Genomic DNA, 55,816 nt, shown 5'->3' with positions numbered 1-55,816 from the left:
TCCAGCGTCGGTGCGGAACCGGCGACGGTCAGCATGTCCTCGGTCACCTCGAGCTGCCCCGAGGTCAGCGCGCCCAGTGCCTCCAGCCCGCCGAAGATGCGCTGCGCCCAGCCCTCGGGCAAGCCCGGCCGGGGGGCGGTTTCGTTGAGCACCGATTCAAAGCCGAACTGCGCCTCGGCAAACGTGCTGACAGTGCCGCCCAAGACTTCGTCGGTGACGTCGCCGCGCAGGCGCACGGCGCCATCCTCGGTGCGCAGCGCGGTGAAGCGGGCGGGCGCGGCCACGTCGTCGCTGGCGGCCACCTCGGGCGGGGGCGGCAACGTTCCCGACAGGGAAAAACCGTCCGGCAGGGCGCGCGAGAGGCCCGCCATGGTCTTTTCAAAGGCCCCCGGTTCCATGCCCTGCGGGCCGACCAGCGCGATATCGGAATCCGATATGTCCAGCGTTCCCGCGCCAAGGTCGATCAGCGTCTTGAGGCTGGCGGTCACCGCCGTGTCCCATGCGGGCGACGGCGCGCCGATGCCCAGCGCACAGGACGCGGTCGCCCCCGCCGGTTCCACCACGCCGAGGATCGCGACGATCCCGGCCTCCGTCTCGGTGCTGCAGGCCTGCACGTCCAGCGGCGCATCGGCCCCCAGCTCGGCCCGGAACACGAAGGGAGAGATCAGCGAGCGTGGCGTTTCGATGGTCACCAGCAGGCCGACGCCATCGGGCTTCTTCGCCTGGAGTGCTGTGCGCACCTCTGCCGCGGTCTGGTCATCCGGCGCGGTGCCGGTCACCGCGACCTCGTCGGGGGTGACGCTAATCCTGACCCGCTCCAACGCGTCGAGCGCGTCAAGCGCAAGCTCGGTCACATCCCCCCAGCGCGCGTGCTCTTCGCCCGGTCCGGTGGCGAGCATGTTGGTCAGCCGCCCCGGTACCGCGCGCGAGATACGCCGCGCCAGCGCCTGGTCCTTCATGTCGGCGGCGGGGATTTCACCGAACAGCGTGACATTTTCCCCGTCACGCAAGATCTCCATGCTGTGACGGCCCACCACGTGGCGCACAGGGCGTTGCTCCACGGGTTCGTCGGCGATCACGGTCCGGTCGTCGATGCTGATGCCCCCCGCGACCGAGCCGATGCGCGACAGCGTGGCGATCTGCGCGGCACTGTCGCGCGCGGTCCCGCTGAGGATCAGGACAGTGCCGTTCGGCGTCAGGGTCAGCCAGGAGTCGCTCTCGGTCAGCGCCTCGGCGACCTTGGCCTTCACCTGCGCCTCAAGCAGGGCGACGGCGGCGCGCGCCGTCAGGGTGGCCGTGCCCAGAACGGCAATGGCCGCCGCGGCGGCGAATGTCATGGCAGCACGGCTCGTCACCGCAATCCTCCCGGTTCAGAAAGCGTGGCGCAACCTATGCCGTGCCGGCGCGGGGATCAAGCTGACAGCCCCGCAAGGGCCGCCAACAGGTAGCCCGCCGCCGGTATCAGCCCCGCGCGGAAGTTCGAGCGGAACAGCATAAGGCAGATGTCGTTGTCGTCGATGTCCAGCCGCCGCAACTGCCAGGTCAGGTGCCAACCGAAGGCCCAGCTTGCATAAAACGCGATGACCGCAGGGATCAGCCCCCCTTGCGGCATCACCGCGCCCAGCCCGGCGATGGCCATCAGGGTGACGGTGGCGACAAGGAAGCCGAGCAGCCATTTGCGCGTATCCTCGCCGAACAGGCGCGCGGTGGACTTGACGCCGATCAGCGCGTCGTCCTCCTTGTCCTGGTGGGCGTAGATCGTGTCATAGAACAGCGTCCAGCAGATCCCCGCCAGGTACAGCACCACCGGCGGCCAGCCCAGGCTGCCGGTATGCGCCGCCCAGCCCACCAGCGCGCCCCAGTTGAACGCGAGGCCCAGGAAGACCTGCGGCCACCAGGTAAAGCGCTTGGCGAAAGGATAGATCGCGACAAATCCCAGCGAGGCGCAGGCCAGCAGGATCGCGAAACTGTTGAACGTCAGCAGGATCGCGAAGGCCAGAAGCGCCTGCACGCACATCCAGATGACCGCGCCCCGGCGCGTCACCTGCCCCGAAGGCAGCGGCCGCGAGCGGGTGCGCGCCACCGACGCGTCGATCTTGTGATCGGCCAGGTCGTTCCAGGTGCAGCCCGCGCCGCGCATCAGGAACGCGCCCATCGCCATGGCCAGCGCCCACCACAGGTCCGCCAGCCCCGCGCTCGCGGGGTCGGCGGCGATCGCCAGCGTCAGCGACCACCAGCAGGGCGTCAGCAGCAGCCAGGTGCCGATGGGGCGGTCCGCGCGCGACAGCCTCAGGTAGGGGCGAGTGGCGCGGGGGGCGAATCGATCCACCCAGTTCAGCTTTGTGGCGTCCGCGACCCTTCCGTCCGACGGTGGGGCCTGTATATGGTCGGGTGAAGACATGGGAGTGGTTATGACAGAACGTCCGGCAAAAATCAGGCTCTTTGTGGACGCAGTGCTGGGGGAAGGGCAAGCCCTGATCCTGCGCGACCAGGCGCATTACCTGGTTGGCGTCATGCGCCAGGGCGTTGGCGATGCGATCACGGTCTTCAACGGACGCGACGGCGCCTGGCGGGCCGAGATTACCGAGGCGGGCAAACGCCAGGTCGTGGCCGTGGTGCAGCGCCAAAGCGCGCCGCAGCAGGACCCGCCCGACCTGTGGCTGCTGTTCGCGCCGATCAAGAAGGCGCGCACCGACTTCATCGTCGAAAAGGCGACCGAACTGGGCGCTGCGCGCATCCTGCCGGTGCAGACCGCGCACACCAATTCCGAACGGATCCGCACGGACCGCCTTCAGGCCCACGCGGTGGAGGCCGCCGAGCAATGCGGCGGCACCTTCGTGCCGGAGGTCTGCGATCTGCAGAAGCTGGACCGCCTGCTCGCCGACTGGCCCGAGGGGCGGCGGCTGATGTTCTGCGACGAAAGCCGCGCCGGCCACGCCTCCCCGCTGGAACAACTGCGCGCCTCGGGGGGCGATGGCCCCTGGGCGATCCTGATCGGCCCCGAGGGCGGCTTTTCCGAGGCCGAGCGCGCCCGCCTTGCGGCGCTGCCATTCGCGGTGCCCGTCAGCCTCGGTCCCCGCATCCTGCGCGCGGACACGGCGGCGGCAGCGGCGCTGAGCGCGTGGCAGATGGCGCTCGGGGACTGGCGGTGATGGCCCTGTTCCGCCCTGCCCTTCCCCACCTTGCCCCGCCCTGCGGTCCAAGGGGCACGCGATGAGCTTCATTCGCCCCGAGGTCCGCGCCGCGCTGTCCCGCAACCGCCCCCGCCTGCTGTGGTCCGCGGCCATCGCCTTCGCCGTCTGGGTCCTGTGGCGCGGACTGGCGACAGGGGGCTGGCTGCTGACGCTGGCGGGGGGCGCGGCGCTCGGCCTCATCGCGACATTCCTGCTGGCCGAACGCCAGCGCGGGCGCTTTCGCCGCGCCACGGCCGAGCCAGGGATCGTCAAGGTGGACGAGGCGCAGATCGCCTATTTCGGACCCGATACTGGGGGCATCGTGGATCTTGACGCGCTGAACCGGGTCGAGCTGATCTCCTCCGGCGATGGCATCGCCCATTGGCGGCTGCACCACGAGGCCGGCCCGCCGGTCGCCGTGCCGCTGGCCGCTGAGGGCGCGGAACAACTGGTGGACGTGCTGATGACACTGCCCGGCGTCAACATCACGGCCGCCCTTGCCGCGCTGGACCGGCGGCGGATGTCCATCGTGCCCGTCTGGTCCCGCAAGGCCCCGCCCGGGCTTCCGCGGCGTCCCCCCGGAAACCGCTGAGCACCAGTCCCTGCTTGCGCAGGGCAGGCCATCCGCGTATCCGAAAACGGCACGCGCGCCAGCCAGAAGGAGCAGCCTCATGTCCATACCCCAGTCCGGCGGCGGCCTGATCGAAGACCACAGCCAATTGGCCGGCTATCTCGAATCGGGCTGCAAGCCGAAAGAAGACTGGCGCATCGGCACCGAGCACGAGAAGTTCGGCTACTGCTACGCCAAGATGCTGCCCCTGCCCTACGAGGGCGCCTGCTCGATCCACGCCATGCTGACCGGCTTGTCCGAACGCTTCGGCTGGGACCCCGTGCTCGAGGGCGGCAACATCATCGGCCTGGTCAAGGACGGCGCGAACATCAGCCTTGAGCCGGGCGGACAGCTGGAACTCTCCGGCGGCCCGCTGGAAACGATCCACCAGACCTGTGACGAGGTGAACAACCACCTGGCCGAAGTGAAGGAAATCGCGGACGAGATCGGCGCGGGCTTCATCGGCCTCGGCGCCGCGCCGGTCTGGACCCACGAGCAGATGCCCCTGATGCCCAAGGGCCGCTACAAGCTGATGAACCGCTACATGGAGCAGGTCGGTACCCACGGCACGCAGATGATGCGCCGCACCTGTACCGTGCAAGTAAATCTGGACTTCGCGTCCGAGGCGGACATGGTGCAGAAATTCCGCGTCGCCCTGGCGCTGCAACCGCTGGCGACCGCGCTGTTCGCCAACTCCCCCTTCTTCGAGGGCAAGCCGAACGACCACCTCAGCTGGCGCAGCCGCATCTGGCGCGACCTCGATCCCGACCGTACCGGCATGCTGCCCTTCGTGTTCGAGGACGGCATGGGGTTCGAGCGTTACGTGGACTACGCGCTTGATGTGCCGATGTACTTCGTCTACCGCGACGGGGTCTATATCGACGCGCTCGGCATGTCGTTCCGGGACTTCCTGAAGGGCGAACTGCCCGCCCTGCCGGGCGAGAAGCCGACGCTGTCGGACTGGGCGGACCACCTGACCACGATCTTCCCCGAAGCGCGGATCAAGAAATACATGGAAATGCGCGGCGCGGACGGTGGCCCCTGGCGGCGGCTCTGCGCCCTGCCCGCCTTCTGGGTCGGGCTGATGTACGAGCAAGGCGCGCTCGACGCCGCCTGGGACGTGGCCAAGGGCTGGAACGCGGAGCAGCGCGAGCAGCTGCGCATCGACGCCTCGGTCAAGGGCCTGAAGGCGGAGATCGCCGGACGCAGCCTGCACGACATCGCCCGCGAGGTGCTGGGGATCGCGAAAGAGGGCCTCGCCACCCGCGCGCGCCCCGGCGCAGGCGGGCTGATCGCGGATGAGACCCATTTCCTGAACGCCCTGCACGAAACCGTGGAAACGGGCCAGACCCCGGCGGACGAGTTGCTGGCCCATTACCATGGCGACTGGAACGGCGATCTGAGCCGGATCTACAAGGAATACAGCTACTAGGGCGGGACCGAAACGTTCCGAACGATCCCACCCTGATACCAGTTCCCCGACGCCCCGACCTGGGCGGCGGGGTTCGTTTATTGAAAGCGGCACCGCCATTTGACAGCGGCGCGTCGCCCAGACAAACTCTTGAAAAGAAGTTGAAAACGGGCGGCGTATTAAAGCACTTTTCCCGCCTATTTTCTGAGTATTTTAGATAGGTGATATCATGAGAAACATACTTTTTCTTTTCTGCTGCGGAATCCTCATTTCAGCGTGCAGCGGTGGTGGCGACGAAGGTGGGCCAGGTGCCCCTGCTCCGAGCGGCCCGCAAGACTTCACGTCCTGGGTCAACACGCCAAGCGACGGTACAGTCCGGCTCACAGGCGCGGCGAAATCCGCTGCCTACACGTTTGATTTCGGGACCAGCTCGATAGACGTCGGCCAGATCCTGGACGACGACGACGCGTACATCGAAGTTACCTTCAAGGACGGCGTTCCAACTCGCATCGTTGTTGGGAACACGAACGCCCCAATCGACATCAATGAAGCAACCGGCGCAGCCTTCAGTGAGTCCGGGTTGCTGGTCGCCGGGCAAACCGCAAATGGCGAAGACACCATCGTCGTGGCCAATCCTGACCCATCCGGGTTCCAGTACCAGACCTTCGGCCTTTGGGCGACAGGGTACAATACCGGCGCAGGCACCGTCGGCGTTGGATCATTCGGATCCGCGACGCCCGCCGCAGACATGCCAAGTGGGGATCTGACAGCCACGTACAATGGTTTTGCAACCGGATTCGTGGTGAACGAGACGGGATATGGTGGCACCGTTTCCGATATCGAGATCGTGGCGGACTTCGGGAACTCCGGGGTCACGATAGCGACGTCAAACACGGAGTTTGTCGATATTGACACTCTTGCCCCCACGGGTTCGGCAGCATCGATGGACTACACCGGCAGCGGGACGATGTCCGGGTCCGGCTTCACGGCCAACGTGTCCAGCTTTGTCGGTAGCGGCACCATGGAAGGCCAGTTCTACGGGCCCGGAGCGGTAGAAGTCGGCGGCACGTTCAGCACCGACGGACTCGTCAAGCACGTCGGATCGTTCGGCGCAAACTGAAAAGCCCGGGACGCGCGATCGCTATCCGGCGGCCGCGAAAGGGGCGATACCCGCCCGCGGAACAGCGAAGATCGGCGCATGAGTATCGAGATACGACCGCTATGCGACAAGGACGGCGCCCATATTGCACGGATATTCTTCCTCGCGGTGCATGAGGGGACGCAAGACGCCTATAATGCCGACGAAAGGCGCGCCTGGGCGGGGGACGTGATCGACCTGCCCACCTGGAAAGAACGTGCAAGAACGCTCAACGGCTTCATTGCGACAGAGGCAAACGCGCCGGTCGGGTTCATGACGATCGATGCATCAGGCCACATCGACCTCGCCTTCGTGCTGCCGGCCATGACGCGCAAATGCGTCGGCAGTGCACTGTTGAGCGCCGCCGAGGATTGGGCGGTGGCCCATGGCGCCCGCCAACTGACGGCAGCGGCGAGCCTGGTTGCCCGCCCCTTCTTCGAAAGCCATGGATGGACCGTGCACGACGCGAAGGACGTCACCCGAAACGGCGTGACCCTGCGACGCTTCAGGATGGAGAAATCCCTCCAAGGCAACGACGCCTAGGGTTTCCCCAAACCGTCTAAAGCGCCCGACCTACCAATTGCTCAGAACGCGTCCAGATCCGGGGCGTTCTGCGGGTCCGGGCCGAAACGGTTGCCGCCGATCTGGCCTGGCAGGCACAGGATCAGGCCCAGCAGGGCGATCACGAACAGTTGCGTCAGGGCCCCTGCGCTGCTGCTGACGAACCACATCGGCACCGGGGCGAGCAGGATCATCAGGTATTTCACGCTGCGCCCGGTGTCATGCAGCCGCCGGATGGTCACCGTCAGCAGGGGCATGAACAGAGCCACGTTCACCCCGATGGAGATCATCTTGGTGTCGATGAAAATCTCGAGAATGCTGGCCACCAGCGACGCGATCAGCGTGAACAGGAAGAACCACCAGAACTCCGCCCGCGACGATCTGCCGTTGAAAACCATGAAGCCTTCAAGCGCCGCCAAGATCGCCTTGCCAAATCCCATTGGTCGAATTCCTGATGTCACTGCCTGTAAACCGTTTCTTAACCGAGCGTAGATAGAGCGCAACCCTGTCTCAAGCTCTTATCGGCCAAGCTTGATCCGTGGTTCCGTCCCGCTGCGGATACGCGCGATGTTGCCCCGGTGCTTCCACCAGATCAGCGCCGCCATCAGCACGGCGGCACTGACCACGACCGGCCCCTGCCCCGTCAGACGCAGCCACAGCGGCGCAAGCACGGACGCCACCAGCGCCGAAAGCGAGGATATCCGCCCCAACAGCGCCACGACCAGCCAGGTCGCGCAACTCAGAAGCCCCGCCCAGAAGCCGATGGCCAGCAGGATGCCGAGGTAGGTCGCCACGCCCTTGCCGCCCCGGAACCCCAGCCACACCGGGTAGAGATGGCCGAGGAATGCGCCCACACCGGCCAGCGCCGCTGCCTCCACGCCCCAGAGCGCCTGCGCGATCAGCACGGCAGCCGCGCCCTTGCCACTGTCCAGGATCAGCGTGGCCAGCGCCGCCCCCTTGTTGCCGGTGCGCAGCACGTTGGTGGCCCCGATGTTGCCCGAGCCGATCTGGCGCAAATCCCCTAGCCCGAGGGCCCGCGCGATCACCAGGCCAAAGGGAACCGAGCCCAGAAGGTATCCCCCGAAAAGGGCAATCAACCATGTCATCGTGCAAATACCTCCCGCCCGGAAACAAGGGTGCGCAATACCCTGCCCTGCATCCTGCGCCCGTCATAGGGCGTGTTCTTGGATTTCGAGCGCAGCTTGCTGCGGTCCAGGATGAAGGGCGCATCGGGATCGAACAGGATCAGGTCCGCCGGCGCGCCGACCGCCAGACGCCCCGCCGAAAGCCCAAGCAGCCGCGCCGGGTTCAGGCTGAGCGCGCGGAACAGGCGCGGCAGGTCCAGGTGCCCGGCATGAACCAGTTGCAGGCAGGCGGGCAGCAGCGTTTCCAGCGCGACCGCGCCGCTTGCCGCTTCCTCGAAGGGCAGGCGCTTGCTTTCCTCGTCCTGGGGCGTGTGCATTGAGCTGACGATATCGATCAGCCCCGAGGCCAGCGCCTCCACCGTCGCCATGCGGTCGTCTTCCGAGCGCAGCGGCGGCTTGACCTTGAAGAAGGTGCGATAGTCGTCGATGTCGAACGTGTTCAGCGTCAGGTGATGCACCGAGGTGCCCGCCGTCACCTTCAGCCCCTCGGCCTTGGCGCGCGCCAGCACCTTAAGCGAGGCGGCGCAGGTCAGCTGGTCCGCGTGGTAGCGCACGCCCGTCATCTCGACCAGGGCCAGGTCGCGCTCGAGCTGCATCCGCTCTGCCATGGGGCTGACCGTTGGCAGGCCCAGTTTCGCCGCGAACGGGCCGGAGGTCATCGCCGCCTTGCGCGACAGTACTGGTTCCTGCGGGTGGGCGATGATCAGCGCGTCCAGCCCGGCGGCATAGGTCATCGCGCGCGCCAGCACGCGTGTATCCTGAACCACGGCGTCGGCGTCCGAAAAGGCGACGGCACCGGCATCGCCGAGGAAGCCGATCTCGGTCATCTCGCGCCCCTCGAACCCCTTGGTCAGCGCGGCGATGGGCAGGACGTGGACCGGGGCCGCGTCCTGCGCGCGGCGCATGGCGAAGGCCAGCATTTCCGGCGTGTCCATCACCGGGTCCGTATCGGGGCGCGTCACCATGGTCGTGACCCCGCCAGCGGCGGCGGCGGCGCCGGCGGTCTTGTAGCTTTCCTTGTGACGCTCGCCCGGCTCGCCGATCTTCACGCCGATGTCGATGATCCCGGGCGCAAGGCATTTGCCGTTGCAATCGACCCCGTCCCGCGCACCGGTGCCGCGCTCCGCGATCAACCCGTCCTCGATGCGCAGCCAGCCGAGGGTTTCTTCCCCGCTTTCGGGATCGATCAGGCGGGCGTTGGTGAATGTGGTGACGGTCATGGTGCCCCCCTCAGGCGCGGTCCGGCGGCGGTGCGATCGCGGTTCATGTGGTCTGGCCCCGGGTTTGCGCCAGAAGCAGGCGGTACACCTTTTCGGCGTCCTGCACGCGCTCGAACCCGATCTTGCGGGTTTTTGCGCCTTTTGCGGTGCGTTTCCGCTTCACCGCGAAGGTCACGGTGCCGGGGGTGCCGGGCTGATGCTCGATCGGGCTGTCGGCGGTGATCGGATAGGTTTTCAGCGTACGGCCCCGGAACGGCAGATCCCGCGCGATGAACGCCCGCCGATCGGTCAGCGTGTACCAGGTCCGCCGGCGCGCATATGTGGGCCAGACCAGCGCGCCGAACAGGATGACAAGACCGATCCCGAAATGCGGCAGGGCGGCCCTGCCAGAGGATCCGCTCACCTTCTTCAAGGAAGGCGTCCCAGCCAGTGGGGGTGTCGCTGGCGCTCATCGCCTCACCCCTTGCGCGCCTGTGCCAGCAGCTCCATCGCGGCCATGCGCACGGCGACGCCCATTTCCACCTGCTCCTGGATCACGCTGACGTTGATGTCGTCGGCCAGGACGCCGTCGATCTCCACCCCGCGATTCATCGGGCCGGGGTGCATCACGATGGCGTCGGGCTTGGCGTAGGACAGCTTTTCCGCATCCAGCCCGAAGCGGTGGTAATACTCCCGTTCGGACGGAATGAAGCCGCCGTCCATGCGTTCCTTTTGCAGGCGCAGCATCATCACGACGTCGGCGTCCTTCAGCCCTTCCTTCATGTCGTCGGTCATCTCGGCCACCATGTGGTCCACACCGGCAGGCATCAGCGTGCGCGGGCCGACCAGGCGCACGCGGTTTTCCATCAGCCCGAGCAGGATCATGTTCGAGCGCGCCACGCGGCTGTGGGCGATATCGCCGCAGATCGCCACGGTCAGGCGGTGCAGCCGCCCCTTGCGGCGGCGGATCGTCAGCGCGTCCAGCAGCGCCTGCGTGGGATGCTCGTGCCGCCCGTCCCCGGCGTTCAGAACGGCGCAGTTCACCTTGCTCGCCAGCAGGTTGACCGCGCCGGAATGGGGGTGGCGCACGACCAGCAGGTCGGGGTGCATCGCGTTCAGCGTCAGGGCGGTGTCGATCAGCGTTTCGCCCTTTTTGATCGAACTCGCCTGCATCGCCATGTTCATCACGTCCGCACCAAGGCGCTTTCCGGCGATCTCGAAACTGGCCTGGGTGCGGGTCGAATTCTCGAAGAACATGTTGATCTGGGTCATGCCCTTCAGCACCGGCTCTGGCGGGGTGCCGGCACGGGCCGCCTCGGCATAGGTTTCGGCGCGATCCAGGATGGCGGTGATATCGAGCGGGCCGAGCCCTTCGATCCCGAGGAGGTGGGGGTGCGCGAACATGGGGGCCTTTCGTGACAGGCGGCAGCGCTGCGGTCTTAGCCCAGCGCCGCGCCTGTCGCAATGCCGCTGAGCCGCGCGATGATTTCAGCCGCCAGCAGGTCGAACACCAGCCGCACCCGGCGCGAGGTATTCACCTCGCGATGTGCAATCAGCCAGACCGGGTAGGCGATGGGCGGGCTGCCCGGCAGGGCGCGCGCCACGCGCGGCTCAGCGTCGCCCAGCCAGTCAGGCACGATGCCGACGCCAAGCCCCGCGCAGACCATGTTCCAATGCACCAGGTGCGAGCCGGTCTGCACGGGGAAATTGTCCGCCGTCACCGGGATGCCACGGGCGTTCAGCCCCTCGATCAGCATGTGGTTGCGCGCAAGGCCGACCAGCTCGGCCCGGGCCAGGTCGGCGGGGGTTTCGAACGGGCCCGAGCGCGCGATGTAGTCGGGCGTGGCGAAAAACGCGCCGTGATCCTCGCACAGCATCCGCCCGATCAGGTCGGGCTGCGTCGGGCGGGTGTTGCGGATGGCGATATCCGCCTCACGCCGGTGCAAATCGCTCAACGTGTCCGAGGCGACGACTTCCACCGTGATACCGGGGTGCGCGCGGCGCAGCCCGGCGATGATCGGCGGCAACAGGTGGGCGGAGTAGATCTCGCTCGCCGTGATGGCGATGGAGCCTTCGATCCGCTCCGCACGCCCCGTCGCGGCGAGCGAGAAGCGCCCCGCCGCCTGCCCCATGGCGCGCACGTGGTCCACCAGCTCAAGCCCCGCCGGGGTCAGGATCAGCCCGCGCCCACCCCGCTCGAACAGGCTGACGCCCAGTTCCTCCTCCAGCGCGGAGACCTGGCGCCCCAGCGTGGGCTGCGCCATGCCAAGCGCCCGCGCCGCGGCGGACAACGAGCCCTCCTCAACCGTGACGAGGAAGGCCCGCGCGCGGTTCCAGTCAAAGGTGATCGCTCGCCAATCCATGCATTATCGCATATCAACTCGGCATATTTAGTCAATTCATATACATTCAGGCAGGGCGTATTTCATCGGCCAGACCCGTATTTCACAGGAGACACACCATGAAAGCCATGACCGCACGCCACTACGGCAGCCCCGACGTCCTGACCCTTGAAACCCTGCCCCGCCCGAAGCCGAAGCCCGGCGAGATGCTGGTGAAGGTCGCCGCCAGCAGCATCACCGCCGCCGACTGGCGGACACGCTCGGCCGATTTTCCCGGCGGCTTCGCCCTGATCGGGCGGCTGATGTTCGGCCTCTTCCGCCCCCGCCGCCCCGTGCTCGGCATGGAATTCGCCGGCGTGGTCGAAGCCGTGGGCGAGAAGGTCACCGCCTTCCGCCCCGGCCAACGGGTGTTCGGCATGGCCAGCGCCGGTGCCCATGCCGAGTACCTGGTGATCGACGCCAAGGGCTGCATCGCCCCCACCCCCGACACGCTGAGCGATCAGCAGGCGGCGGCGCTGCCCTTCGGCACGCTCAGCGCGCTGGTCTTCTTCCGCGACCTCGCGAAGCTGAAGCCGGGTGAGCGCGTGGCCATCATCGGCGCTTCGGGCGGGGTCGGCACCTACGCGGTGCAGATCGCCAAGGCGCTGGGGGCAGAGGTGACGGCGGTCGCCGGGCCCGATAGCCAGCGCTTCCTCGCCAGCCTCGGCGCGGATGACTGCGTGGACTACACGGTGACAGATGTCAGCGCCGGCCCGGCCCGCTTTGACATCGTGTTCGATACCGTGGGCGCGCTGCGCTTTCGCGACGCGCGCCGGATGCTGCGCAAGGGCGGGCGCTTCGTGCCGCTGAACTTCAGCCTGTGCGACGTGCTGCTGGGCTTGCTGCGCGGCATTGCCCCCCGCGCCAAGGACGCGCCGCGCCAGGTTCTGGCGGTCAACAGCGACCGGCAGGAGGATCTGCAGGACATCGCGCGGATGGTCGAACGCGGGCAGATCACGCCGAGGATCGACCGGATCTGGCCGCTGGAGCACCTGGCCGACGCCTATACCTACGTCGAGGGGCGGCATCGGCGCGGCAGCGTGGTGATCAGCGTGCAGGACCTCGACCGCGCTGAGCGCACGGCCATGTGACGGCGGACCGGCGGCGGGCGGTAAGGCTGGTCCTGCCGCCCGCGGCGGAGTATCATGGCGACATGACTCTTTCCGCCCCCGACCTTTCGGATGCCGACGCCTACGCCGCCCTGCTCTGGCAGTTGGAAATGGGGGCGGATGAGGCGATTCTCGAAGAGCCCGTCAACCGCTACGCCCAGGCGGGACAGACGCCGCCACAACCGGGCGCAACGCCCGCCGAGGCCGCACCAGCCGGGGCCCCCGTGGACGAGACCCCCTCGACCCTGCATATCGCCGCCGCAGCGCAGGACTTGGACACGCTGCGCGCCACCATCGCCGAATTCGACGGCTGCGCCCTGAAGAAGGGCGCGCGCAACCTGGTCTTTGCCGACGGGCTTCCCGGTGCGCATGTGATGATCGTCGGCGAAGCGCCGGGCCGGGACGAGGATATCGAGGGGCGGCCATTCGTCGGACGCTCCGGCCAGTTGCTGGACCGCATGTTCGCGGCCATCGGCCTGTCGCGCACCGCCGAAAGCCCCGAAGAGGCGCTCTATATCATCAACACGATCCCCTGGCGGCCGCCGCAGAACCGCGAACCCTCCACCGCGGAACTGGCGATGATGATCCCCTTCCTGCACCGCCACGTGGAACTGGCCGCGCCGAAGGTGATCGTCGCCATGGGCAACCCCGCGAACCGTGCGCTGACGCAGACGACAACGGGCATCACCCGGCTGCGCGGCCAGTGGCAGGACTGGAACGGCATCCCGCTTTTGCCGATGTTCCACCCCGCCGCGCTGCTGCGCGACCCGATGAAGAAGCGCGCCGCCTGGGCGGACCTGCTGGCGCTGCAGGCGCGGCTGGCGGAATGAGGGGCGGCGGCGCATGATGGACGCATGGGGCGGACCTATGCCAGGAACGGTGGGGTGATCCCCCACCCCAGGGGGACGGACTTTTGAAATGACGCGCATCCTTGCCTTTTCCGACGTTCACCACGCCCGCAACCGGGCCGAAGCGCTGGTCGCGGCCAGCGCCGGGGCCGACCTCGTGATCGGGGCGGGCGACTTCTGCAACATGCGCAAGGCCCTGCCCGACGCGCTTGCCCTGTTCGCCGGGGTTAAAGCCCCCTTCGTGCTGATCCCCGGCAACGCCGAAAGCGCCGAGGAACTGGACGAGGCCGCCCCGCCGCAGTGGCGCGTCCTGCACGGCAGCGCGGCCGAGCATGAGGGGCTGGCGCTGTTCGGCCTTGGCTACGGCGTGCCGGTGACCCCCTTCGGCGAGTGGTCCTGCGACCTCAGCGAGCCTCAGGCGGCGGCGATGCTGGCCCGGTGCAAGGCCGCCGACATCCTCATCACGCATTCCCCACCCAAGGGGGTGGCGGATGTCACCTCTAGCGGCGCATCCGTCGGCTCGACCGCGATCCGCGCGGCGATCGAGCGCATCCAGCCCCGGCTTGCGCTTTGCGGCCATATCCATGACAGCTGGGGACAGGAAGGGATGATCGGCGCCACCCGCGTCGTCAACCTTGGCCCCACCCCGAACTGGTTCGAGCTCTGACATGTCCCGAAGCGACGACACCCGTGACTTCCTGCCCGTGCGCATCGCGATCCTGACCGTGTCCGACACGCGCACCCCCGAGGACGACCGCTCCGGCCAGACGCTGGTGGACCGGTTGCAGGCCGCCGGCCACACGCTGGCGGATCGCCGGATCGTCCAGGATGAGCGCGACCTGATCGCACAAACGCTGCGCGGCTGGATCGCCGACCCCGGCGTGGACGTCGTGATCTCGACCGGCGGCACCGGGCTGACCGGGCGCGACGTGACGGTGGAGGCGCATCGCGACGTCTACGAAAAGGAAATCGACGCCTTCGGGACGGTGTTCACCCATGTCTCCATGGCCAAGATCGGCACCTCGGCGGTGCAAAGCCGCGCCTGCGGCGGGGTGGCGGGGGGCACCTACCTGTTCGCCCTGCCCGGCAGCCCCGGGGCCTGCAAGGACGGCTGGGACGAGATCCTGTCAAAGCAGCTCGACTACCGCCACATGCCGTGCAACTTCGTGGAAATCATGCCCCGCCTCGAAGAGCACCTGCGCCGGAAATGAGCGCGCCCGGCTTTCGCCTGATCGGCGCCGCGCCCGATCCCGGCCCGCGCGCCGGGGCGCTGGCGCTGCTGTCGGACACGAACGGGCGCTTCCTGATGCAGCTGCGCGACGACCGCCCCGGGGTGATTCACCCCGGCCTCTGGAGCCTGTTCGGCGGCGGGGTGGAGCCGGGCGAAACCCTGTCCGGCGCGCTGGTGCGCGAGCTGCACGAGGAACTCGGCCTGAGCGTGCCCACCCGGGAGCCGCGCCCCTTTGCCTGGTTTCAGTCCGACAGCGCGCAGCGCACGCGGCTTTATGTCTTTACCCTGTCCTTGGCGATCACACCCGCGGATCTGCGCCTTGGCGAAGGGGCCGGTTTCGGCTTCTTCACGCGCGACCAGCTCCGCGGCCTGGCGATGCCCCACGCCTTGAAACCTGTCTTCACGGCTTATTTTGGGGAAGATGACAAGATTTTGCGACAGATGTGAAGCGGTTGGACGTAACATCTAACGGGGCGCGCGATGCGTCCGGCGAAGAGGATTGGCACTGGTGCGATTTCTGACACGATCCCTTGCGGGTATTCTTCTGCTCTGCCTGACGCTCGGCCTGCTCGCGCTTGCAGGGAACACGCTCTACTCGTCCATGGCCGATCGGGGCGGGGATGAGCGGCGGCGCGGCCCCGCGCAGGAACGGGTGTTCACCGTGAATGTCGCACGGATCACCCCCGGCACCGCCACACCCAGGATCACAGCCTTCGGGGATGTGGCAAGCCGGCGCACCCTGGACATCCGCGCCGCGGTGTCGGGCCGGATCGTGGACATCGCCGAGGCGTTCCGCGACGGGGGCCGTGTCTCGCAGGGCGACGTTCTGCTCAGGATCGACCCTTCCGACGCGCGCGCCACGCTGGACCTTGCCCGCGCCGAACTGGCCGAGGCCGAAGCCAGCGCGCGGGAAGCCGCGACCCGCGCCACCCTCGCCCGGGAAGACCTGGCCGCCGCCGAACAGACCGAGCGCCTGCGCCAGGCCGCGCTCGCGCGGCAGCGCGACCTGCAGGACCGCGGGGCGGGCACCGGCGCGGCCGTGGAAACCGCCGAGATCGCCGTCGCCAACGCCGCGCAATCCGTGGTCGGCCGCCGCCAGGCGCTGGCGCAGGCGGAAAGCCAGCGCGACCTGGCCGCCATCGCGGTGGAACGCCGCCAGATCGCGGTGCGCGAAGCGCAGCGCGCGCTGGACGAAACCGTCATCACCGCGCCCTTCGACGGGTTGCTGACCGCCGCCTCGGCGATCGAGGGCGGCATCGTCAACACGAACGAACGCATCGGCGGGCTGATCGACACCTCCGCGCTGGAGGTGTCGTTCCGCGTGTCCAACGCCCAGTACGCGCGCCTGCTCGGGCCCGGCGGCGCGCTGCGCCCTGTACCGGTCGAGGCGACGCTGCCGCTCGACGATTTCCCGATCACCGTCAGCGGCACCGTGGATCGCGCGGGCGCGCAGGTGGGCGAGGGGCAGACCGGACGCCTGCTTTACGCGCGGCTCGACACGCGCACCGCCGGGGCGCTCAGACCGGGCGACTTCCTGACCGTGGTCATCACCGAACCCCGGCTCGAGAATGTCGCGATCATCCCCTCGACCGCGGCGAACAACGCCGGCGAGGTGCTGCTGCTGGGCGAGGATGACAGGCTGGAGGCCGGACAAGTCACCATCCTGCGCCGCCAGGGCAACGACCTGATCGTGCGCGGCCTGCCCGAGGGACGCGAGCTGGTGCTGGAACGCGCGCCCCAGATCGGCCCCGGCGTCAAGGTGCGCCCGATCCGCCGCGGGGCCAGCGGCGAAACCGCGCCCCTTTCCGAAACGTCCGAGAACCTGGCCCTCGCCCCCGACCGGCGGGCGCGGCTGATCGCCTATGTCGAAGGCAACGCAAGGATGCCCGCCGATGTGAAACAGCGCCTGCTGGCCCAGTTGAACGCCGAGCAGGTGCCAAGCGCGGTGGTCGAGCGGCTGGAAAGCCGGATGGGGGGCTAGGCCATGGCAGGCGGGCGCATCACCGAAGGGGCGGGCGGCATCCTCAGCTATTTCACGCGCCACCGGACGGCGGCGAACCTGCTGCTGGTGATCCTCATCGCGCTGGGGGTGGCGGCGGGCAGCCAGATCCGCAGCCAGTTCTTCCCCGACGTGGTGATCGACAACGTCTCTGTCCGGGTGAACTGGGACGGCGCCGGCCCCGAGGACGTGGACAACGCCATCATCGCCCTGCTGGAGCCCGCCCTGCTTGGCGTGGAGGGGATCGAAAGCACCTCCTCCACCGCGCGGGAGGGCAGCGCGCGCATCGACATAGACTTCGAACCGGGCTGGGACATGGCCCGCGCGACGGAGGATGTGACCACCGCCGTCAACACCGTGAACAACCTGCCCGAAGGCGCGGACGATCCGGTGATCCGGCGCGGGGCCTGGCGGGACCGGGTGACGGACGTGGTGATCTCGGGCCCCGTCTCGCCCGAGCAGCTGGGCCGCTACAGCGACGAATTCGTCGCCCGCCTGTTCCGCGAAGGGATCACCCGCACCACGATCCGGGGCATCGCCGCCCCGCTGGTGGAAGTGGAGGTGAGCGAAGCGAACCTGATCCGCCATGACGTCACCCTGTCGGGCATCGCCGACGCCATCGGCGCGGAGGCAGAGGCCGACCCCGCCGGGGACGTGGCGGGCGGCACCGCGCGGGTGCGCACCGGCGTGGAAAAGCGCACGGCCGAGGAGATCGCGGACATCGTCGTGCGCTCGAACCCCGACGGCTCCAAGCTCAGGGTCGCCGATGTGGCCGAGATCCGCGTGCTCGGGGCCGATGCGGGGCGCACCTATTACAAGGGGCCCGATCCCGCCATCTCCATCCGGGTGGACCGGGCCGACCAGGGCGACGCCATCGCCATGCAGGCCGCCGTGTCGCGCGTCGCAGCCGAGTTGCAGCCGCTGCTGCCTGAAGGCGTGCAAATCGACCTGATCCGCACCCGCGCCGAGGCGATCACCGACCGGCTGGACATCCTTCTGGACAATGGGCTGATGGGGCTGGGGCTGGTGGTGCTGCTTCTGTTCCTGTTCCTGTCCGCGCGCACCGCCTTCTGGGTGGCCGCGGGCATTCCCGTGGCGATGTTCGCCGCCGTGGCGCTGATGTACGCCGCCGGGCTGACGATCAACATGATCTCGCTCTTTGCGCTGATCATCTGCCTTGGCATCGTCGTGGATGACGCCATCGTGGTGGGGGAGCACGCCGATTTCCGCCACCACCGCCTGGGCGAGCCGCCCGCCGTCGCGGCGGAAAACGCCGCCCGCCGCATGGCGTTGCCGGTCTTCTCGGCCACGATCACGACGGTGCTGGCGTTCTTCGCGCTGACGGTCGTGGGCGGGCGGTTCGGATCACTGATCGCCGATATCCCCTTCACGGTGATCGTGGTGCTTATCGCCTCGCTGGTGGAATGCTTCCTGATCCTGCCCAGCCACATGCACCACGCGCTGGCCGCGCAGGCCCGGGGCGACAAGTGGTACGACTGGCCCAGCCGCACGGTGAACAAGGGCTTCCGCTGGGTGCGCCACAGCCTGTTCCGCCCAGCCATGGCGCTGGTCATCCGCCTGCGCTACCCGGTGCTGGCCGCTGCCGTGCTGGCGCTGGCGATGGCGGCAGGGCAGTTCCTGCGCGGCGACGTGACCTGGCGCTTTTTCAACGCGCCGGAGCGGGGCTCCATTTCCGGCAATATCGCGATGCTGCCCGGCGCCACCCGCGAGGATACGCTGGAGATGGTGCGCGAGTTGCAGCGCGCCACGGACGCCACCGCCGCCGCTTTCGCCGCCGAGCATGGCGCGAACCCCGTCACCTTCGCCCTGGCCGAAATCGGCGGCTCCACCGGGCGCGGTCTGGCGGGTGCGGACACGAAAGACCCGGACCAGCTCGGCTCCATCGCGATCGAGCTGATCGACGCGGACCTGCGCCCCTATTCCTCCTTCGCGTTCCTCGGCGCCTTGCAGGAGGAGGTGCGCAACCACCCGATGCTGGAAACCCTCAGCTTCCGGGGCTGGCGCTCGGGGCCCGGCGGGGACGCGCTGGACGTGAAGTTCTTCGGCGCGGACGCCACCACGCTGAAGGCGGCGGCGGAGGACCTGAAAGCCGCCGTCAGCCGCTACCCCGAGGTCAGCGCAGTCGAGGACAGCCTGTCCTATGACAAGACCGAACTGGTGCTGGAACTGACCCCGCTCGGCCAGAACCTGGGCTTTACGATCGACGGGGTTGGGCGCGAGCTGCGCCAGCGCCTTGGCGGCATCAAGGCCGCCGAATTCCCCGTCGGCGTGCGCACCGGCAAGGTCGAAGTGAAGCTGCCGGACGAGGAGTTGACGGCGGATTTCCTTGAGCGCACCCGCCTGCGCACCCCCGACGGGGCCTATGTGCAGCTGAGCGACATCGTCTCCGTCTCCAGCGGGCTCGGCTTTTCGACCGTCCGGCGGGAAAACGGCCTGCGCCTGATCGAGGTGACGGGCGACATCTCCGAAGACGACCCCGAGCGTGCGGCCGAGATCATGGCCGAGCTTCAGGACACCATCCTGCCCGAGATCGCCGGGATTCACGGCGTGGAGTTCCAGCTTTCCGGCCTGGCCGAACAGGAGCGGGACTTCCTCAGCGACGCCGCCCTCGGGTTCGGTCTGTGCCTGCTCGGGATCTACCTGACGCTGTGCTGGATCTTCGCCAGCTGGACGCGGCCCTTCGTGGTGATGGCGGTCATTCCCTTCGGCATCATCGGCGTGATCTGGGGCCACATGGCCTGGGATGTACCGCTGTCTATGTTCTCGGTCGTGGGGATGATCGGGATGACCGGGATCATCATCAACGACAGCATCGTGCTGGTGACCACCATCGACGAATACGCCGAAAAGCGCGGCCTGATCCCCGCGATCATCGACGCGGCGGCGGACCGGCTACGCCCGATCCTGCTGACCACGGCGACCACCGTGCTGGGGCTGGCGCCGCTGCTCTACGAAAGCTCGCAGCAGGCGCAGTTCCTGAAGCCCACGGTCATCACCCTTTGCTACGGGCTGGGCGTGGGAATGTTCCTGGTGCTGCTGATCGTGCCCTCGCTGGTGGCGATGCAACTGGACGCGGGACGCATCCTACGCAGCCTGCGCCGGGCCCGGTCGGGCGCGCGCCGCCAGCCGCTGCTGGTGCGCCTCGCGCTGCTCGGCTCGGGCCTCGGCAGCCTCGGGGTGCTGGCGCTGACGGTCGGCACCTACGTGATCCGGGGCGAGCCGGGCGCGCTGGTCGCGGCGGTGCAGGCGGGCCTGCCCGCCCTGCCCGACGGGCTGGCCGTCATCGTGACGCTGGTGCTGGGACTGTTCGTGGTCTTCGCGGTGGTGCTGGCGCTGTCGACCCTGGCAATGCCGCGCCGCCAGCGCATGGGCTGAGCGCCCATTCGGGTCAGGCGGGCGGGCAGCCGGTCAGTTCGATCACCGGCCCGTCGCCGATCAGCGACAGGCGCATGCGCTCGGGGTCGAGCGCGCCCTCGGCGCCGCCGGCATGGACCGCCTCGCCGCTGAGGGCAAGCAACGGGCCCGACGCGCTGACCGAGTCGAGCGTCATCCACACCAGGTCCGAGCCGCTTTCAAGAACCACGGTCTGAAGCTGTGGCGGGGCCACGGCGAAGCGCACCGTCATATCGACCGCCCGCGTCCCCCCGGTTCCCGAGATCGCGCAGGCGTAGCCGGTCACACCGGCCTCTGCCCCCGGTACGCCCCGGCTGTCATAGCTGGCCCGGATGACGCCGCTGTGCGACGCGCCGTCGATCCTTGCGGGTACTTCCAGCGAAAGGCTGCGTTCGGCGGGGATGCAGACGTCCTGGCAGACCCCGAAAAACAGCTCCAGGGTCAGCGAGATCGGCGCGTCCGCCACTTCGGGCATCAGTTCCATCGGAAAGATGACGTGGTCCTCGTAACCGATGGAACTGATCCCGTAGGTTTCAAAGACCACCGGGCGCGGCCAGTGTACCTCAGCCCCCGCCAGGTTGGTGGACCCGGCGGTGTTGAAGGTCGGCGGAATGCCGTTGCCCTGCGGCGCGCGCCAGTAGGTTTTCCACCCCGGTTCGAGCGCGATCTCCACCCCGATCATCCGCGAGCCGCTTTCCGTGACCCAGCCGGGCAGTAGACGCACCTGCGCCATTTCCTGCGACACGGCGGGCTGCGCGGACAGGGCGACAAGAACGGCAAGGATCGGGGGCAAGCTTCGCGGGTTGGACATGCGTTTCGGGGTAGCCAAAGGTCCGCCAAAATGAAAGTCACATTCCGGCGAGTTCGCACTTGATCGCCGCACACGCGCCCCCCAAGTTATCAGAATGGCGGAAAAAATGGAATTCCTTGACGGCAAACTGCTCGTCGCGATGCCCGGCATGGGGGATCCGCGCTTCGATCATTCCGTCATCTTCATGTGCGCCCACTCCGAGGAGGGGGCGATGGGGCTGATGATCAACAAGCCGGCGCGCGAGTTGAGCTTCAAGGAACTGCTCAGCCAGTTGGAGGTGTCCGAAGAGACCCCGCCAAAGGCGCCCGACATCTATTTCGGCGGTCCGGTCGAGCATGGCCGCGGCTTCGTACTGCACACCGCCGATTACCGGATCGACGGCGCGACGATGGACGTGGAGGGCGGCTTCGCCATGACCGCCACGCTCGACATCCTGCGCGATATCGCGGGCGGTCGCGGGCCAAGCCAGTCGCTTCTGACGCTGGGCTACGCGGGCTGGGCCCCCGGCCAGCTTGAAAGCGAGATCCAGGCCAACGGCTGGCTGGTGGCGGATGCCGACGCCAGCCTACTGTTCGACCTGGACCCGAAGCAGCGTTGGGCCGCCGCGATGGAAAAGATTGGCATCGATCCGCGCCTTCTGTCCTCGGACGGGGGCCGCGCCTGAGGGGCTAGCCGTCGCGCCGGGCGATGCGCTTGCGAATCCGGCGCACCATCCACCAGACCCCGAGCACCACCAGCGGCGTCAGCACCGCGTAGACCCAGCCCTCGGAAATCCCGTATGTCGCCCCGACCGGGCGCAGGATGTTGGCGGCCAGGTTCACAGCGTAATAGCTGATCGCGACCACCGACAGCCCCTCGACCGTTTCCTGAAGGCGCAGTTGCAGCGCCGCGCGCTCGTCCATCCGGGCCAGCACCTCGACGTTCTGCACCGAGGAGGCGACGTCCACCCGCGTCCGCAACAGGTTCGAGGCCCGCTCGCACCGCTGGCTCAACTCGCGCAGCCGCGCCAGCGCCGAGCGGCAGGTGCGCATCGCCGGATCGTAGCGGCGGGTCATGAACTCGGCGAAGGTCTGGCGCGACTGGATCCGCTCCTCTCGCAGGATCTCGATGCGCTGGTTGACGATCGCCTCGTAGGCCCCTGCCGCGCCGAAGCGGAAGGCCGAGGAAGAGGACAGCAGCTCCACCTCGGCCGAGATTTTCAGCAGCCGGTCCAGCGTGGCCTGGTCGTCATCCTTGCTGACGGCCATGTGCCCGACGATTTCCGCCAGTTCCCGGTCCAGCACGACGACGCGGCCCGAAACCGTGCGCGCCAGCGGCAGGGTGATCATCGACATCGACTTGTAGGTCTCGATCTCCAGCAGGCGCTGGACGATCCGGCCCAGCCGCCGCCGGCCCGTGCCCGCGCAGGACAGCACCGCGAAGCGCACGTGGCCGTTCTCGTCGATCCGGAAATCCCCGCCGATCACCGCCGCGCCGTCGATCACCTGCGCCACCGCAAGACTTTCGGGCACGAACCACTTCGAAAACGCCTCGGCCACCCGCGCTTCGGCGGCGCGCATGTCGGCCACCTCCTCCACCCGTACGAGGCAGGAGGTCAGCACCTTGCCCGGCGCCGCTGCAAGCCAGTCGTCCGGGAACATCGCATGGACCGAGCCATCGAAGGCCGCGTCCGCCACGCCGTCGGCAAAGATGGTGTAGGTGACGAACTCGGTGTGCTGCTCCCACTTCAGGGTGCCCCGGCCCAGCTTGCCCGAGTAATGGTTCGCCCCCGGCGCGGGATGCGGCGCGCCGTAGCGGTCCAGCAGCTGGACCAGGTGTTCCACGTCCTCTGCCCGGTCCCGTTCCGCCGCGTTCTTTTCCCGCTTGATCGCGATATAGACCGCGCGGCAGGGCGCGCTCAGCTCCGGGAAGGGGCGGGCGTGCAGCTCGTTGGAAAGCGCATAGCGTTCAGGGTAGTCGGAGAGCGGTTTCAGGGCCATCGGCGGGTCCTTGCGAATGATCTTGCCTCAGAGAGTTAGCACGGACCGGCGGCACGTCATCTGCGGCAAAGCGCCAGAACCGCCCGGAAACTGACGCCGATCCGAAACCCGTGACCTATTTCTGCAGCTTCAGCACGTCCGCCGGCAGCACGGCAGGGGCCGGCGCGTCATCGAATTCGAATTGCTCCAGCCTGTGCGCCCGCGTCCCGGCCTTGCCTGCCGAGATCTTGATTTCCTCGATATCCTTGGCGGCCTGCCCGAAATGCCGGTCGAGGTTGCCGACCCGATCCCCGAGCCGCCCGATATCCTTGTAGAGCAGCGCCAGTTCCTTGCGGATTTCCGTGGCGTGTTCCCGCATCTGGGCATCCTTCAGCACCGCGCGTAGCGTGTTCAGCGTGGCCATGCAGGTGGTGGGCGAGACGATCCAGACCCGGGCCTCGAACCCTTCGCGCACGATGTCGGGGAAATTCGCGTGCAACTCCGCATAGACCGCTTCGGAGGGCAGGAACATCAGCGCGCCGTCGGCGGTCTCGCCCTCGATGATGTAGCGCTCGGAGATATGGCGGATGTGAACCTTCACCGCCTGGCGCATGGCGCGCTGCGCGCTGATCAGCGCCTGCTCGTCCCGGGCGGCGACCAGGGCCTCGTAAGCCTCCAGCGGGAACTTGCTGTCGATCACGATGGGGCCCGGCGGGTTGGGCAGGTCGATCAGGCAATCGGCGCGCTTGCCATTGGACAGCGTGGCCTGGAAGGTATAGGCGCCCGGCGGCATCGCCTTGCGCACGATGTCCTGCAACTGGATTTCGCCGAACGCGCCACGGGTCTGCTTGTTGGACAGGATGTCCTGCAGGCCCAGCACGTTGCCCGACAGCTTCTCGATATTGCTCTGGGCCTTGTCGATGGTCGCCAGCCGTTCCTGCAATTCGGTCAGCGAGCGGGTGGTGCGCACCGATGTGCCGTGCAGGCTGTCGGTCATCTGGCGCTGCACCTCTTCCAGGCGGCGCTCCATCGTCTGGAGCATGGTCAGCTGCGCCGTGGCCTGCGCGTCCGCGACCGAGGACAAGCCCCCCGCGAGCCGCTGCTGCCCGTCCGACAGGCCCCGCACCGTTTCGCCGAGGTAGGCAACCTGCGCGCCAATAGGCTCTGTTGCGCGGGCGGACTGGCGGGCGGCGCGCAGCACGAGGATCAGCATGAGGAACAGCATCGCCAGAGGTAGCGCGACGGCAAGCGCCGCCGCGCCCAGAAGGCGCGGATCGGACCAGTCGAGGGTAGACAGGGATTCCATGGCTCAGCTCCGCCCGAACAGTTTCTCAAGATCATGCAGCGAGAGCGAGACCCAGGTGGGCCGCCCGTGGTTGCACTGCCCGGAATGGGGCGTCGCCTCCATCTCGCGCAGCAGGGCGTTCATCTCGGGCGCGCTCATCCGCCGCCCGGCGCGTACCGACCCGTGACAGGCCATGCGGCTGAGTACCGCGTCGAGCCGCGCCTGAAGCGCATCGCTGGTGCCGAGGTCGGCCAGCTCGTCGTCGATGTCGTTGAGCAGGCGCTCGCTGTCCACCTCGCCCAGCAGCGCGGGGGTTTCGCGCACGCAGATCGCGCCGGGGCCGAAGGCCTCGATATGCAGGCCGGCGCGGGCAAGGTCCTCGGCAATGGCCAAGAGGCGCGCGGAGGCGTCCGCGCCAACCTCCACGATATCGGGGATCAGCAGCGCCTGGGAGGGCACGCCGTTGTCGCGCATCCGCGCCTTCAGCTTTTCGTAGACCAGCCGTTCATGGGCGGCATGGGCATCCACCAGCACCACGCCGGTTTCGGTCTGGGACAGGATGAAGGTTTCATGCAACTGCGCCCGCGCAGCACCAAGGGGCAGGTGAAGCGCGTCTTCGGGCCCAGATGGGCCGTCAGCCGCGCTTTGGCCCGGATCGGGATCGATCCGTGCCGACGCCCAGTCACGGGCCTCGGCAAACCCCAGGGGCGCGGCGGCTGGCGCGGGGCGTTCGGGCCAGGCAACGGCGCTCTGGCTGGGGCGATCCATCTGGTAGACGGGCGCGCCCGGCGCGGTGGGCCGCGCGAACGCGCCGAGCGCGGCATCGGCCACGGTGCTCGATGCGCGGTGCCCTGCCCCGGCCAGCGCGTGGCGCAGGCCGGACACGATCAGCCCCCGCGCGATGCCGGGGTCGCGAAAGCGCACCTCCGCCTTGGCGGGGTGCACGTTGACGTCGACCTTCTGGGGATCGCAGCTGAGAAACAGCGCCGCCGCCGGATGCCGGTCCCGGCTGAGCAGGTCGCTGTAGGCCCCGCGCAGGGCCCCGACCAGCTGCTTGTCCCGCACCGGGCGGCCATTGACGAAGAAGTACTGCGACACGGCCGCGCCGCGCGAGAATGTGGGCAAGGCCGCCAGCCCGGTCAGGCGCAGCCCCTCACGCTCGGCGTCTATGTCGATGGCGTTGTCCACGAAGGGCTGCCCGATGATCTGCGCCGCGCGGTCGCGCAGGGCCTCGGCCGGGGGGCCGCCCTCTGCCTCCACCCGGAAGACGGTGCGCGGCGCGTCACCGGAACGGTCGATCAGCGTGAACGCCACCCCCGGCGCGGCCAGCGCGAGGCGGCGCAGGGTATCGGTGATCGCCTGCGCCTCGGCCCGGTCGGTGCGCAGGAACTTCAGACGCGCGGGCGTGGCGAAGAACAGGTCCCGCAGCTCGACCACGGTGCCCCGGCGCAGGGCGGCGGGGCGCACCGGCTCCACCGCGCCGGCGGTCACGCGGATCTCCGCCGCGGTGTCGGCGTCACTGGTGCGCGAGATGATGCTGAGCCGCCCGACCGCCCCGAGCGAGGCAAGCGCCTCGCCCCGGAAACCGAAGCTGCGGATGTTCAGAAGATCGCTGCCGTCGATCTTGGAGGTGGCGTGCCGGGCCAGCGCCAGTGGCAACTGGTCGGCAGGAATGCCGTGCCCGTCGTCCGTCACCCGGATCAGGCTGCGCCCGCCGTCGGCATAGGCCACCTCGATCCGGGTTGCGCCCGCGTCCAGCGCGTTTTCCACCAGCTCCTTGATGGCCGAAGCCGGACGCTCCACCACCTCGCCCGCGGCAATGCGGTTGGCGGCGGCGTCATCGAGCTGTCGAATCTCGGGACGCGGCTGGTGCTCGCTTATATTGGGGGCATCTAGGCTCATGCCACAAGGGATAGCATGAGCCGCCACGATTCTGCCAGTTCGGACTTTGCCGCGAAACCCCGCGTTAGTCCCCCATCCCCTCGGGCTGGCCGACGACCACGACGCGCAGCTTTTCAGGCTTCAACAGCCTTCGCGCGGCGCGATTCACGTCCTCCAGCGTCACCGACTCGATCATGGCGTTCCGCTCGGCGATGTAGCTTTTCGGCAGGCCCGCGGCCTGGAAACCGCGCAGGATGCTGGCGATCCGCGCGTTGCCGTCGAAGCGCAGCGGATAGGCCCCGGTCAGGAACTGCTTCACCTCGGCGAGTTCCTCTTCGGTGACGCCCTGCTCCCGGGCGCGGGCCCATTCGGCGCGGGTCACTTCCAGCGCCTCGGCGATGGTCTCGTTGGCACTGGTGACAGAGCCAAGGAACAGCGCCCCGAAGGGATCGCTGGCAAGGCCCGTGCTGATGCCATAGGTCAGGCCCCGCTTTTCGCGCACCTCTTCGCTGAGGCGCGAGGGGAAGCCGCCGCCGCCGAAGATCTGGTTGAAGACATAGGCAGGAATGAAATCCGGGTCGTCCCGGTGAATCCCGCTGTGCCCGAAGCGTGCCAGCGACTGGGGCGCGGGCATCGGGATGACGATGGTTTCGCCTTCGTCGATCACCTCGGCCGGTTCGGGCAACGCGGGCCCGGTCGCGGGCAGGTCGCCGAGCAACTCGTCGAGCAGCGGCCCAAGCTCCTCGGCAGAGATATCGCCGACGACGCCGATGAACACCCGGTCGCGCGCGAAGGCGCGGGCGTGGGCGTCCAGCAGGTCCTGCCGGGTCAGCGCCGCGACGGTTTCGACCGTGCCGTCGGTCGGGCGGCCAAAGGGATGATCGCCGTAAGCGGCGGCGGCGAAGGCGTGGCGCGCCTGTGCGCCGGGGTCTGTTTCGTCCATCCTGAGCGAGGCGAGAAACTGGCCCCGCACCCGTTCCAGCGCCTCGGCGTCGAAACGCGGTTCGATCAGCGCGCTGCGCAGCAGGGCAAGGCTTTCGGCCCGGTTCTCGGTCAGCATCGTGGCCGAGACGGAGACCTCGCTGCGGCCCGCGCTGAAGCCAAGGCGCACGGCCAGTTCCTCGGCGCGGGTGGCGAAGCCCAGCGCGTCAAGCGCGCCCGCGCCTCCTTCCAGCAGGCCCATCATCAGGGTCGTGGCGCCCAGCTTTTCGTCGGGTTCCATCATCGCCCCGCCGGTGAACTCCATGCTGAGGGCCAGCATCGGGATGCCGCGCTCCTGCACCAGCCAGGCGGTGATGCCGCCGGGCGAGGTGACCTCGACCACATCGGTCGCGGCACGGGCGGGCAGGCTGGCGGCGAGAAATACGAACAAGATGCAGAGCAGGCGGATCATTCTGCGCCCTCCTCAGGCAGGACATAGCCGGTGACGGAGCTTTCGCGGCGGAACACCGCCCGCCCGGCGGCGATCACGTCCTCGGCCGTGACCGCATCCAGCGCGTCGGTCCAGGACGCAACATCCTCCACCGTCAGGCCAGAGGTTAGCGCACTGCCATAGGCGCGGGCGCGCGATTGCTGGCTGTCGAGGGCATAGATCTCGGACGCGCGAATGCCCGCCTTGACCCGCTCAAGCGCCTCCAGGTCAGGCCCCTGGTCCAGGAAATCGGCAACCGCGCGGTCCAGCGCCGCTGCCGCCTGCTCCAGCGAGACCCCGTCCACCGGCGCGGCGTACAGCCCAAAGGTGCTGCCATCCAGCCCGTTCGGCCCGTAAGCCGCCCCGACGCTGATCATGACCTTCTCCTCCACCTCCAGCCGCTGCACGAGGAAGGACGTCACGCTGCCGCCCAACAGCCGCGCCAGCACGCTCAGCGCGGCGGCGTCGGCATTGTTGCCCGCACGTCGGGACGGGGCGAGGTAGCTGCGCGACAGGTAGGGCTGGCGCACCCGCGCATCGCGATAGGTCAGCCGCCGCTCCGCCCGCTGAGGCGGCTCGCTGGGGCGGGCGCGGGGTTCCAGCCCCTGCGTCGGCTCAAGCGGGCCGTAATGGGTTTCGGCCAGCGCAAACACGGCGTCAGGCTCCACGTCGCCCGCGACGATCAGGATCGCGTTGTTCGGCGCGTAGTAGCGGCGATAGAAGGCCAGCGCGTCCTCAAGCTGAAGGTCGCGGATCTCATGCTCCCAGCCGATGATCGGGCGGCCCTTGGGATTGTTGAGGTAGATCGCGGCGCGCATCTGTTCGTTGAACAGCCCCCCGGGCGAGCGTTCCACCTGCGAGCGGCGCTCTTCGAGAATCACGTCCCGCTCGGTCGCCACATCCTCGGGGGTTAGGACCAGTTTGCGCATCCGGTCCGCTTCCATCTCCATCATAAGGTCCAGCCGGTCGGCGGCGACCCGCTGGAAATACCCGGTGTAATCGTAGGAGGTGAAGGCATTGTCCGACCCGCCGTTGGCGGCGACATTGGCCTGGAACCGGTCACCGGGGAACTTCTCTGTGCCCTTGAAAAGAAGATGCTCCAGGAAATGCGCGATGCCGGATTTGCCCATCGGATCGTCGCCCGCGCCGACGCGGTACCACAGCATGTGCGTGACGACGGGGGCGCGGTGATCCTCGATCACGACGATCTCCAGCCCGTTGTCGAGGCGGGAGGTGGTGACCGCACCGGGGGAGCTGGCCCAGGCGGCGGCGGGCAGGAGCAAGAAGCTCAGAACGAAAAGGAATTTCATACCCCAGACGTAGCACAGCCACAGGCGTGGCCAAGGGGGTGTGGGGATGACATTCGCGTCAGCCTACGGGCTGGCCGCGCCGTCTTATTCTGACGGGGGAAGCTGCGGCACCCAGATCCCCAGCGCGCGCAGGCGCAGCAGCTCCGCTTCCGGGTCGAGGACTTGCGAGCCGTAGATGTCGCCATCGGACACCTTGCCGAACAGCCGATCGAGCAGCAGGCCGCGGTTATTCTCGCGGTAGACCTCGTCCTCGGCGGAAAGTTGCGCGCGAATGCCCGGCTGGCGCCCCCGCGCGCCGGCGGCGGCCAGAAGCGCGTTGTCCGAGGCGGCGGCAGGCGCCTTTTCCGGGCGGCCCGACAGCGCAACGAGGGCGTCGGTTTCCGGGGTCAGGTCCACGCGGCTGACCGCGCCCGGCGTCGGGGCGGGCAGCGTCGTCAGATCCTCGGGCACTTCCAGCGGCTTCTGGGGCAGGATGGCGAATTCCTCGGGCGCTTCGAAACTGCCCAGGGTCAAACGCTCCACCAGGCCACGGTCGTCGGAACTGTCGCTGCCGCCGCAGGCCCCGAGAAGGCCGAAAAGCGCCATGGTTGCGATGGGGCTCATCAATCGGATGCGACTCACACGACTGCTCCTGGTTCCGGGTCCGTAATGCACGAAGCCGGTGATATCGCAGATTGACTGCTGCGTCACGCCCCTTCCCCCTTGCCGCGTTTCTGGTCCGGCAGGAAGATCAGGCCGACCGCCCCGGCAAAGATCGCGGCATCGGCGATGTTGAAGGAAAACGGGTTGTCGATGCCACAGCAGCTCATGTTCAGGAAGTCGGCCACCGCGCCGTAGACGACCCTGTCCCAGGCATTGCCGAGCGCGCCCCCCGCGATCAGCCCGACCGAGATGGCGGCCCAGCGCCCTGCCCCGCGTAGCACCCAGATCGCCAGCCCGGCGGAAACCGCGACTGCGATCCCGATCAGGAACCAGCGCATCGCCTCGGCGTCCGTGCCGAACAGGCCGAAGTTGATGCCCCGGTTCCAGGCCATCTGGAATTGCAGGAACGGCGGCGCGACCTCGATCAGCAGGCGCGATTGCAGTTCCATCCCCTCGACGATCCAGATCTTGGACAAGCGGTCCAGCGCGATCACGAGGACCGCGACGAGCAGCATCAGGAAGGCGGGGCGGCGCACGGGCTTAATGCCGGAAGTGGCGCATACCGGTGAACACCATCGCCAGGCCAGCGGCGTTGGCGGCGGCGATCACCTCTTCGTCACGCACCGATCCGCCGGGCTGGATGACAGCCGTCGCACCCGCGTCGATGGCAGCTTGAAGCCCGTCCGCGAAGGGGAAGAACGCGTCCGACGCCAGCACCGAGCCACGGGTCGGCGCTTCCTGAAGGCCCACTACCTCGGCCATGTCCTGCGCCTTGCGCGCGGCGATACGGGCACTGTCAACGCGGCTCATCTGGCCCGCGCCAATCCCGACGCTGGCCCCGTCACGGGCATAGACGATGGCGTTGGATTTCACGTGTTTGGCTACCTTCCACGCGAACAGCATGTCCGAGATTTCGGACGGTTCGGGCGCGCGGGCGCTGACAACCTTCAGCCCGTCGGCGTTCATCTGGCCATTGTCACGGTCCTGGATCAGGTAGCCCCCGGCGACCTGGCGCCAGACACGGCCCGGCGCGGCCGGGTCCGGCAGGCCGCCTGTGGTCAGCAGGCGCAGGTTCGGCTTGCGCGCGAACACCTCGCGCGCGGCGTCCGTGACCGACGGCGCGATCACCACCTCGGTGAAGACGCGGGCGATCGCCTCGGCGGTTTCGCCGTCGAGTTCCTGGTTCAGCGCCACGATGCCGCCGAAGGCAGAGGTGCGGTCGCAGTCGAAAGCGCGGGCATAGGCCTCGGCCAGGCTGCCGCCGGTGGCGACGCCGCAGGGGTTGGCGTGCTTGATGATCGCCACGGCGGCGGAAGCGGCGGGATCGAATTCCGCCACCAGCTCGAACGCGGCGTCGGTGTCGTTGATGTTGTTGTAGCTCAGCTCCTTGCCCTGCAACTGCGTCGCGCTGGCCACGCCGGGGCGCGTGTCGCCGGTGCGATAGAAGGCCGCCGACTGGTGCGGGTTCTCGCCATAGCGCAGGCTCTGGGCCAGTTGGCCCGAGACGCTGCGCCGCGGCGGCACATCCTCGCCCGCGTGATCGGTCATCCAGGTGGACACGGCGGCGTCATAGGCGGCGGTGCGCGCATAGGCCCGCGCGGCAAGGCGGGTGCGGAACGCCTGCGTTGTCGCGCCGTCATTGGCGTCAAGCTCGGTGATCAGGGCGGCGTAATCCTCCGCCTCGGTCACCACGGCGACGGCGCCGTGGTTCTTGGCGGCGGCGCGCACCATGGCGGGGCCGCCGATGTCGATGTTCTCGATCACCTCGTCGGGGGCAGCGCCCTTGGCCACTGTCTCCTCGAACGGGTAGAGGTTCACGACAAGGATATCGATCGGCGCGATGCCGTGTTCCGCCATCGCGGCGCGGTGGCCCGCATCGGCGCGCAGCGCCAGAAGCCCGCCGTGCACCATCGGGTGCAGCGTCTTCACGCGGCCGTCCATCATTTCGGGAAAGCCGGTCAGCTCGGACACGTCGCGCACCGTCAACCCTGCGTCGCGCAGCGCCTGCGCCGTCCCCCCGGTGGAGATCAGCTCGACCCCGCGCGCGGCCAGCGCCTTGCCCAGGTCGATCAGGCCGGTCTTGTCGGAAACGGAAAGAAGGGCGCGCTCTGGCATGATGCTGCCGGTTTGGTCGGACATGACGTCTCCTGACGGTGGCTCAAGGTTGGCGCCCTTTTGCCGTCAGCCCTGTTGGGCGTCAACGGCTACATCGCGTCTGGCGCGGCCTGCGACGACCTCCCGCACCAGGGACCAGCTTATTTCGGCCTTGTGCGTCGTGGCGCGGCTGCGCAGCACCATCTGGCGCGTCGCCACCGGCTCGGGCTTGTCCGGGTCGAGGTAGACGCCGGTTTCCAGGTCGACCTGACCGCCGTCATGGCGGAACACCCAGACCTCGCCGCTCAGCAGGGTCAGGCGCACGGTGTCGGTCGCGCGTTCAAGCGCCGCGTCGACATCGGGGTGCAGGTGGAAATGCACGGACAGCGCGACGCCGAGCTTCGACGCCCCCTTGATCCGGGCCGAGAAGCGGCGGCGCGCCTTGTCATCGGGCGAGAGCAGCACATCCTCGCCATGCACCTGGTCGCCCTGCGCGGACAGGAACAGCCGGCGTTCATGCAGCAGGCCGTAATCCTCCAGATAGCCGTCGTGGCGGGTCTGGATCCACGCGCCCGTGGCGTCGCTGGCCTGCGCCAGCGTCACCATGGAAGGCCGGGTCAGGAGCGCGTCGAACCCCGCCCTGCCCGCCGCCCGTTCCGGGCCGAGCCGGGACGAGGACGTCTTGTCGAGCGCCAGCGTGTTATGCGCCGAGGTGCTGCGCGCCGCGCGCCACCAGTCCGGACACTGGGCGAGCGCGGGCCCGGTATTGACGATCACCGGCCGCCGGCCCGAGGACATCTCGAACGCCAACGTGCTGGCGTGGCCATGGTCCGAGTTTTCCGGCGGACGCGCGCAATCCACGATCACCTGGGTGCGCCCGCCGTGCAGGCGGACATAGCCCATGGCGGGGGCGGTGCCGGGGCGCGTGCGGATCCCCGCCTCGGCCAGCGAGCGGTCAAGCAGCCCGTCCGCCCCCGGCCCGCCGCCGTGAAAGCGCGCCAGCGTGCCATCGCCATGGCGCAGCAGGCGCAGCGCGGGGGCGATTCGGCGGATCGCGGCCTCGATCTCCGGGACGGGGGGGCGGGTCGTCTCCTCCAGCAGGGTCTTGACGGTGACGAGGTCGCGGAACACCGCCAGCAGCGCCTCGGGGTTGCGGGACTTCATGCCGCCGTTCGGCGACACGCGGTCCTGCGCGAGTTGCGCCAGCCCCTTCAGCGCGGGGGCGAGGCGATCCTGCCAGCCGTTGAGGCAGATCGCGCCATAGACCATCCCGGTCAGCGCGGCAGCGCGGTCGGCCCCGGTTTCCGCCCTTCCCGAGGTTTCATCGAGGAAGGCGGCGAAGACGGGCAGGATCGCTTGCAGGCGGGAAAGCTGCTCCCCCTCGAGGTCCTTTTCGAGGAACGGCATGTGGATGATCATCCGCTTCAGCCGCCCCGCCGTCGCGACCGGGGTCCAGCCCGGCCCCTGCCCTTCGCCGAAACGGTCGAGCCAGCCGATGGCCCAGCGCTGCGCCTGCGCGCGGGCGGCCTTGCCCGACAGCGCCTCGAAATCGTCTAGCCAGGCGAACCCGTGCAGGGCCTGGGTCAACGCTTCGGTCGGCAGGGGGATGTCCCAGGGCGTCAGATCGGTTAGCGGGGTGGCGTAGCCGCCGATCCGCAGGGTGCCGGAAAGCGCGTCGCGTGCGGCGGTGAAGTCGCCGAAATCCCGCACCGGGGGCCGATGCGCCAGCCCCGAGAAGCTCAGCCCCGCCGCCAGCCGCCCCAGGTGCGCCTTCGCCCGCGCCTCGGCCCGGGCGCGGGTCAGGCGGTGGATCTGGTCGGACAGGACGGACAGGGGTCCGGACACGGCAACTTCCCGTTAGCGATGAATGATCTCGCGCTTCACTGTAGGCGCAGGGTGTGGCCGTGTCATGGCAGCGCGTCGGGCTTGCGGAGCACCGTGGCAAAAAAACCGTCCATGCCACCCTGCTCTGCCCAGAAATCCGGGCGCAGGCGCAGGTGGCCTTCTGCGGTCCACCAATCCTCGGCGCAGCCTTCGGGGCGATGCGGATCGACGGTCAGGCCGGGATGACGGGCCAGCGCGGCGGCGGCCTGATCCTCACCCTCGGCCGGGAACAGCGAGCAGGTGCAGTAAAGCAGCCGCCCACCGGGGGCGAGCAGCCCGAGCGCGTGGTCGATCAGCTCGGCCTGCAACTTCAGCAGCGGCGCAAGGTCCGGGTCCGGGCGCGCGAACACGAGGTCCGGGTGGCGGCGAATGGTGCCGGTGGCCGAACAGGGTGCATCCAGCACGATGACATCCGGTGCGGGGCCTTCGGGGCGCCACTTGCGCGCGTCCGAGGTGACGACATCCGCCGTCAGCCCGGTGCGCTTCAGGTTTTGCGACAGGCGCGCCAGACGCCCCTTGGACTTGTCGATGGCCGTCACCCGCGCACCGGCGGCGGCAAGCTGCATCGTCTTGCCCCCCGGCGCCGCGCACAGATCCACCGCTGTCACGCCGCGCAGCGCGCCCAGCATCTGCACGGGAAGCGCGGCGGCCGCGTCCTGCACCCAGAAGCGGCCCTGATCATAGCCCGGCAAGCCGCTGACCCGCCCCGGCTGGGTCAACCGGACCGAGCCTGTGGGCAGAACCGCGCCGCCAACCTCGTCCGCGAAGCGCGCCGCGTCGTCGGGGTCGCGCAAGGTCAGGTCCAGCGGCGGCGTGGCGGTATGGGCCAGCGCGATAGCGGCGGCGGCATCCGCGCCGTAGGCGGCGCTGACCGGCTTCCACAGCCAATAAGGCAGCTCGGGCGCGTCGCGCGCCTCCCAGACCGCCGGTCCGTCCTGCGCCAGCTTGCGCCCGACGGCGTTGGTCAGCCCGGCCAGGTTCGCGTGCTTGCGCAGCGAGCGCACGGCGCGCACCGCACCGTCCACTGCCGCATGGGGCGGCACGCCGTCCACAAGCAATTCCCAGGCGGCGATGCGCAGGATCATCACGACAGCAGCGGGCGGGGGCTTGCGCAGGAACCCCTGCAACAGCGTATCGATCTGGGCCACGTGGCGCAGCACGCCGGTGGCGATGGAGGTCGCCCGCGCCCGTTCTTCAGGGGCAAGCTCGGCGAAGAAGCCTTCGCCCGCCTCGGTGAAATCGGCGAGCGTCTTGTTACGCTCCAGGACGCCGCCAAGGATCCGGGCGGCGGCACGGCGGGGGGACTGGCCCGGCGCGCCGCTCACTTGCGGCGCCTGCGGATCACGGGGATCGAGCTGGGGCGCGTCGCCCCTACACCGGGTGAGCGCGCCTGGCGCACGCCGGACGGCGTACGGTAACTGCCGTCCCGCGCCATCTGCTCAAGCGCGCGGATGCGCAGTTCTGCCGGGGGGTGGGTCGCGAACAGGCGGTCGATGCGCATGCCCACCAGCGGGTTGACCACGAACATATGGGCCGAGTTCGGATGCGTCTCGGCGCTCGGCATCTTCACCCGCGCCGCCACCGCCGAGATCTTGCCCAGCGCCGAGGCCAGCCCGAGCGGGTTACCCGAAATTTCGGCCCCGCCCCGGTCGGCGGCGTATTCGCGCGTACGGCTGACGGTCATCTGGATCAGCCCCGCCGCCAGCGGCGCCAAGAACACGGCCAGGATCACGCCGACGGCGCCGAACTGGCCCCGCTCGCGGTTGCCGCCCATGAAAAAGCCGATGTTGGCAAGGACGGAGATCGCCCCCGCGATGGTCGCCGCGATGGTCATGATCAGCGTGTCCCGGTTCTTGATATGCGAAAGTTCATGCGCGATGACGCCCTCAACTTCTTCCGACGTCAGGGTGTTCAGCAGCCCCATCGTCACCGCCACGGCGGCGTTGTCGGGGTTGCGCCCGGTGGCAAAGGCGTTGGGCTGGCGCGAGTTGATGAGGTAGACGCCCGGCATCGGCAGGTCTGCCGCCTTTGCAAGGCGCGTGACCATGTCATGCAGCGCGGGGTGGCTCATCCGGGTGACGGGCTGCGCGTCGTGCATCCGCAGCACCATCCTGTCGGAATTCCAGTAGGCGAAGCCGTTGGTCGCGATGGCGAACACCAGCGCGATGATCAGCCCGGTCTGCCCGCCCATGGCGTAGCCCGCGGTCAGCAGCAGCGCCGTCATGGCAGCCAGAAGCATTGCCGTGCGTATCATGTTCATCCATCAACCCTCCTTGCCCGTTCGCCGGATAAGGACCATATAGTCACCCACGCTACTTAGGAGAACTCCATGCCGGACGCCACCGACAAAGACGCGCGCCTGAAAGCCGCCGCCGCCCGCGCCCTGGCCGAGGCCGAGGAGCGCCGCAAGGCCCAGGCAGCCATAGAACTGCCGACCGAGCTTGGCGGGCGCGACGGGCCAGAGCCGGTGCGTTTCGGGGACTGGGAACGAAACGGGCTGACCAGCGACTTCTGAGCCGCCCGCGCCGCTACGCCGGTTTCAGCCTGCCGGTGTCCACCATCTGCTGAACCATTTCTTCGATCGCGGTGTCCACGGGGTGATATTCCAGCCCCAGCGCCTGTTTCGACTTGCTGTTGTCCGCCCGCCAGGGGTGGCCGACGGAGCGCGCCACGAAGCGCCGCGTGACGGCCTTGTCCACCATCGGTCCCAACAGCCACAACAGCCACTTCGGCAGAGTGCGGACCGGGAGCGGGCGGTCCGGGTGGCTGCGCCGGATGACATCCGCGACGTCGAGGAAGGACATCGTCTTCGCGCTGGTGATGTGGCGTCCCTCTGCCTCGGGAAGGAAGGCGGCGCGCATATGCGCCTCCGCCACGGTGCGGACATCGACGACGCCGATCTCGTAATGCGGCACGCCCGACTTGAACGCCCCGCCCGCGATCTGTTCCAGCAGGTTGAACGACTCCGACGTCTGGGTCGGCGCAAGCCCCGGGCCAAGCACCAGCGAGGGGTTGACCACCACCAGCCGCCAGGTCGATTGCGCATCCGCCATTTCCCAGGCCGCGCGCTCGGCCATCACCTTGGAATAGGAATAGGCCTGGTGCCCGATGCTGGAGGTGGTGTTCCAGTCATCCTCCGTCAGAATCCCGCCGGTCGTGCCCGCCACGTCGATATTGTCGCCGTAGATAGCCGCGCAGGAGCTGGTCAGCACCACCCGCTCGACCGAGGGCGTCGCGTTCACCGTTTCAAGCACGTTCCGGGTGCCCTTCACCGCCGGATCGACCAGGTCGCGCTGGGGATCCTCGATGTTCAAGGTGAACGGGCTCGCGGTGTGAAACACCACGCGGCACCCAGCCATCGCGGGCGCGAAGGCGCCGGCCTCCAACAGGTCCGCCTTGAACAGGGTCAGGCTACCGGGCAACGCATCCGCCATCTGCGTCAGATGCCCGACCTTGGCCGGGTCGTCGGGATTGCGCACCGTGGCATGGACGGTGAACCCTTCCTCGAGCAGGCGGCGGATCAGCCAGCCGGCAACGTATCCGGTCCCCCCGGTGACAAGGACGGGGGCGGTCGTGTCGTAGACGGGTGTCGGCATAAGGGGATCCTTTGCATGTGGGCGGCGCGGCCCGCGGCAGGGCATGGAATTCCTACGATCATGCACGCCGCGGAATTGACCATCTAGTGATCACTGCTTACATGTCAACGTATGACCAGTCCCACGCGCCTTCGCAGAGGCGATCTTCGCGATGCCCTTGTTGCCTATGCTCGTTCGGCCACTGACGGGGGCTGCATCGACGCCATGAGCCTGCGCGCCGCCGCGCGCGAGCTTGGCGTTTCTTCGGGCGCCGTCTATCGCCATTTCTGCGACAAGGACGAGCTGATGACCGAGGTGGCGCACCACGGTTTCCAGGACCTGAGCGCAACCTTCTACGAGATCCGCCCCGAAGGCGCGGTCGCGGCAGACGCGCACGAGGCGGCGATCCGCGCCTTCCGCATGGGTCGCGCCTTTGTCGACTTCGCCCATCGCAACCCGACGCTCTGGCGCATGATGTTCGGGCGCATCGGTGTGCTGTGCCGCGAGAAATACAGCCAGAACCCGGAGTTCATGCGCTACACCATCCGCGATGTCGTGCATGAAAACGCGCGCGACCTGTTCAACGCCGGCGGCATGGCGACGGAACCGACGCTGGATGACATCCGCTTCCTGTGGAGCGCGATCCACGGCGCGGCGGACCTGACCCAATCCGGGTTGCGGCTTGACGAAACGGGGCAGGACGCGGTCGCGGACCAGACGACGCTGCGCTCGCTGCGCGCGCTCGGCTGCGACGAAGCGGTGCTGGCGGCGGCGATGGCCGGGCTGGAAACGGCGTCTTAACCGACGGGCGCTAAGCCTCGCGGCGAACTGCCGTGAGAGGAAGCCATGTCCCACCACCGTTTGCGCCTGCACCAGGCAGACCGGCAGGATCGCCGGGGCCTGATGGCCGCGCTGGATGCCACGCAATGCCTGGCCTGGTTCGCGCCCGACAGCCGGGTGCTGGAAGCCAACCCCAACCTGCAGGCGCTGCTCGGCTGGCCCCACCAGGTGCTGTGCGACATGAGCTACCAGATGCTGATGGGCGAAAAGGGCCGGCATGACGCCTATTACGCCACGCACTGGCAACGCATCCTCGACGCCGAGGTGCGCAGCGAGGAGCGTGAGCTTGTCGCCGCCGACGGCAACACCCTGTGGTGCGCCATGACATATGCCCCGATCCGCAAGCCGGACGGCACGCCGCAACGGGTGCTGGCGATCGTGCTGGACCTAAGCCCCTGGAACCGCAACCCGAAGGAAGGGCTGGCAAGGATCTACTGAGTGCGCCCGGGGGGGCTAGTGCGCCTCGGCCCAGTTCGCGCCCTGCCCCGCCTCCACCGTCAGCGGCACGTCCAGCTTGACGGCGGGCTCCGCGGCCCCCTCCATCACGCCGCGCACCGCGGCGATGGTGTCGTCCACCGCATCCTCGGGCACCTCGAACAGCAGTTCGTCGTGCACCTGAAGCAGCATCTTCGCCGGCAGGTCGGCCAGCGCGGGTTCAACGCGCACCATCGCGCGGCGGATCACGTCCGCCGCCGTGCCCTGGATCGGCGCGTTGATCGCCGCACGCTGGGCAAACCCCGCGCGCGGGCCTTTCGAGCCGATCTCGGGCGTGTGGATCTTGCGCCCGAACAGCGTCTGCACGTAGCCGTGTTCCTTTGCGAAGGCGATGGTTTCGTCCATGTACTCGCGAATGCCGGGGAAGCGTTCGAAATAGCGGTCGATGAAGCCCTTCGCCTCTTCCCGCGGGATGCGCAGGTTGTTGGACAGCCCGAAGGCCGAGATGCCGTAGATCACCCCGAAGTTGATCGCCTTGGCCTTGCGCCGCACCTCTGACGTCATCTCGTCCAGCGGCACGTCGAACATCTCGGACGCGGTCATGGCGTGGATGTCCAGCCCGTCGCGGAACGCCTGTTTCAGGCTGTCGATCCCGGCGATATGCGCCAGGATCCTGAGCTCTATCTGGCTATAGTCGAGGCTGAGCAGCACGTTCCCCTTCTCGGCCACGAAGGCTTCGCGGATGCGCCGCCCTTCCTCTGTCCGCACGGGGATGTTCTGCAGGTTCGGATCGGTCGAGGCCAAGCGCCCGGTGTTCGCCCCCGCGATCGCATAAGACGTGTGGACCCGCCCGGTGTCCGGGTGGATATGTTCCTGCAACGCATCGGTGTAGGTCGATTTCAGCTTCGAAAGCTGGCGCCAGTCCAGCACCTGCGCGGGCAGGTCATGGCCCTGTGCGGCGAGCGTTTCCAGCACGTCCGCGCCGGTGGCATAGGCGCCGGTCTTGCCCTTCTTGCCACCCTCAAGGCTCATCTCGTCAAAGAGGATCTCGCCCAGCTGCTTGGGACTGCCGACGTTGAAGCTGCGCCCGGCGAGCTCGTGGATCTCCGCCTCCAGCCCGGCCATCTTCTGGGCGAAGGTGTTGGACATGCGGCTCAAATGGTCGCGGTCGACCTTGATGCCGCGCATCTCCATCCGCGCCAGCACCGGGACCAGGGGGCGCTCCATCGTCTCGTAAACGGTCGTCACCCGCTCTGCCGGGAGTTTGGGCGCGAACAGCTTCCACAGGCGCAGCGTAATGTCCGCATCCTCGGCGGCGTAGGGCGTCGCGTCGTCGATGGGCACCTGGTCGAAGGTGATCTGGCTCTTGCCGCTGCCCAGGATCGACTTGATCGGCACCGGCGTGTGGTTGAGGTAGCGCTCCGACAGCGTATCCATGCCGTGACCGTGCAGACCCGCGTGGCAGGCGTAGCTCATCAGCATGGTGTCCGCGATCGGCGCGACATCCACTCCATAGCGGGCCAGGATCTTCATGTCGTACTTCATGTTCTGGCCGATCTTGAGGATCGCGTCATCCTCAAGCACCGGGCGCAGCGCGTCGAGCGTTGCCTGAAGTTCAAGCTGCCCCTCGATCCGCTCAGCCCCGCCCAGCAGGTCGCCCTTGCCGTTCACATGCGCCAGGGGGATGTAGCACGCCTGCCCCGGCTCCACCGACAGGCAGATGCCGACCAACTCGGCGCGCATTTCGTCCAGCCCGGTGGTTTCGGTGTCCACCGCGACATAGCCGCGATCCCGGATCGCGTCGATCCAGCGCGCCAGCGCCTCGGCGTCGCGCACGGTTTCATAGCCTTCGCCGAAAGGGGCCTCCAGCACGTCCGCCGCCACCGGGCCGCCGGTGTCGTTGCTGGCCGCAAGGCTGCCCGGCTCGGGCATTTCCGGCACCTCGGCGCCCAGCTTGTCCGCGATGCGCTTGGTGAGGGTGCGGAACTCCATCTCGCTCAGGAAGCCCAGCAGATCCTCGGCCACGGGGTCGCGGACCTCCAGCGCCTCCAGCGGGTCCAGCCCCTCCATGTTCTGATCCAGCGTCACCAGCTTGCGGGACAGGCGGATCTGGTCGGCGTGATCGATCAGCGTCTGGCGGCGCTTGGGCTGCTTGATCTCCTCCGCACGCTCCAGCAGCGTGTCGAGGTCGCCATACTCGTTGATCAGCAGCGCCGCCGTCTTGATCCCGATCCCCGGCGCGCCCGGAATGTTGTCCACCGAATCCCCGGCCAGCGCCTGCACGTCGACCACCCGGTCCGGGCCGACGCCGAATTTCGCCTCCACCTCCTCCGGGCCGAGGCGCGTGTTCTTCATCGCGTCGAACATTTCGACTCCGCCGCCAACCAGCTGCATCAGGTCCTTGTCCGAGCTGATGATGGTGACGCGCCCGCCCGCCTCCCGCGCCTCGCGGGCGTAGGTGGCGATGATGTCGTCGGCCTCGAAGCCTTCCTTCTCGATACAGGCGATGTTGAAGGCGCGGGTCGCCTCGCGGGTCAGGGGGATCTGTGGGCGCAGATCCTCTGGCATCTCGTCGCGGTTGGCCTTGTACTGGTCATACAGGTCGTTGCGGAAGGTGTGGCTGCCCTTGTCGAAGATCACCGCAACATGGGTCGGCGCATCCGGCCCGGTGTTATCCTCGACCATCTTGAAGATCATGTTGCAAAAGCCAGCGACCGCCCCGATGGGCAGGCCGTCCGACTTGCGGCTGAGCGGGGGCAGCGCGTGGAACGCACGAAAGATGAAGGCCGATCCGTCGATCAGATGCAGGTGGCATCCCTTGCCGAAAGTCGCGTCCATGTCATTCTCCCGTTGCGCTACGCGGCCGTTATGACCCGGCCCGGCCGATTTGACCACCGGCAACAGGGGGGCTCGGGTCAGCCCTTGTCGGCCGGCCCGTCCTTCAGGATGTAGCGCTTGTCGCAATAGCCGCATTCGACGTAGCCGGTCTCGGGATCGATCTGCAGCCAGACACGGGGATGCCCCAGCGTGCCGCCATCGCAGGCGACCCTTTTCTGGGTCACGATCTCGACCTCGGGGACATCGGTGGACATGGGGCTACCTCTTTGGTGGGAATGTTCGGCGCCGGGGCGCGGGCCACATTCTAGGGCGGCATTTTTCTTCTGCAACAGCAGAATGGCCAAATGCCGGGGGCCGCGAAGGCAACCCTTGTGTTTCGGACCCAAAACCTGTTTCAGATCAGCCGGGTCCGGTTTTCCGGGCCCATGTACCCGCGCCCCGCACCTTCGGAGGGATCATGCCCGACACAGCCATCAGCATCAAAGGTCTGACCAAGACCTACGCCGCCTCCGGCCGCTCCGAGGCGAAGGTAGCCCTGCACGGGCTGGACCTGGAGGTGCCGCGCGGCTCCATCTTCGGCCTGCTTGGGCCGAACGGGGCGGGCAAGTCGACCACGATCAACATCCTGGCGGGTTTGGTCACCAAGACCTCCGGCACGGTGGAAATCTGGGGCTTCGACCAGGACCGCAACCCGCGCCAGTCCCGCGCGGCCATCGGCGTGGTGCCCCAGGAGCTGAACCTCGACCCCTTCTTCACCCCGCGCGCCGCGATGGAGGTGCAGGCCGGCCTGTACGGCGTGCCGAAGTCCCAGCGCCGCACGGAAGAAATCCTCTCCGCCGTGGGCCTGCTGGACAAGGCGGACGCCTACGCCCGCAGCCTGTCCGGGGGCATGCGCCGCCGCCTGCTGATCGCCAAGGCGCTGGTGCACACGCCCGCTGTTCTGGTCCTCGACGAACCCACCGCCGGCGTGGATATCGAGCTGCGCCAGATGCTCTGGGCCTACGTGCGCGAGTTGAACCGCCAGGGCACCACGATCATCCTGACGACCCACTACCTGGAAGAAGCCCAGGAAATGTGCGACCGGATCGCCATCATCAACCACGGCCGCCTCGTCGCCTGCGACGACACGTCGAACCTGCTGTCCCGGATGAACGCCAAGACGCTGGTGATCACGCCGGAAAGCGCCCCGACCGGGAACCTGATCCTGCCCGAGGGCGTGACGCTGGACACCCGCCCGAACGGCGCGCTCGCCCTCACCTACTCCCCCGGCGAAACCCCGGCCGAGGCGCTTCTGGACGCGGTGCGCGCGGCGAACATCCACATCCGCGATATCGCCACCGAGGAGCCGGACCTGGAAGACGTCTTCGTCTCCATCACGCAGGCCCAATAACCGGGACCCGCCCCTCCAAAGTCTTCAAATATCCCCGCCGGAGGCATCAGCCCTCAGGGCTGATCCGGCTCCGCCAGCCCCTGCTGGATCAGCATGGCTTCCAGCGCGTCCAGGTCCCCGGCGCCGAAACTGCCGAAGGCTTCCATCCACAGCGCGGCGGGGCGCAGGCTCGTCACTTCCAGCCGGCACCACTTGGTGCGCCCCTCCCGGGTCTGGGTGACAAGACCCGCGCGGGTCAGGATCGCCAGGTGCTTGGACACGGCGGCAAGCGACATCTCGAACGGCTCTGCAAGGTCACCCACCGTGCAATCCCCCTCCAACAGACGGGTCACGATCGCCCGGCGGGTCGGATCGGCCAGGGCGGCGAAGGTGGAGTCGAGATGTGCGTCTTCGGCGGTCATAAGACCCGTGGTGACCGCTTCAAGATGAATCGTCAACCAAATGGTTGAATGGATCGCAACCGCTTCGCTGCGCCGAAACCCTTTTCACCCCGCGCCTGCGCCCGCCGGTCGCACCCATTTTTTATCACGCAAAATCAATATTTTAAACCGAATCAAAAACCTTCCAAGCTTGCTTGACTTGCCCTTCCCCCACCCCTAGTGTCCGCCCGAGTTAGCCGGGGGCCGTTTTGGTGCTTCGGCGGGCGAAAAGGCTTGGAAGATGGCCGACGAACCAGACCCGGACCGCCTCCGCCAGTTGGAGGAGAGGATCGCCGCAGTCCAGAAGGCGCGGCAGCCCAAGCGGGCCGGACGGAACAAGTACGACACCAGCTCGCTGGCGTGGCGCATGGTCTTGGAACTGGTGGTCGGCATGGCGCTGGGCTGCTTCATCGGCTACGGGCTCGACGTGCTGTTCGGCACGCTGCCCGTGTTCCTGGTGATTTTCGCCCTTCTGGGTTTTGCCGCCGGGATCCGCACGATGATGCGCTCGGCGGAAGAAGTGAAGCGGGACCATGAGCGGTCCAATGGTGAGGCGGAGTAAGCAATGGCAGAACCGGCGCAAGAAGGCAGCGGCTTCAACATCCATCCGATGGATCAGTTCGTGGTCAAGCCGCTGTTCGGCGACGGGCCGATCAGCTGGTACACCCCCACCAACGCCACCATGTGGATGGCGCTGACGGTCCTGGCGATTACGCTGGTGCTGGTGGTCGGCTCCCGCGGGCGGGCTCTCGTTCCGTCGCGCGGTCAGAGCATGGCTGAAATGCTCTACGGTTTCACCCGCAAGATGGTCGAAGACGTCGCCGGCAAGGAGGGTCTGAAGTACTTCCCCTACGTGCTGACGCTGTTCACTTTCATCCTGTTCGCCAACCTGCTGGCGCTGATCCCCACGTCCTTCTCCGTCACGTCGCACATCGCGGTGACCGCGGTGCTGGCGCTGGCCGTGTTCTTCACGGTCACGGCGATCGGCTTCGTCAAGCACGGCGCGGCGTTCCTGGGTCTGTTCTGGGTCACCAGCGCGCCCCTGCCCCTGCGCCCGGTTCTGGCGGTGATCGAGATCATCTCCTACTTCGTGCGTCCGGTCAGCCACTCCATTCGTCTTGCAGGCAACCTGATGGCCGGTCACGCCGTTCTGAAGGTGTTCGCAGGCTTCGCGGGCGCTCTTGGCGCAGGCGCGGTTCTGCCGATCGTCGCGATCACCGCGATCTACGGGCTGGAGCTGCTGGTGGCCTGTATCCAGGCCTACGTCTTCGCAATCCTGACCGTCGTTTACCTGAACGACGCGCTCCACCCGTCTCACTAACTCATCCTAATTCCGTCATTCCATACAGAGGAGTATCCATCATGGAAGGCAATATCGCAGAAATGGGTCAATTCATCGGCGCAGGCCTCGCATGCATCGGCATGGGCGGCGCAGGCATCGGTGTGGGCCACGTGGCCGGCAACTTCCTGTCCGGCGCGCTGCGCAACCCCGCCGCCGCTGGCGAGCAGACCGCGACGCTGTTCATCGGCATCGCCTTTGCCGAAGCGCTCGGCATCTTCTCGTTCCTGGTTGCCCTTCTGCTGATGTTCGCTGTCTGATATCAGACAGAACCGTCCCGGCCCCGCGCCTCTTGCGCGGGGCCGGACTGACTGGCGCGGGCCGGAAACCGGCGCGCGGAACAACCCCGGAGAGTGACCATGGCGACGCCAACTGAAGGGGCTGAATCGGCATCTGGCATGCCGCAGCTCGACTTCTCGACCTTCCCCAACCAGATCTTCTGGCTGGTGGTGGCCCTGCTCGCGCTGTACTTCATCGTAACGCGCGTTGCGATGCCCCGTGTCGGCGGCATCATCGAGGATCGCTTCGAAGTCATTTCCAATGACCTTGAAGTGGCCGCCGACCTGAAACAGAAGGCCGAAGCCGCCGAAGCCGCCTATCACAAGGCGTTGGCCGAGGCGCGCAGCGAGGCGCAGGCCATCGCGGCCGAAACCAAGGCGGAGATCCAGAAGGAACTCGCCCTCGCAACCGAAAAGGCCGACGCCGAGATTGCCGCAAAGGCAGCCGAGTCCGAGGCCCGCATCGACGAAATCCGCGCCAGCGCGGTGAAAAGCGTCGAGGAAGTCGCGACCGAAACCAGTGCGGCCATCGTTGCGGCGCTGATGCCCGACGTGGCCGACGATGCGGCTGTGAAGGCCGCGGTCGCCAACCGGATGAAGGGCTGACACCATGATGATACTCCCCATGGCGACAGGCCCGTTCTTCAGCCTCAACAACACCGACTTCGTGGTGCTGCTGGGCTTCCTGCTGTTCATCGGCGTGATCCTGTACTTCAAGATCCCGGCGATGGTGGGCGGCATGCTGGACCGGCGCGCCGAAAGCATCCGGCTCGAACTCGACGAAGCACGCACCCTGCGCGAGGAAGCGCAGACGCTGCTCGCCTCTTTCGAGCGGAAGCAGAAGGAAGTCTCCGACCAGGCCGCCGGCATCATTTCTGCCGCCAAGGCGGAAGCCGACACCGCGCTTGAACTGGCGAAGGAAGACCTGCAGGAGACCATCGCGCGTCGCCTTCAGGCCGCGACCGACCAGATCGCCTCTGCCGAACAGGCAGCGGTCCGAGAAGTCAAGGACCGCGCCGTCACCGTCGCCGTCCGCGCCGCCGCCGACGTCATCTCGCAGAAGATCGACGCCGGCAAGGCCGACGCGCTGATCGACGAAGCGATTTCCAGCGTGAAGGGCAAGCTGCACTAAGCCAGCCCCGATACCGGAAATGCCATTGCCCCCGTCCGACCCCGTCGGGCGGGGGTTTTCCTTTGTCCAACCACGCGCCGCCCCGCCATCCTTCGTGACTTTGCCCCCGTCATGTCCCAGAGTGGCAGCGGGTTTTCAGCATTCCAGCAAGGAAACGCCATGCGCGACAGGGGTGAAATCTATTCCGTCCTGCTTGACGGCAGCGGTGGCGCGACCGCGGCCCCGCCGGACCTGCCGGTGCCCGCCGGTCCGGCCGTCCATTGGCTGCACCTGCCCCGGAACCAGCCCGACACGCTGCACCTTCTGACCAACTGCGGTGTCGACAGCTACGTCATCGACGCGCTGCTGGCAGACGAGACGCGGCCGCGCTGCACGGTGCACGACCGCGGCGTCCTTCTGAACCTGCGCGGTGTGAACCTCAGCCCCGGCGCGGAGCCGGAGGACATGATCTCCGTCCGCTTCTGGATCGAGGCGCATCGCGTCATCGGCGTCTGGCGCCGCCCCCTCCAGGCGGTCGAGGATGTCATCGCCGGGATCGGACGCGGCAGCGCGCCCCGCACGCCGGGGGACCTGATCTCGCGCATCGCGCTGCGCCTTGCGGACCGGGCCGAGCCCAGCGTCACCACGCTGAACGAATCCATCGACGCCCTGGAGGAGGAGTTGCTGACCCCCGGCGCGGACGTCTCGGCACAATCGCTGTCGGCCACGCGGCGCAGCGCCATCATCCTGCGCCGCTACATGCTGCCCCAGCGCGACGCCCTGTCCACCCTTGAAATCGAGGACCTGGACTGGCTGGGCGAGCGGGACCGCGCCCACCTGCGCGAGGCGGCAGAGCGGATCACCCGCCTCGGCGAGGACCTGGAGACGATCCGCGACCGCGCACAGGTGATCCATGAACAGGTGATGGAGCATCGCTCGGAACGGATGAACCGCCAGATGCTGGTGCTGTCCGTCGTCGCGGCGGTCTTCCTGCCGCTGGGGCTGCTGACGGGGCTGCTCGGGATCAACGTCGGCGGCATCCCCCTGGCGGACAAGCCCTATGGCTTTGTCACGGTCTGCGGGGTGCTGCTGGCCGTCGCCGCCGGGCTGGTGTGGTTCTTTCGCCGGATCGGGATGTTCCGCTAGGCGGCGGTGCAGCGGCGCGCTACTTTCCCGCCTCATGGGCATAGCGCAGACGCGCGGTTTCCTCGTTGCGCGCGACGCGGAGACGTTCCTTCATCTCGCCCTCGATGAAACTCATGTGGGCATCCACCGCGGCCCGCGCCGCCGCCGGGTCGCGCGCGACGATCGCGTCATGGATCGCGCGGTGCTGGTCCAGCAGCTCGCGCCGGGTGGTGCGCAGGGCGAACATCGCCTGGCGGTTGTAGAAGACCCCCGCCTGGAGCATCTCGAACATCGAGCGCATCATGTGCAGCATCACCACGTTGTGGCTGGCCTCCACGATGGCCATGTGGAAATCTGCATCCAGCGCCGCCTCCTGCTTGGGGGAACGCTTTTCATGGGCCGCCACCATCTTCTCGAAAACGGTGGTGATGACCTTCAGGTCCGTGTCGCTGGCCAGCCGTGCCGCGCGCTCCGCCGCCAGCCCTTCCAGGTCGCGCCGGAACGACAGGTAGTCGAACAAAGCCTCGTCATGGGTGGAAAACAGCCGCACCAGCGGCGGTGCGAAGGCAGAGCCCAGGACCTCTGCCACGTAGGCCCCTGCCCCCGGCCGGGTCACGATCAGGCCAGCGCCCTCAAGCTCCTGCAGGGCTTCGCGCAGGGACGGGCGCGAGACGTCAAGCTGCGCCGCCAGCTCCCGTTCCGAGGGCAGCCGCTCACCGGGGCGCAGGATGCCCCGCAGGATCAGGCTCTCGATCTGCTGACGTATGCTGGTCGCGATCCGTGCCGGTTCGATTTTCTGGAATGTCATCGTCATTATCCGCGTGATTGGTAAGATCATATGACCAGAGGGCACGCCGCGCAACCAGAGAGCGACGCGCCCGTCCCACGCAAAGGGGCCGCCCCGAAGGACGGCCCCGGCAAGGCTTTACCTGCGCGTCAGCGTCAGGTGGTCGGCGTGATCACGATCTCCACCCGGCGGTTCTGCTGCCGCCCGGAGGCCGTGCCGTTGGAGGCGACCGGTTGGGTTTCACCCCGCCCGATGGTCCGCACGCGACCGCGGGCAACGCCGTTGTTGGTCAGGATCGCCGCCACGGCCCGCGCACGGTTGACGGACAGCGTCTGGTTGTAACTGGACGAACCGGTGTTGTCGGTGTGACCGATCACGGCGACACGGCTGTTCGGATAGTCCTGCAGGTTGCGGGCAATGGCGCGGATGTTGGCGCGGCTGTTGTTCTTCACCTGCGTGCTGTCGACGTCGAAGGTGATCGCCTCGGGCAGGACAACGACCAGCTCGCTGCCGGTGTTCACGATTCGCGCGCCCGACCCGCTGAGGTCACGGCGCAGGTCACGCTCCTGCTTGTCCAGAACGGCGCCGACACCGCCGCCGACCGCCGCGCCAATGGCTGCGCCGATTACCGTGCCCTTGGTGTCGTTGCCGATCACGCGGCCGGCGATCGCGCCCCCTGCCGCACCGATCAGCGCGCCTGTCCCGGTCCGGTTGGCACTGCCATCGGGGTTGGTGCAAGCCGCGAGCCCAAGGGCGGAAACTGCGGCAAGGGTCACGGGAAGTTTGGCTGTCAGCATGGAGGATCCCTCTCAAAGTTAGTTATTTTGACGCACTAGAACGTTCATAGCATGGCTTATGCAACGCATAACGCAGGATCCTCACATTTAGTTGCGTCCATCGGCGGTTTCTTACCGATTGCTACGACGCGCCCGCCGCCGCATCCGCCCGCGCCGCTTCCCAGGCGAGCATGGCGCGCTTGACCGGCAGCCCCCAGTGATACCCCCCGAGCCCGCCGGATTTGCGCAAGGCGCGGTGGCAGGGGATCAGCAGGCTGACGGGGTTGCGGCCCACCGCCGTGCCGACGGCGCGCACCGCGCCGGGGCTGCCGATGGCCTGTGCGATGCTGGAATAGGTCGTTACCTGCCCCGAGGGGATGCGCATCAGCGCCTCCCACACCTTGATCTGGAACGGGCCGCCCATCAGGTGCAGCCGCGCCTCTCCCCGGCCGGTCAGGATGGGCTCCGCCAGCGGCGCGATCCGCGCGGGATCCTGCACGAAGTCGGCTTCGGGCCAGCGCGCGCGCAGGTCGGCCATCGCCGCCGCGCGCCCGGTTTCCGCAGTGAAGGCCAGCCCGCAGATGCCCCGCGCCGTGGCCATGACCAGCGCCTCGCCAAAGGGGCTGTCGCACCAGTCCCACGAAATCGTCGTGCCGGCGCCCCGCTGCGCGTAATCGCCCGGCGTCATCGCCTCCCAGCGCAGGAACAGGTCATGCAGCCGCGACGCCCCCGAAAGCCCCGCGCCATGGGCGGCGTCCAGCACTGTCATCCGCGATTCGAGCATCCGCTTCGCATGGTCCAGCGTCAGGTACTGCTGGTAGCGCTTCGGGCTGACCCCGACCCAGGCGCTGAACACGCGCTGGAAATGCGCCGGGCTGAGGCCGACGGCGGCGGCTACCTCCTCCAGCGTGGGTTGGGCATCGACGGTGTCGCCGATATGGGCGATCGCGCGCGCGATCACGGCATAATGGTAGGGATCCGGTGCATGGGTCATGGGGGCGGCTCCTTCATCTGGCCTTCGTTATACCGCGTCCGCCGAGCGGCGAGCGACCCGAATCCTGCGGCTCCCGCTACGCGCTATTCGCCGTATCTGCCATGCATTAATTGCAATTGTCCGATGCCCCCGACTCAGCCATACCGCGCTTTAGACGCCCTTGCACGCGCCTCTGGCCACACATCGGTTTACGTAGCGACATAAAGCGTCCTTGTAACGTCCGTCCGGGCTGAAATCCGGGATATTATGGGGAAGCCCTATGCTTGCTGCCGACACCGTGGCCATGGCCACCGGTGCGTCCGCTCTTAACGAGCGCCGCGCCTTCGTATCCTCCCGCATCACCGACAAGGTCGCAGCCTACATGGATGCGCACGACTTCGATGAGCCGACGCTGGTCTTCGACCTTGATCACGCGGTGGGCAGCTATCGCACGCTGGCCCAGTCTCTGGCCCCGGCGCACATCCACTACGCCGTGAAGGCCAACCCCGAGCCGCAGCTTGTCCGCCGCCTCGTGGCGGCCGGCTGCCGCTTCGACGCCGCCTCGCGCGGGGAAATCGCGCTCTGCCTCGACGCGGGCGCGGATGCACGCCACGTGTCCTTCGGCAACACCGTGAAGAAGGTCGGCGACATCGCCTGGGCGCGCGCCCACGGCATCGACCTGTTCGCCGCCGACGCGACCGAGGAACTGGACAAGTTGGCCATCCACGCCCCGGGCGCGCGGGTCTACATCCGCCTGCTGGTCGAGCACAGCCAGGCGGACTGGCCGCTCAGCCGCAAATTCGGCGCCCCGGCGGAGGAAATCCTGCCGCTGATGCGCTACGCCCGCGCCCACGGCCTGAATCCGGTCGGCATCTCGTTCCACGTCGGCTCACAAACCCGCCGAGCCGAGATGTGGCGCCCGGTTCTGACAGAAGCCGCAGGTGTGTGGCATGACGCCCGCGCCGAAGGGTTCGAGTTGGAAGTGCTGAACATCGGCGGCGGCTTCCCCGCCTTCTACGGGGACGAGGTCGAAGCCCCCATGGGATACGGCACCGGCGTCATGGACATCGTGCGCGCCCACTTCGGCGACGTGCCCTACATCATGGCGGAACCCGGCCGCGGCCTCGTGGCCGAGGCTGGCGCGATCTCAGCCGAGGTACTGCTGGTGTCGCGCAAACGCCCCTCCGACATCGCGCGCTGGGTCTACCTCAACATCGGCAAGTTCTCGGGCCTGGCCGAAACCATCGACGAGGCGATCCGCTACCAGTTCGACACGACCGCCGACGGCGGTGAGACGGGCCCCTGCATCCTTGCCGGCCCGTCCTGCGACAGCGCGGACGTGCTCTACGAGCAGCGCCCGATCCAGATGCCCACCGCCCTGCGGGCGGGCGATCGCGTGCGGATCCTGAACACCGGCGCCTATACGACCACCTACGCCAGCGTCGGCTTCAACGGCTTCCCGCCGCTGCACGTGGTGTGCATCTGATCGATGTCCCGCACGGTGGGTTGAGAACAACCCACCCTACGGGCTCGCACCCGAAATGAAACGGGGCGCATGAAAAACTGCGCCCCTCGCTCCCCAAGCGGCTCAGTGCGCCGCGCCTTAACCTTCCTGCGCCAGCATCCGCCCCAGGATCCGTCCACCGGCGATATGCACGTGGAAATGCGGCACTTCCTGCACCCCCGCCTCGCCCGCGTTGGAAATCAGGCGATACCCGCTGCCCCCTGCGGCACCGGACACACCGGTTTCCTGGCAGATGCGGCCCAGAGTGCGGTTGAAATCCAAGATCTCCGCGTCCGAGGCTTCGGCGGCGAAATGATCGTAGGTCACGTAAGGCCCCTTCGGGATCACCAGCACATGGGTCGGGGCCTGGGGCGCGATGTCCTCGAAGGCCAGCGTGTGCTCGGTCTCCAGCACCGTGCGGTTCGGGATTTCGCCCCGCAGGATCTTGGCGAAAATGTTCTGGTCGTCATAGTCGTACATGGGTTCGGCCCCTCTCAGATCAGGTCGTTGGCGATGAACAGCTCTTTGAGGTCGGCCACCGGGCGCGCGCCCATGTGGGAGATCACCTCCCCCGCGGCGACACAGCCCATGCGCCCAGCAACCTCCATCGGTGCGCCGGTGGCGTAGCCGTAGAGGAACCCGGCGGCGAACTGGTCGCCCGCGCCGGTGGCGTCGATCGGCGTGACGGTATCGACCGGCACCTCGATCCGCTCGCCGTGATGCAGGATCACCACATCCTCGCCCGAGCGCGTGCACACCACGACGCCGCAGGCCTTCGCCGCCTCGGCGATCGCCTCCTCCAAGTCGTCGGTCTGGTAGAAGGACAGCCATTCCGCGCGGTTGCCGATCACGTAGTCCAGCTCACCCTGCATCAGCGCGCGGAAATCGGCGCGGTGGCGATCCACGCAGAACGGGTCGGACAGGGCGATCCCCGCCTTGCCGCCGCCATCCCGGCAGGCGCGCGCCGCGGCCTGGAACGCCGCCTTGCCCTGCGGCTTGTCATAAAGGTAGCCCTCAAGAAACAGGATCTCGCTATCCGCCACCGCCGCGGCGGGCACGTCATCCTCCCCCAACTCGGAGGAGATCCCGAGGTAGGTGTTCATCGAGCGCTCGCCATCGGGCGTCACGAAGATCATCGAGCGTGAGGTGGGCAGCTCCGCATCCGCTTTCGGCGGGTTCAGGAAGGTGGTGCCCCCGGCCGACATCTCATCGGCGTAGAACCGGCCTAGGGCATCGTCGCGCACCCGCCCGATGAAACCGGTCGCGAGGCCCAGGTTGCCAAGCCCCGCCAGCGTGTTGGCGACCGAGCCCCCGGCGGCCTGCGTGCGATGCTTCATCGCAGCATAAAGCGTTTCCGCCCGACTGCGTTCGACCAGCTGCATGATGCCCTTCTCGATCCCCATGTGGTCGAGGAATGTGTCGTCCGCATGGGCCAGCACGTCGACGATGGCGTTTCCGATACCGCATACCTTGTAGGTCTTGCTCACGTGGTCTTCTCCTCGAAGGGACAAAGGTCATGGATGATGCAGTTGGCGCAGACAGGTTTGCGCGCCTTGCAGATGTAGCGCCCGTGCAGGATCAGCCAGTGATGGGCGTGCTGCTGGAATTCCACCGGCACGTTGTCCTCGATCGCACGCTCCACCGCCATCACGTCCTTGCCCGGCGCGATGCCGGTGCGGTTGCCGACGCGGAAGATATGCGTATCGACCGCCTGCGCGGGGTACTTGAACCACATGTTCAGCACCACGTTGGCGGTCTTGCGCCCCACCCCCGGCAGGCTTTCCAGCGCCGCGCGGGACGAAGGCACCTCGCCGCCGAAATCATCGATCAGCTTCTGGCTGAGCTTGATGACGTTCTTGGCCTTGTTGCGGAACAGCCCGATGGTCTTGATATGCTCGATCAGGGCATCCTCGCCCAGCGCCAGCATCTTTTCCGGGGTGTCGGCGATCTTGAACAGCTCTTTGGTGGCCAGGTTCACGCCCTTGTCGGTGGCCTGCGCGGACAGGGCGACCGCCACGACCAGCGTGAAGGCGTTGGTGTGATCCAACTCTCCCTTCGGTTCAGCGACGGAGGCGCGGAAGCGGGTGAAGATCTCGTGGATCACGGGATAGGGAAGCTGCGCGGACATGGCGGGTGGAATGGCACAAGGGGAGTCCCCGCGCAAGACGGTGAAGTTTCCCCGGGCGCCCTTGCGCGGCTTACGCGTCGATCAGTTCCTCAGCCTGGCGCAGATCGACCGAGACGAGCTGGCTGACCCCCTGCTCGGCCATGGTCACGCCGAACAGGCGATCCATCCGGCTCATCGTGACGGCGTGGTGGGTGATGATCAGGAAGCGCGTGTCGGTGCGCTGGGTCATTTCGTCCAGCAGGTCGCAGAAGCGCGTGACGTTGGCGTCGTCCAGCGGCGCGTCCACCTCGTCCAGCACGCAGATGGGCGAGGGGTTCGCGAGGAACACCGCGAAGATCAGCGACAACGCGGTCAGCGTCTGCTCGCCCCCCGACAGCAGCGACAGGGTGGACAGCTTCTTGCCCGGCGGCTGGCACATGATTTCAAGGCCCGCCTCAAGCGGGTCGTCGCTTTCCACCAGCACGAGGTTAGCATCCCCACCGCCGAAAAGCGTGCGGAACAGGGTGGTGAAGTTGGCGTTCACCTCGTCAAAGGCCGCGAGCAGGCGGTGCCGCCCCTCGCGGTTGAGGTTTGCGATGCCCTGGCGCAGCTTGGTGACGGCTTCCTCGAGGTCGGTCTTTTCCTGGGTCAGCGTGTCGTATTCCGTCTGCACGCCGGCCGCGTCCTCCTCGGCGCGCAGGTTGACGGCGCCAAGGGATTCGCGCTGGCGCTTCAGGCGGTTGACCTCGATCTCGGTCGCTTCGGCGTCGGGCAGCTTGTCGGGGTCCACCTTCAGCGTTTCGAGCAGCGCCTCGGGGGTTTGATCGCGCTCTTCCTCGATGCGCTCGGCGGCGGCGGCCACGCGGTCGGTCGCAGCTTCGGCCAGCGCCTCGGCGCGGGCGCGCCCTTCCCGCGCCTCACCGGCGGCACGTTCGGCGGCGCGTTCGGCGGCCTCGGATTCGCGCAAGGTGGTTTCACCAAGGGCCAGCGCATCGGCGGCCTTGGCGCAGCGATCCTCAGCCTGTGAAATCAGCTCGACCAGTTTCGAGCGTTCCTCGGTGATCGCGGCAGGGGCTTTCTCCGCCTCGGTCAGCTTTTCGCGGCCTTCGGCGATGCGCGCGTCAAGCTCCGTGATCCGCGCCTCGGCGGTTTCGAGGCGATGCCGCCAGCCGCTGATTTCCTTGATGATCTCCTGCGCGCGGCGGGTGCGCCCCTCCACCTCGCGGCGCAGGTCGTCATGGGCGCTGCGGGCCGACAGCATCGCCGCGCGGGCGGTTTCAACGCCGGTGCGCGCGGCTTCCAGCGCGGCGCGGGCCGCGTCCAGGTCGCCAAGGTCGCTCATCGCGGTTTCGGCGGCTTCGGTTTCGGCTTCCGCCGTTGCCACGTCCTCCTGCCGGCGGGCCTTGGCGAGGGTCACTGTTTCCAGCCGCCCGGACAGCGTGGTTTCCGCCGTTTCCGCCCGCCCCGCATCACGCAACGCTTTCGAGGCCGTGTCCTCCGCCGCGCGGCGCGCGTTGCGGGCAGCGGTTTCCTGCTCCTGCGCGGCATCCAGCGCGGCACGCGCCGTGCCATGAGCGGTGCGCGCGGCGTCCTGCGCCGCTTCCGCCTTGGCCAGCGCGGCTTCCAGGTCCGCAAGGCGGTTCTGCTGTTGCAGGCGCAGGGCGGCGGCGCTTGGCGCATCGGCGGCGGTGGCGACGAACCCGTCCCAGCGCCACAGGTCGCCCTCGCGGCTGACCAGCCGCTGGCCAGGGCTCAGGCTGGCCTGCAAACCCGGCCCGTCAGCGGCGTCCACCACCCCGATGTGGGACAGGCGGCGCGCCAGAACCTCCGGGCCTGAGACATGCCCGGCCAAGGGTTCGGCCCCATCAGGCAGATTGGCGGTGATCGCGCCCAGCGCAAGGTCGCGCCAGCCGGTCTGGTTATCCCCCACCCCGGCGGGGGCGCGCAGATCGTCGCCCAGCGCGGCACCCAGCGCCGCCTCGTAGCCCTTGTCGGCGCGCACGGCATCCAGCACCTGCGCGCCGTCGCCCGCGTCCCGCGCCAGCAGGCGGCGCAAACCCGAGACTTCCGCCGACAGGGCGGAAACCTCGCCCTCCGCCTCGGCGCGTGCGCCCCTTGCGGTGGCCTCGGCGGTTTGCGCATCGGCGCGGGCGGTTTCGGCGGCGGTCAGGGCGTCCTCGGCCCCTTCGGCGGCGGCGCGGGCGGCCGCGAGGTCCGCGTCGGCGCGGGCCTTTTCGTCCCGCGCGGCCTGCATTTCGCCCGAGAGCCGCACCTCGGCCTGCACAGCCTCCTCCAGCTCGCGCTGCATGCGGGCGGTCTGCTGGCGTGCATCGGCGACGCGGCGTTCGGCGGACTGGTGGCGAGCGGACAGGCGCGCCGTATCCTCGGACATGCGGTCGAGATCCGCCTCCACCGTGCGCAGGCCCGCGGCGGCATCCTGCGCCGCGCCCTCGGCCTTGGCCAGACGGTCCGCCTGCCCTTCCGAGGCCTCGGCGATGGCCTTCTGCTCCCACTCCAGCTCGGCGATCCGCTCACCGGCATCGCGGTTCAGCCCGCGCTCACGTTCCGCGTCGCGGGTCAGCTGCTCGATACGAGAGGTCAGGCTGCGGATTTCCTCTGCCGCGCGGGCGTCCCGGTCGTTCAGCGCGTCGCGCGCGACCAGCTGGCGTTGCAGGATCGCCCCGGCGATCGCCTCTTCCTCGCGCAGCGGGGGGACCTTCGTCTCCGCCTCCTCCCGCGCACGGGCGGCGGCGCTGGCGGCCCCTTGCGCGGCGGCGGCCAGTTTCACCGCGTCCGTCAGGGCGGCGGCGGCAGTAAGGCGCTC

Annotated in this window: 55 protein-coding genes (2 of these 55 cut by a window edge); 24 read left to right on the top strand and 31 right to left on the bottom strand. The window is 68.1% G+C overall.

Annotated elements, in window-relative coordinates:
• Window positions 1-1,337: the 5' portion of an OmpA family protein gene (locus DJ029_RS10360; protein WP_112322353.1), read on the bottom strand. 1,066 nt of this gene lie to the left of the window's left edge; the window shows 1,337 of its 2,403 coding nt (coding positions 1-1,337); its start codon is at window positions 1,335-1,337; its stop codon lies beyond the left edge, outside the window.
• 74 nt (window positions 1,338-1,411) lie between these two features.
• Window positions 1,412-2,401, bottom strand: coding sequence for a 4-hydroxybenzoate octaprenyltransferase (gene ubiA, locus DJ029_RS10355; protein WP_112322352.1), 990 nt, complete (start codon window positions 2,399-2,401; stop codon window positions 1,412-1,414).
• Window positions 2,402-2,411: 10 nt separating this feature from the next.
• Here ubiA and DJ029_RS10350 point away from each other — a divergent pair, with 10 nt between their 5' ends.
• The 5 genes from DJ029_RS10350 to DJ029_RS10330 all read left to right on the top strand — a co-directional run bounded on the left by DJ029_RS10350 (window position 2,412) and on the right by DJ029_RS10330 (window position 6,875).
• Entirely contained in the window at window positions 2,412-3,152 is a 741-nt protein-coding gene (locus tag DJ029_RS10350) for a 16S rRNA (uracil(1498)-N(3))-methyltransferase (RefSeq protein WP_112322351.1), read from the top strand.
• A 61-nt stretch (window positions 3,153-3,213) separates the two neighbouring features.
• On the top strand, window positions 3,214-3,765 hold the full coding sequence (locus DJ029_RS10345; protein ID WP_112322350.1) for a hypothetical protein: 552 nt from the start codon (window positions 3,214-3,216) through the stop codon (window positions 3,763-3,765).
• Window positions 3,766-3,844: 79 nt separating this feature from the next.
• The gene (locus tag DJ029_RS10340; protein ID WP_112322349.1) at window positions 3,845-5,215 is read left to right on the top strand and encodes a glutamate--cysteine ligase; all 1,371 of its coding nucleotides are present in this window, start codon (window positions 3,845-3,847) and stop codon (window positions 5,213-5,215) included.
• 208 nt (window positions 5,216-5,423) lie between these two features.
• Window positions 5,424-6,314, top strand: coding sequence for a transferrin-binding protein-like solute binding protein (locus DJ029_RS10335; protein WP_112322348.1), 891 nt, complete (start codon window positions 5,424-5,426; stop codon window positions 6,312-6,314).
• Between the two features lie 78 nt (window positions 6,315-6,392).
• The gene (locus tag DJ029_RS10330; RefSeq protein ID WP_112322347.1) at window positions 6,393-6,875 is read left to right on the top strand and encodes a GNAT family N-acetyltransferase; all 483 of its coding nucleotides are present in this window, start codon (window positions 6,393-6,395) and stop codon (window positions 6,873-6,875) included.
• Window positions 6,876-6,916: 41 nt separating this feature from the next.
• On the opposite strand, the gene DJ029_RS10325 is transcribed toward DJ029_RS10330, so the two are convergent.
• The 6 genes from DJ029_RS10325 to DJ029_RS10300 form a co-directional block, all read right to left on the bottom strand.
• Window positions 6,917-7,333, bottom strand: a complete 417-nt coding sequence (locus DJ029_RS10325; protein WP_112322346.1) for a DUF805 domain-containing protein — start codon at window positions 7,331-7,333, stop codon at window positions 6,917-6,919.
• Window positions 7,334-7,411: 78 nt separating this feature from the next.
• Window positions 7,412-7,999: a glycerol-3-phosphate 1-O-acyltransferase PlsY gene (gene plsY / locus DJ029_RS10320; RefSeq protein ID WP_112322345.1), complete on the bottom strand. Its 588-nt coding sequence runs from the start codon at window positions 7,997-7,999 to the stop codon at window positions 7,412-7,414.
• Window positions 7,996-9,258: a dihydroorotase gene (pyrC, locus tag DJ029_RS10315; RefSeq protein ID WP_112322344.1), complete on the bottom strand. Its 1,263-nt coding sequence runs from the start codon at window positions 9,256-9,258 to the stop codon at window positions 7,996-7,998. The genes plsY and pyrC overlap by 4 nt, the downstream gene beginning before the upstream one ends.
• A gap of 43 nt (window positions 9,259-9,301) precedes the next feature.
• The gene (locus DJ029_RS10310; protein ID WP_112322343.1) at window positions 9,302-9,670 is read right to left on the bottom strand and encodes a hypothetical protein; all 369 of its coding nucleotides are present in this window, start codon (window positions 9,668-9,670) and stop codon (window positions 9,302-9,304) included.
• Between the two features lie 44 nt (window positions 9,671-9,714).
• The gene (locus DJ029_RS10305; RefSeq protein ID WP_112322342.1) at window positions 9,715-10,641 is read right to left on the bottom strand and encodes an aspartate carbamoyltransferase catalytic subunit; all 927 of its coding nucleotides are present in this window, start codon (window positions 10,639-10,641) and stop codon (window positions 9,715-9,717) included.
• 35 nt (window positions 10,642-10,676) lie between these two features.
• Window positions 10,677-11,600 carry a LysR family transcriptional regulator gene (locus DJ029_RS10300; RefSeq protein ID WP_112322341.1) on the bottom strand — a complete coding sequence of 308 codons (924 nt, stop codon included), beginning with the start codon at window positions 11,598-11,600 and terminating at the stop codon, window positions 10,677-10,679.
• Window positions 11,601-11,698: 98 nt separating this feature from the next.
• Here DJ029_RS10300 and DJ029_RS10295 point away from each other — a divergent pair, with 98 nt between their 5' ends.
• From DJ029_RS10295 to DJ029_RS10265, 7 genes are all read left to right on the top strand, one after another.
• Window positions 11,699-12,709 carry an NAD(P)-dependent alcohol dehydrogenase gene (locus DJ029_RS10295; RefSeq protein WP_112322340.1) on the top strand — a complete coding sequence of 337 codons (1,011 nt, stop codon included), beginning with the start codon at window positions 11,699-11,701 and terminating at the stop codon, window positions 12,707-12,709.
• A gap of 62 nt (window positions 12,710-12,771) precedes the next feature.
• Window positions 12,772-13,557: a uracil-DNA glycosylase gene (locus DJ029_RS10290; protein WP_112322549.1), complete on the top strand. Its 786-nt coding sequence runs from the start codon at window positions 12,772-12,774 to the stop codon at window positions 13,555-13,557.
• An 88-nt stretch (window positions 13,558-13,645) separates the two neighbouring features.
• Window positions 13,646-14,242 (top strand): metallophosphoesterase family protein, encoded by a 597-nt coding sequence (locus DJ029_RS10285; RefSeq protein WP_112322339.1) that lies wholly within the window; start codon window positions 13,646-13,648, stop codon window positions 14,240-14,242.
• A 1-nt stretch (window position 14,243) separates the two neighbouring features.
• A complete protein-coding gene (gene moaB, locus DJ029_RS10280; RefSeq protein ID WP_112322338.1) occupies window positions 14,244-14,786 on the top strand; it encodes a molybdenum cofactor biosynthesis protein B in 543 nt (180 codons plus the stop codon).
• Window positions 14,783-15,253 carry an NUDIX hydrolase gene (locus DJ029_RS10275; protein WP_112322337.1) on the top strand — a complete coding sequence of 157 codons (471 nt, stop codon included), beginning with the start codon at window positions 14,783-14,785 and terminating at the stop codon, window positions 15,251-15,253. Before moaB ends, DJ029_RS10275 begins: the two co-directional genes overlap by 4 nt.
• 61 nt (window positions 15,254-15,314) lie before the next feature.
• Window positions 15,315-16,787 (top strand): efflux RND transporter periplasmic adaptor subunit, encoded by a 1,473-nt coding sequence (locus DJ029_RS10270; RefSeq protein ID WP_112322336.1) that lies wholly within the window; start codon window positions 15,315-15,317, stop codon window positions 16,785-16,787.
• Between the two features lie 3 nt (window positions 16,788-16,790).
• Complete coding sequence (locus tag DJ029_RS10265) at window positions 16,791-20,201, top strand: efflux RND transporter permease subunit (RefSeq protein ID WP_112322335.1); 3,411 nt, start codon at window positions 16,791-16,793, stop codon at window positions 20,199-20,201.
• Between the two features lie 13 nt (window positions 20,202-20,214).
• Here DJ029_RS10265 and DJ029_RS10260 read toward each other — a convergent pair whose 3' ends face one another.
• The gene (locus DJ029_RS10260; RefSeq protein WP_157966339.1) at window positions 20,215-21,030 is read right to left on the bottom strand and encodes a protein-disulfide reductase DsbD domain-containing protein; all 816 of its coding nucleotides are present in this window, start codon (window positions 21,028-21,030) and stop codon (window positions 20,215-20,217) included.
• Window positions 21,031-21,136: 106 nt separating this feature from the next.
• Between DJ029_RS10260 and DJ029_RS10255 the strand changes: the two genes are divergently transcribed.
• Window positions 21,137-21,694, top strand: coding sequence for a YqgE/AlgH family protein (locus DJ029_RS10255; protein WP_112322334.1), 558 nt, complete (start codon window positions 21,137-21,139; stop codon window positions 21,692-21,694).
• 4 nt (window positions 21,695-21,698) lie between these two features.
• Here the strand turns inward: DJ029_RS10255 and DJ029_RS10250 are convergent, their stop codons facing one another.
• The 11 genes from DJ029_RS10250 to htpX form a co-directional block, all read right to left on the bottom strand.
• Window positions 21,699-23,003 (bottom strand): DUF3422 family protein, encoded by a 1,305-nt coding sequence (locus DJ029_RS10250; RefSeq protein WP_112322547.1) that lies wholly within the window; start codon window positions 23,001-23,003, stop codon window positions 21,699-21,701.
• A 121-nt stretch (window positions 23,004-23,124) separates the two neighbouring features.
• Window positions 23,125-24,294, bottom strand: a complete 1,170-nt coding sequence (locus DJ029_RS10245) for a DNA recombination protein RmuC (RefSeq protein ID WP_112322333.1) — start codon at window positions 24,292-24,294, stop codon at window positions 23,125-23,127.
• 3 nt (window positions 24,295-24,297) lie between these two features.
• On the bottom strand, window positions 24,298-26,175 hold the full coding sequence (mutL, locus tag DJ029_RS10240) for a DNA mismatch repair endonuclease MutL (RefSeq protein WP_198671115.1): 1,878 nt from the start codon (window positions 26,173-26,175) through the stop codon (window positions 24,298-24,300).
• A gap of 64 nt (window positions 26,176-26,239) precedes the next feature.
• Window positions 26,240-27,547 (bottom strand): M16 family metallopeptidase, encoded by a 1,308-nt coding sequence (locus DJ029_RS10235; RefSeq protein WP_112322332.1) that lies wholly within the window; start codon window positions 27,545-27,547, stop codon window positions 26,240-26,242.
• Window positions 27,544-28,875, bottom strand: coding sequence for a M16 family metallopeptidase (locus DJ029_RS10230; protein ID WP_112322331.1), 1,332 nt, complete (start codon window positions 28,873-28,875; stop codon window positions 27,544-27,546). Before DJ029_RS10230 ends, DJ029_RS10235 begins: the two co-directional genes overlap by 4 nt.
• A gap of 84 nt (window positions 28,876-28,959) precedes the next feature.
• Entirely contained in the window at window positions 28,960-29,496 is a 537-nt protein-coding gene (locus DJ029_RS10225) for a DUF3035 domain-containing protein (protein WP_157966338.1), read from the bottom strand.
• Window positions 29,497-29,561: 65 nt separating this feature from the next.
• Entirely contained in the window at window positions 29,562-30,053 is a 492-nt protein-coding gene (gene lspA / locus DJ029_RS10220; RefSeq protein WP_258165086.1) for a signal peptidase II, read from the bottom strand.
• Window positions 30,054-30,057: 4 nt separating this feature from the next.
• Window positions 30,058-31,632 (bottom strand): bifunctional phosphoribosylaminoimidazolecarboxamide formyltransferase/IMP cyclohydrolase, encoded by a 1,575-nt coding sequence (gene purH, locus DJ029_RS10215; protein ID WP_112322544.1) that lies wholly within the window; start codon window positions 31,630-31,632, stop codon window positions 30,058-30,060.
• Window positions 31,633-31,698: 66 nt separating this feature from the next.
• Window positions 31,699-33,456 (bottom strand): heparinase II/III family protein, encoded by a 1,758-nt coding sequence (locus tag DJ029_RS10210; protein WP_112322329.1) that lies wholly within the window; start codon window positions 33,454-33,456, stop codon window positions 31,699-31,701.
• Between the two features lie 62 nt (window positions 33,457-33,518).
• Window positions 33,519-34,820 (bottom strand): RsmB/NOP family class I SAM-dependent RNA methyltransferase, encoded by a 1,302-nt coding sequence (locus DJ029_RS10205; RefSeq protein ID WP_112322328.1) that lies wholly within the window; start codon window positions 34,818-34,820, stop codon window positions 33,519-33,521.
• Window positions 34,817-35,755, bottom strand: a complete 939-nt coding sequence (gene htpX / locus DJ029_RS10200; protein ID WP_112322327.1) for a zinc metalloprotease HtpX — start codon at window positions 35,753-35,755, stop codon at window positions 34,817-34,819. Before htpX ends, DJ029_RS10205 begins: the two co-directional genes overlap by 4 nt.
• Window positions 35,756-35,824: 69 nt before the next feature.
• Between htpX and DJ029_RS10195 the strand changes: the two genes are divergently transcribed.
• On the top strand, window positions 35,825-36,010 hold the full coding sequence (locus DJ029_RS10195; RefSeq protein ID WP_112322326.1) for a DUF1674 domain-containing protein: 186 nt from the start codon (window positions 35,825-35,827) through the stop codon (window positions 36,008-36,010).
• Window positions 36,011-36,023: 13 nt separating this feature from the next.
• On the opposite strand, the gene DJ029_RS10190 is transcribed toward DJ029_RS10195, so the two are convergent.
• Complete coding sequence (locus DJ029_RS10190) at window positions 36,024-37,091, bottom strand: NAD-dependent epimerase/dehydratase family protein (protein WP_112322325.1); 1,068 nt, start codon at window positions 37,089-37,091, stop codon at window positions 36,024-36,026.
• A 204-nt stretch (window positions 37,092-37,295) separates the two neighbouring features.
• Between DJ029_RS10190 and DJ029_RS10185 the strand changes: the two genes are divergently transcribed.
• Complete coding sequence (locus DJ029_RS10185) at window positions 37,296-37,871, top strand: TetR/AcrR family transcriptional regulator (RefSeq protein ID WP_232823040.1); 576 nt, start codon at window positions 37,296-37,298, stop codon at window positions 37,869-37,871.
• A gap of 45 nt (window positions 37,872-37,916) precedes the next feature.
• Window positions 37,917-38,348, top strand: coding sequence for a PAS domain-containing protein (locus DJ029_RS10180; RefSeq protein ID WP_112322323.1), 432 nt, complete (start codon window positions 37,917-37,919; stop codon window positions 38,346-38,348).
• Between the two features lie 15 nt (window positions 38,349-38,363).
• On the opposite strand, the gene polA is transcribed toward DJ029_RS10180, so the two are convergent.
• Both polA and DJ029_RS10170 read right to left on the bottom strand, forming a co-directional pair.
• On the bottom strand, window positions 38,364-41,183 hold the full coding sequence (gene polA / locus DJ029_RS10175; RefSeq protein ID WP_112322322.1) for a DNA polymerase I: 2,820 nt from the start codon (window positions 41,181-41,183) through the stop codon (window positions 38,364-38,366).
• Between the two features lie 77 nt (window positions 41,184-41,260).
• Entirely contained in the window at window positions 41,261-41,437 is a 177-nt protein-coding gene (locus DJ029_RS10170) for a zinc-finger domain-containing protein (RefSeq protein WP_112322321.1), read from the bottom strand.
• Between the two features lie 203 nt (window positions 41,438-41,640).
• On the opposite strand from DJ029_RS10170, the gene DJ029_RS10165 reads away from it, so the two are divergent.
• The gene (locus DJ029_RS10165) at window positions 41,641-42,573 is read left to right on the top strand and encodes an ABC transporter ATP-binding protein (protein WP_112322320.1); all 933 of its coding nucleotides are present in this window, start codon (window positions 41,641-41,643) and stop codon (window positions 42,571-42,573) included.
• 53 nt (window positions 42,574-42,626) lie between these two features.
• Here the strand turns inward: DJ029_RS10165 and DJ029_RS10160 are convergent, their stop codons facing one another.
• Entirely contained in the window at window positions 42,627-42,974 is a 348-nt protein-coding gene (locus tag DJ029_RS10160; RefSeq protein WP_112322319.1) for an ArsR/SmtB family transcription factor, read from the bottom strand.
• A 259-nt stretch (window positions 42,975-43,233) separates the two neighbouring features.
• Between DJ029_RS10160 and DJ029_RS10155 the strand changes: the two genes are divergently transcribed.
• The 6 genes from DJ029_RS10155 (at window position 43,234) to DJ029_RS10130 (ending at window position 46,866) form a co-directional block, all read left to right on the top strand.
• The gene (locus tag DJ029_RS10155; RefSeq protein WP_112322318.1) at window positions 43,234-43,554 is read left to right on the top strand and encodes an AtpZ/AtpI family protein; all 321 of its coding nucleotides are present in this window, start codon (window positions 43,234-43,236) and stop codon (window positions 43,552-43,554) included.
• A 3-nt stretch (window positions 43,555-43,557) separates the two neighbouring features.
• Entirely contained in the window at window positions 43,558-44,313 is a 756-nt protein-coding gene (locus DJ029_RS10150) for a F0F1 ATP synthase subunit A (protein ID WP_112322317.1), read from the top strand.
• A gap of 41 nt (window positions 44,314-44,354) precedes the next feature.
• Window positions 44,355-44,591, top strand: a complete 237-nt coding sequence (locus DJ029_RS10145) for a F0F1 ATP synthase subunit C (RefSeq protein ID WP_112322316.1) — start codon at window positions 44,355-44,357, stop codon at window positions 44,589-44,591.
• A gap of 99 nt (window positions 44,592-44,690) precedes the next feature.
• Window positions 44,691-45,215, top strand: a complete 525-nt coding sequence (locus tag DJ029_RS10140) for a F0F1 ATP synthase subunit B' (protein WP_112322315.1) — start codon at window positions 44,691-44,693, stop codon at window positions 45,213-45,215.
• A gap of 4 nt (window positions 45,216-45,219) precedes the next feature.
• Window positions 45,220-45,741, top strand: coding sequence for a F0F1 ATP synthase subunit B (locus DJ029_RS10135; RefSeq protein ID WP_232823039.1), 522 nt, complete (start codon window positions 45,220-45,222; stop codon window positions 45,739-45,741).
• A 159-nt stretch (window positions 45,742-45,900) separates the two neighbouring features.
• Window positions 45,901-46,866 carry a zinc transporter ZntB gene (locus DJ029_RS10130; RefSeq protein ID WP_112322314.1) on the top strand — a complete coding sequence of 322 codons (966 nt, stop codon included), beginning with the start codon at window positions 45,901-45,903 and terminating at the stop codon, window positions 46,864-46,866.
• Window positions 46,867-46,885: 19 nt separating this feature from the next.
• Here the strand turns inward: DJ029_RS10130 and DJ029_RS10125 are convergent, their stop codons facing one another.
• The 3 genes from DJ029_RS10125 to DJ029_RS10115 form a co-directional block, all read right to left on the bottom strand.
• Window positions 46,886-47,653: an FCD domain-containing protein gene (locus DJ029_RS10125; RefSeq protein WP_112322313.1), complete on the bottom strand. Its 768-nt coding sequence runs from the start codon at window positions 47,651-47,653 to the stop codon at window positions 46,886-46,888.
• A gap of 134 nt (window positions 47,654-47,787) precedes the next feature.
• Window positions 47,788-48,429 (bottom strand): YiaD family glycine zipper/OmpA-like lipoprotein, encoded by a 642-nt coding sequence (locus tag DJ029_RS10120; RefSeq protein ID WP_112322312.1) that lies wholly within the window; start codon window positions 48,427-48,429, stop codon window positions 47,788-47,790.
• A gap of 121 nt (window positions 48,430-48,550) precedes the next feature.
• A complete protein-coding gene (locus DJ029_RS10115) occupies window positions 48,551-49,402 on the bottom strand; it encodes a methylated-DNA--[protein]-cysteine S-methyltransferase (RefSeq protein WP_112322311.1) in 852 nt (283 codons plus the stop codon).
• A 361-nt stretch (window positions 49,403-49,763) separates the two neighbouring features.
• Between DJ029_RS10115 and DJ029_RS10110 the strand changes: the two genes are divergently transcribed.
• Window positions 49,764-50,867 (top strand): type III PLP-dependent enzyme, encoded by a 1,104-nt coding sequence (locus DJ029_RS10110; RefSeq protein WP_232823050.1) that lies wholly within the window; start codon window positions 49,764-49,766, stop codon window positions 50,865-50,867.
• Between the two features lie 117 nt (window positions 50,868-50,984).
• Here the strand turns inward: DJ029_RS10110 and DJ029_RS10105 are convergent, their stop codons facing one another.
• The 4 genes from DJ029_RS10105 to smc form a co-directional block, all read right to left on the bottom strand.
• Window positions 50,985-51,365, bottom strand: coding sequence for an HIT domain-containing protein (locus DJ029_RS10105; RefSeq protein ID WP_112322310.1), 381 nt, complete (start codon window positions 51,363-51,365; stop codon window positions 50,985-50,987).
• Window positions 51,366-51,379: 14 nt separating this feature from the next.
• Window positions 51,380-52,372, bottom strand: coding sequence for an adenosine kinase (locus tag DJ029_RS10100; protein WP_232823038.1), 993 nt, complete (start codon window positions 52,370-52,372; stop codon window positions 51,380-51,382).
• Window positions 52,369-53,013: an endonuclease III gene (gene nth / locus DJ029_RS10095; protein ID WP_112322309.1), complete on the bottom strand. Its 645-nt coding sequence runs from the start codon at window positions 53,011-53,013 to the stop codon at window positions 52,369-52,371. The genes DJ029_RS10100 and nth overlap by 4 nt, the downstream gene beginning before the upstream one ends.
• Before the next feature lie 70 nt (window positions 53,014-53,083).
• Window positions 53,084-55,816: the 3' portion of a chromosome segregation protein SMC gene (gene smc, locus DJ029_RS10090; RefSeq protein WP_112322308.1), read on the bottom strand. The gene runs 726 nt beyond the window's last position; only the last 2,733 of its 3,459 coding nucleotides appear in the window; the start codon falls outside the window, past its right edge — the gene reads right to left on this strand; it ends in the stop codon at window positions 53,084-53,086.

Origin of the sequence: Oceanibium sediminis (assembly GCF_003265325.1) — a bacterium.
GTDB classification, from domain to species: Bacteria; Pseudomonadota; Alphaproteobacteria; order Rhodobacterales; family Rhodobacteraceae; genus Halovulum; species Halovulum sediminis.
This window is presented reverse-complemented; position numbering and strand designations above follow the sequence as displayed.

Bases quoted from the DNA above. Each gene is read 5' to 3' on its own strand.
- DJ029_RS10130 (WP_112322314.1), top strand. From the start codon at position 45,901: ATGCGCGACAGGGGTGAAATCTATTCCGTCCTGCTTGACGGCAGCGGT.
- plsY (WP_112322345.1), bottom strand. From the start codon at position 7,999: ATGACATGGTTGATTGCCCTTTTCGGGGGATACCTTCTGGGCTCGGTT.
- DJ029_RS10105 (WP_112322310.1), bottom strand. From the start codon at position 51,365: ATGTACGACTATGACGACCAGAACATTTTCGCCAAGATCCTGCGGGGC.
- DJ029_RS10150 (WP_112322317.1), top strand. From the start codon at position 43,558: ATGGCAGAACCGGCGCAAGAAGGCAGCGGCTTCAACATCCATCCGATG.
- DJ029_RS10155 (WP_112322318.1), top strand. From the start codon at position 43,234: ATGGCCGACGAACCAGACCCGGACCGCCTCCGCCAGTTGGAGGAGAGG.
- DJ029_RS10170 (WP_112322321.1), bottom strand. From the start codon at position 41,437: ATGTCCACCGATGTCCCCGAGGTCGAGATCGTGACCCAGAAAAGGGTC.
- DJ029_RS10255 (WP_112322334.1), top strand. From the start codon at position 21,137: ATGGAATTCCTTGACGGCAAACTGCTCGTCGCGATGCCCGGCATGGGG.
- DJ029_RS10135 (WP_232823039.1), top strand. From the start codon at position 45,220: ATGATGATACTCCCCATGGCGACAGGCCCGTTCTTCAGCCTCAACAAC.
- DJ029_RS10145 (WP_112322316.1), top strand. From the start codon at position 44,355: ATGGAAGGCAATATCGCAGAAATGGGTCAATTCATCGGCGCAGGCCTC.
- DJ029_RS10180 (WP_112322323.1), top strand. From the start codon at position 37,917: ATGTCCCACCACCGTTTGCGCCTGCACCAGGCAGACCGGCAGGATCGC.
- ubiA (WP_112322352.1), bottom strand. From the start codon at position 2,401: ATGTCTTCACCCGACCATATACAGGCCCCACCGTCGGACGGAAGGGTC.
- pyrC (WP_112322344.1), bottom strand. From the start codon at position 9,258: ATGACCGTCACCACATTCACCAACGCCCGCCTGATCGATCCCGAAAGC.
- DJ029_RS10295 (WP_112322340.1), top strand. From the start codon at position 11,699: ATGAAAGCCATGACCGCACGCCACTACGGCAGCCCCGACGTCCTGACC.
- DJ029_RS10275 (WP_112322337.1), top strand. From the start codon at position 14,783: ATGAGCGCGCCCGGCTTTCGCCTGATCGGCGCCGCGCCCGATCCCGGC.
- DJ029_RS10305 (WP_112322342.1), bottom strand. From the start codon at position 10,641: ATGTTCGCGCACCCCCACCTCCTCGGGATCGAAGGGCTCGGCCCGCTC.
- DJ029_RS10340 (WP_112322349.1), top strand. From the start codon at position 3,845: ATGTCCATACCCCAGTCCGGCGGCGGCCTGATCGAAGACCACAGCCAA.
- mutL (WP_198671115.1), bottom strand. From the start codon at position 26,175: ATGAGCCTAGATGCCCCCAATATAAGCGAGCACCAGCCGCGTCCCGAG.
- DJ029_RS10300 (WP_112322341.1), bottom strand. From the start codon at position 11,600: ATGGATTGGCGAGCGATCACCTTTGACTGGAACCGCGCGCGGGCCTTC.
- DJ029_RS10120 (WP_112322312.1), bottom strand. From the start codon at position 48,429: ATGCTGACAGCCAAACTTCCCGTGACCCTTGCCGCAGTTTCCGCCCTT.
- DJ029_RS10190 (WP_112322325.1), bottom strand. From the start codon at position 37,091: ATGCCGACACCCGTCTACGACACGACCGCCCCCGTCCTTGTCACCGGG.
- DJ029_RS10350 (WP_112322351.1), top strand. From the start codon at position 2,412: ATGACAGAACGTCCGGCAAAAATCAGGCTCTTTGTGGACGCAGTGCTG.
- DJ029_RS10245 (WP_112322333.1), bottom strand. From the start codon at position 24,294: ATGGAATCCCTGTCTACCCTCGACTGGTCCGATCCGCGCCTTCTGGGC.
- DJ029_RS10265 (WP_112322335.1), top strand. From the start codon at position 16,791: ATGGCAGGCGGGCGCATCACCGAAGGGGCGGGCGGCATCCTCAGCTAT.
- htpX (WP_112322327.1), bottom strand. From the start codon at position 35,755: ATGAACATGATACGCACGGCAATGCTTCTGGCTGCCATGACGGCGCTG.
- DJ029_RS10160 (WP_112322319.1), bottom strand. From the start codon at position 42,974: ATGACCGCCGAAGACGCACATCTCGACTCCACCTTCGCCGCCCTGGCC.
- DJ029_RS10115 (WP_112322311.1), bottom strand. From the start codon at position 49,402: ATGACCCATGCACCGGATCCCTACCATTATGCCGTGATCGCGCGCGCG.
- DJ029_RS10195 (WP_112322326.1), top strand. From the start codon at position 35,825: ATGCCGGACGCCACCGACAAAGACGCGCGCCTGAAAGCCGCCGCCGCC.
- DJ029_RS10330 (WP_112322347.1), top strand. From the start codon at position 6,393: ATGAGTATCGAGATACGACCGCTATGCGACAAGGACGGCGCCCATATT.
- DJ029_RS10140 (WP_112322315.1), top strand. From the start codon at position 44,691: ATGGCGACGCCAACTGAAGGGGCTGAATCGGCATCTGGCATGCCGCAG.
- DJ029_RS10290 (WP_112322549.1), top strand. From the start codon at position 12,772: ATGACTCTTTCCGCCCCCGACCTTTCGGATGCCGACGCCTACGCCGCC.
- polA (WP_112322322.1), bottom strand. From the start codon at position 41,183: ATGGACGCGACTTTCGGCAAGGGATGCCACCTGCATCTGATCGACGGA.
- DJ029_RS10165 (WP_112322320.1), top strand. From the start codon at position 41,641: ATGCCCGACACAGCCATCAGCATCAAAGGTCTGACCAAGACCTACGCC.
- DJ029_RS10345 (WP_112322350.1), top strand. From the start codon at position 3,214: ATGAGCTTCATTCGCCCCGAGGTCCGCGCCGCGCTGTCCCGCAACCGC.
- DJ029_RS10260 (WP_157966339.1), bottom strand. From the start codon at position 21,030: ATGTCCAACCCGCGAAGCTTGCCCCCGATCCTTGCCGTTCTTGTCGCC.
- DJ029_RS10335 (WP_112322348.1), top strand. From the start codon at position 5,424: ATGAGAAACATACTTTTTCTTTTCTGCTGCGGAATCCTCATTTCAGCG.
- DJ029_RS10110 (WP_232823050.1), top strand. From the start codon at position 49,764: ATGGATGCGCACGACTTCGATGAGCCGACGCTGGTCTTCGACCTTGAT.
- purH (WP_112322544.1), bottom strand. From the start codon at position 31,632: ATGCCAGAGCGCGCCCTTCTTTCCGTTTCCGACAAGACCGGCCTGATC.
- nth (WP_112322309.1), bottom strand. From the start codon at position 53,013: ATGTCCGCGCAGCTTCCCTATCCCGTGATCCACGAGATCTTCACCCGC.
- moaB (WP_112322338.1), top strand. From the start codon at position 14,244: ATGTCCCGAAGCGACGACACCCGTGACTTCCTGCCCGTGCGCATCGCG.
- DJ029_RS10125 (WP_112322313.1), bottom strand. From the start codon at position 47,653: ATGACATTCCAGAAAATCGAACCGGCACGGATCGCGACCAGCATACGT.
- DJ029_RS10230 (WP_112322331.1), bottom strand. From the start codon at position 28,875: ATGAAATTCCTTTTCGTTCTGAGCTTCTTGCTCCTGCCCGCCGCCGCC.
- DJ029_RS10285 (WP_112322339.1), top strand. From the start codon at position 13,646: ATGACGCGCATCCTTGCCTTTTCCGACGTTCACCACGCCCGCAACCGG.
- DJ029_RS10185 (WP_232823040.1), top strand. From the start codon at position 37,296: ATGAGCCTGCGCGCCGCCGCGCGCGAGCTTGGCGTTTCTTCGGGCGCC.
- DJ029_RS10235 (WP_112322332.1), bottom strand. From the start codon at position 27,547: ATGATCCGCCTGCTCTGCATCTTGTTCGTATTTCTCGCCGCCAGCCTG.
- DJ029_RS10325 (WP_112322346.1), bottom strand. From the start codon at position 7,333: ATGGGATTTGGCAAGGCGATCTTGGCGGCGCTTGAAGGCTTCATGGTT.